The sequence below is a fragment of the Streptomyces pseudovenezuelae genome (assembly GCF_001513955.1).
Classification (GTDB): Bacteria; Actinomycetota; Actinomycetes; order Streptomycetales; family Streptomycetaceae; genus Streptomyces; species Streptomyces pseudovenezuelae.
On sequence record NZ_KQ948153.1, the window covers coordinates 344,246 to 401,184 of the forward strand.

Genomic DNA, 56,939 nt, shown 5'->3' on the forward strand with positions numbered 1-56,939 from the left:
GCACACCGGCCTGGTGGTCCTCGACGGGATCGGGCTCGGTGTCGCGGACGTCGCCCGCCTCGCCGACGGGAGCGCGCGACCGGTGCCCGGGACCGACGCGATGAAGCGGGTCACGCAGTCCTGGGACGCCGCCCGCCAGATCGCCGCGACCGGACGCGTCTACGGCCGCTCGACCGGCGTCGGCGCCAACCGGAACGAGGACGTGCCCACCGAGGCGGCCGCCGAACACGGGCTGCGGCTGCTGCGCAGCCATGCCGGCGCCATCGGCGAGGAACTGCCCGCCCGGCAGGTCCGCGCGATGCTCGCGGTCCGCGCCAACCAGCTCCTGGCGGGCGGCGCGGGGCTGCGGCCGACGGTCGTCACGGCCCTGTGCGAGGCACTGGAGAGCGGCGCGTACCCGGTCGTCAACGAGTTCGGCTCGGTGGGGACCGGGGACATCGCCGCCCTGGCCCAGGCCGGGCTGGCGCTGGCGGGAGAGCATCCGTGGCGGGGACCGGACGGAGCCGCCGCGGCGCCCTCCGGCGAGGCTGTGCCCGAGCCCCAGCCCCTGGACAACAACGACGCCCTCGCCTTCATCAGCAGCAACGCCCTCACCCTGGGCCAGGCCGCCCTCGCACTGCACGAGTTGCGCGGGCTCGTCGAGGCCACGCAGGTCGTCGGGGCGCTGTCGCTGCTGGCCGTGGACGGGTCGCACGAGGCGTACGCCGCCCCCGTGCACGCGGCCCGCCCGCACCGCGGGTCCGCCGAAGTGGCGCGGCGGATGCGGAGGCTGATCGGGGCCGAGGACCGGCCCACCCCACCGCTGGGCCGCATCCAGGACCCGTACGGCTTCCGCTGCCTCCCGCAGATCCACGGGCCCGCCCAGGACGCGGCCGACGCCCTGGAGGAGGTCATCGCGATCGAGATCAACGCGGCCGCCGAGAACCCCCTCATCTCCCCCGAGGACATGGCCGCCTACCATCACGGCGGCTTCTACCAGGCCCAACTCGCCCTGGCCCTGGACCACTTCAGGCTGGCCCTCACCCAGGTCGCCCGGCTGTCCACGTCCCGGCTCTCCACGCTCAACGAGCCGGTCTTCACCCGCCTGCGGCCCTTCCTCGCCGACCAGGAGCCCGCCTCCTCCGGCGTGATGATCCTGGAGTACGCCGCCGGGGCCGCCCTCGGCGACCTGCGGGCCTTCTCCGCGCCCGCCTCGCTCGGCCACGCTGTACTCTCCCGGGGCGTCGAGGAACAGGCCAGCTTCGCCTCGCTCGCCGCACGCCAGACACTGCGCGTGTGCGGCGCGTACCGTCTCGTCGTCGGCTGCGAACTCGTCGCCGCCGTACGGGCGCTGCGCCAGCGCGACCTCAGGCCCGACCCGGACCTCCCGGTGGGCCGGGCGCTGGAGCTCGCCGAGGCGGTGCTGGCGCAGGACACGGCCGACCGGCCGCTCACGGACGACGTGACGGCCGCGGCCGCACTGCTCGACCGGTTCACGGACATCTGGAGGGGGATCGAGGCATGAGCGACATGGGCGGGGCGGGTGTGGCGGACACTCCCGCGGGGCGGCTTCAGGCACTGTTCGAGGGGCACCGGCTCACACCGACCCAGCGGCGCATCGCGCACAGCATGGTGCGGCGGGCCGGGGACGTGCCGTTCCTGTCCAGCGTGGAGCTGGCCGAACTGGCCGGGGTCAGCCAGCCCTCCGTCACCCGCTTCGCCGTCGCCCTCGGCTTCGACGGCTACCCCGCCCTGCGCCGGCACCTGCGCGAGGTCGCGCCCGCCGAGCAGACGGCCGCCTCCGCGTCGTACAACGAGTACCAGCAGGCCGTCGAGGCCGAGATCGAGAACCTCAGGCACCTCGCGGAGATCCTCGCCGACCCCCGTCCCGTGCAGAGGGCCGGGCGGCTGCTCGCCGCCTCCCGGCCGCTGCCGGTGCTCGGGCTGCGGGCCGCCGCCTCCCAGGCGTACGGCTTCGCCTACTTCGCCGCCAAGGTCCATCCGGACGTACGGCTGCTCAACGAGGGCGGCACGATGGTCCACGACCGGATCGACGCCGCCGTCCGCGCGGGCGCCTCGGCCCTGCTCTGCTTCGCGCTGCCCCGGCATCCGCGCGAGGTCGTGGACACCCTCGCCTACGCCAAGGAGGCGGGACTGAGTGTCGTCACCGTCGCCGACTCCGCCTTCGCGCCGGTCGCCAAGGTCTCCGACCTGCTGCTGCCCGCCGCCGTCGGCACCGGCCTCGCCTTCGACACCGCCTGCGCGCCGATGCTGCTGGGCCGGGTGCTGCTGGAGGCGATGTGCGACGACCTGCCGGACGCGCAGGCCCGCCTGGAGGAGTTCGACGCGCGGGCCGCGGCCCGCGGGCTCTTCGTGGAGTAGGGCCGTTTTTTCAGACGCGTCTCACGTTCGCTCGCTACCCTCCCCGACCGGCAGGACTGTGCCGGGACGACGAGGAGGCGGGACGTGGCACGCGGAGATCGCAGGGTTCAGGGGCTGGCTCGGGTGGCCGTCGTGGTGCGCGCGGGGGCGGCGCCCCTGTGGTGGCTCGGGGTGTGCGCGGCGGGCGTCGGGCTGCTGATCCCGGGCCTGACCGGGCGCCGGATCGGAGTGATGGCGGGCGCGGCGCTGTTCATCGTGGCGGTCGCCGTGGTGTCGTACGGCCGCCGCAAGCGGTACACGACACTGGCGCGGGCGGCCGCCCGTGCCGGGAAGCACGACGTGCTCCAGGACCGGGCGGTCAGCGTGCGCAACTGGCGGCGCGGGCACCGCTGGTGGCTGCTGCTGGCCTGGCTGGTCGCGCTGCTGAGCTCGTTCGCGGTGCCCGTCGCGGGCGGCATGCTGCTCGCCGGGTGCGGTACGGGCCTCAGGCTCAAGGCCGCCTGGCTCGGGCGGCGCGAGCGGGAGGGGGACGCGCTGCTGTGGGTGCGGGTCGACTGGCTCGCCGCGAACGGCGGCCGCCCGGCCGGCAAGGCGGTCAGGGCGTACCGCAACACGGGTATCGCGGCGGGCGACGCGGCCCCGGGAGGAGCGCGCCGCCGCACCGCGGCACTCGTCTAGGTCCGGAGGACCCGGGTCACACCTCCAGGTCGTTCTCGATCTGCCTCAGCTGGTGGCGGGCCATCGCGAGGTTGGAGCGCTTGGCGTCCAGGACCAGGTAGAGGAAGAGACCGTTGCCACCGCGTCCGGCGATCAGGCGGATCAGGTGGTACTGGTCGGACAGGGTGATCAGGATGTCCTCGATCTGGCCCTTGAGCCCGAGGTGCTCCATGGTGCGCATCTTCGCGCGGACCACGTCGGTGTTGCCGGCGGCGGCGACGTTCAGGTCGAAGCCCTTGCTGCCGCCCATGGTGCCCAGCGCCATGCCGCTGGTGTAGTCGACGAGCGCGACGCCGGTCGCGCCCTCGATGGAGGCGAGGGCCTCCTTCAGCGCGGTTTCGGTGTTGGCCATGAATATGTCTCCTCGGTTCTCTAACTTTCGGTGGTGGTGCGGGCCGCCGTCGGTGCGGTGGCCGCGGCGCGGGCGTCCACGGGTTTGGCCCGGGACGTGCGGGCCGCTCTGGCGCGTGCCGGAGCGGGCTTCGCGGGCGCCTTCGCGATGGCTTCGGTGTGCTCGGCGACCACGCTGTCGACGAGCTCTGCGATCCGGGCTCCCGCGCGGCGGCCCTCCAGGTGGAGGCGGCCGACGTTGACCCGGTCCTGTGCGAGCAGCGTGACGACGGCCCCGGCGCCCGCCGCGTACGTGGCGACGTAGCCGTACACGCCCCGCACGAGCAGTTCGCGCAGGTCCCCCTGGCCGGTCACGTCGGCCAGCTGGGCGGCGAGCGCCCGGGTGGTCCCGGTGAGCGCGGCCACCGCCTCCGGGTCGACGCCAGGGGTGTCCTGGGCCAGGACGAGACCGTCGGCGTCGGCCGCGAGGGCGCCGGTGAGCTGCGGCACCCGGGCTCTGAGCCGGCGCAGCTCCTCCAGGATCGCGTCCTGAGCTGCTGCCATCAGGTCTCTCCTCTCGGCGCGGGTCCGCTGCCGCTCAAAGGGCCTCCAGCGCATCCCTGAGCCTCTTCAGCAAGGTGATGTGGGGATCGACGGGATGGACGGGGGTCCCGTCACCCGGCGTCCCGGCCAGAGGCTCGGTGAAGGGCGTCGGCAAGCAGGGCGAGACCACTCCGGCCGCCACCAGCCGCCGTATGTCCACCAGGGTGTGGAAGGCCGGGCGGCCCAGCTCGCGTGCGATCTCCGACGCCGTGCGGATGCCGTCGACCCGGGCCAGCACCGCCCGCCGCCGGGCCGGGAGCGGCGGGGGCGCGGGGCGGTGCTCCCGGGCCAGCGGCACCTCGTCGGGCAGCGCGTCCGGCCAGATGCGGTGCAGCAGGTCGCGCCGGCGCAGGGTCTCGCGCTCCAGGTCGGCGACCGGCACGGGGTGCGGGACGCCGGGGGCGCCGTCGGGTTCCGGGGGTACGTCGGCGGGCGCGTCCGGTCCGTCCTCGGTGCTGTAGCGGAAGCGGCCCGGGGTGCTGCTCGGGGCGAGGGCGAAGTACGCCGCGTCGTACAGCGCGGTCAGCCGGCACATCTCCAGGGCGCCCGGGGTGAGCAGCCCGCCCGCGACCAGTCTGCGGCCCGCCCGGTGCACGGCCTCGGCGCCGGTGAGACGGCGGGCCCCGGTGCCGGTGGCGCCGGTGCTCGCCACGCTCTCGGCCAGGGCCTGCCGCCAGATGCCGGGGTCCAGGGTGCCGTGGGCGGCGAGGAGGACGTCGGCGCCGGGGGCGGCCGGGCTCTCGGCGTGCACCACCTTGCCGTCGGCCAGGTGCAGGGTGCCGCGCTCGCGCACCAGGATGCCGGTGGCGCGCTCGGCGGCCAGCCGGGTCAGCATCGGGGAGACACCGCCCCAACCGCGGTCCAGGGCGCTCGCCTTGTCCCGCACCGGCAGCCGGGGCGGCGGGGTGGCGGGCGTGGCGCGGACCGTGGTCATCCGAGCTCCAGCCGTCCGGCCATCTCACCGAGCCGGATCCGGGCCAGCGCGAGGTTGCCCTCCGCGCGGGCCAGCCACAGGTGCAGGAAGACACTGCTGTCGAAGGACGTCGGCACGAACCGCAGGACGTGGTAGCTGTCCCGGTTGCTGAGGATCAGATCCTCGACCGGCGGGTCCGGCTCCGGTCCCGGGTCCCCCGGCTCGGCGGCCCGGGAACTCCCGGAGGCGAAGGCGCGCTGCTCGGCGGCGAGCCGGGCGAGCTCGGCGGCCTCCGCGGCGGCCGCCTCCTGGTCGCCGCCGGGGGACTCCCCGACGGCGCCCAGGGCCAGCCCGCTCGTCCAGTCGACCAGCGCGGCCCCCCGCGCGCCCGGCAGCCGCATGGCTTCCAGCAGGCACTCGTCGATTCCCTGCACCGTGGTTCCCCTCCCACCTGGGGTTCGGCTGAGTGACGCCGAAACTACGCAACGTGTGCGCGAGGAGTGAGGGATCCGGCATTTTCCGGTGGAACATGCTCGGAGTGGCTAGAGTGGGTCAACTTGCCTGATTCAGGGGGTCATTGACCGGCGGAATCGTCCTGCCTGTCAACGGCTCCCGGGGGCGTGCAGGGTGGTGAGGGCACCGGCGTGCGCCCCTCCGGACTCGGCCACGATCGAGGCGAGCGTCTGGGGATCCCGCACGGTCGCGAAGCGGACCCCTCCCGCCTGGCCCGGGGCGAAGCCGTAGATGCCCGGCCGGGCCAGCGAGTTGTACGCGTAGTGGTGGGCGAAGTAGTACGCGCCCGTGTCCAGCGCCGCCACGTGGTCCCCCTGGCCGAGCAGCGGGAGCGCGCGCCCCTCGGCCAGCAGGTCGCCCGCGAAGCACGCGGGCCCCGCCACGTCCTGCACCACCTCGGGCCCGCTCCTGGGCCGCCCCTTGCTGTCGTACGCCGCGATCCGCAGCGGCCACGAGCCCGGCACGTACACCGTCCGCGTCGCCACCTGCACGCCCGCGTGCGTCACCGCGACCGGCCGGCCGCCCGCGCTCTTGGTGTACTCCACCCGCGCCACGATCGTGCCGTGCTTGGCGAGCAGCGACCGCCCGAACTCGGTGACCAGCCCGTACCGCCCGTCGAGCAGCCCCGGCACCGCCTCCCTGAGCGCCCGCGCGTACTCGGTGTACGTCGGTGCCGTCGCGTCCGAGGCGAAGTTCACCGGCAGCCCGCCGCCGATGTCGATCGTGTCGATCTGCGGCCGCCCGATCCGCCGGTTGATCTCCTCGGCGAGCGCGTACGTCTCCGCGACCCCCTGGGTCATCAGGGAGAGCGGGATGCCCTGGGAGCCGGTGTGCGCGTGCAGCCGGGAGAGCCAGGGCCGGTCGAGGAAGGCGCGCACGACCCACTCGCGCGCCCCCTCGTCCCGCAGCGCCACCCCGAACTTCGAGGTCGCCGTGGCCGTGGAGGTCGCCCCGATGGAGCCGCCGCCGACCTGCGGGTTGACCCGGATGCCGAGCGGGGAGCGGCTGACGGCGGACCGCACGAGGGCGTCGATGCGGTCCAGTTCCTGCGGGTTGTCCGCGTTGACGGCGATCCCCAGCGCCAGCGCCTCCCTGAGCTCGGCCGGTGTCTTGGCGGGCGAGTCCAGGACGGTCCGGGCCGGGGACATCCCCGCCGCCCGCGCGAGCGCCAGTTCGCCCGGGCTCGCCACCTCCGCGCCGATGCCCTCCTCGCGCAGCAGCCGCAGCACCGCGACCAGCGGGGTCGCCTTCACCGCGAACGCGTGCAGCACCGGTGTGCCCGGGGCGGTGACCTCGGCGAAGGCGGCGCGGAGCGCCGCGGTGGACTCCCGGATGCCGGTGACGTCGAGCAGCCCGACGATGGGGGAGTCCGGCCCCAGCAGGCCCTGCTCCACGGCCGCCCGCACCGCCTCGTCCCGGCGGGCGGCCTGCCCCTCGGTGGTGCCGTACTCGTCCATCACGTCCCCGTCCTGCGCGTCACCGTGTCTCGGATGTCCGGCCGGACATCCCTGTCCGGAAACATCCCTGTCCCCCCGACGTGACGCGAGAACGTATTGACTAGTTCTATTCAGAGAGTCAGGATGTGAATATCGGCAGCAACACTCCAGAGCAGAGTCCCCAGGAGGCAGACCATGTCAGGACCCCGCCCCGTCCGAGCGCCGCGCGGTACGGAACTGAGCGCCCTGGGATGGCAGCAGGAAGCCGCCCTGCGGATGCTGCAGAACAACCTGGACCCCGAGGTCGCCGAACACCCCGACCAGCTCGTCGTCTACGGCGGCACCGGCAAGGCCGCCCGTGACTGGCGCTCCTTCGACGCCATGGTCCGCACCCTGCGCACCCTCAAGCAGGACGAGACCATGCTGGTCCAGTCCGGCCGCCCGGTCGGCGTCATGCAGACCCACGAGTGGGCCCCGCGCGTCCTGATCGCCAACTCCAACCTGGTCGGCGACTGGGCGAACTGGGAGGAGTTCCGCCGCCTGGAGGCCCTCGGCCTGACCATGTACGGCCAGATGACCGCCGGCTCCTGGATCTACATCGGCACCCAGGGCATCCTCCAGGGCACCTACGAGACCTTCTCCGCCGTCGCCGCCAAGAAGTTCGGCGGGACGCTCGCGGGGACCATCACGCTGACGGCCGGCCTCGGCGGGATGGGCGGCGCCCAGCCCCTCGCGGTCACCATGAACGACGGCGTCGCGATCTGCATCGACGTCGACCCGCGCGCCATCGAGCGCCGTATCGAGCACCGGTACCTCGACGTGAAGGCCGACTCCCTGGAGCACGCCCTCCGACTCGCCGTCGAGGCCCGGGACGCCCGCCGCCCGCTCTCCATCGGTCTGCTGGGCAACGCGGCCGAGCTGCTGCCGCGCATGCTCGCCGAGGGCGCGCCCATCGACATCGTCACCGACCAGACCTCGGCCCACGACCCGCTGGCGTACCTGCCGGTGGGCGTGGACTTCGAGGACATGGCCGACGCGGCCGCCAAGGACCCGGCCGGCTTCACCACCCGCGCCCGCGAGTCGATGGCCCGGCACGTCGAGGCCATGGTCGGCTTCATGGACGCCGGTGCCGAGGTCTTCGACTACGGCAACTCGATCCGGGGCGAGGCCCAGCTCGCCGGGTACGAGCGGGCGTTCGCCTTCCCCGGCTTCGTCCCCGCCTACATCCGGCCGCTGTTCTGTGAGGGCAAGGGCCCCTTCCGCTGGGCCGCGCTGTCCGGTGAGGCCTCCGACATCGCCAAGACCGACAAGGCGATCCTGGAACTGTTCCCCGAGAACGAGTCCCTCGCCCGCTGGATCAAGATGGCCGGGGAGCGCGTCCACTTCCAGGGCCTGCCCGCGCGCATCTGCTGGCTCGGCTACGGCGAGCGCGACAAGGCCGGCGAGCGCTTCAACGACATGGTGGCGAGCGGGGAGCTGGCGGCACCGCTGGCGATCGGACGCGACCACCTGGACGCCGGGTCCGTCGCCTCCCCGTACCGCGAGACCGAGGCCATGCTCGACGGATCCGACGCGATCGCCGACTGGCCGCTGCTGAACGCGATGGTCAACGTGGCCTCGGGCGCCTCCTGGGTCTCCCTCCACCACGGCGGCGGCGTGGGCATGGGGCGGTCCATCCACGCCGGACAGGTGACAGTGGCCGACGGCACGAAGCTGGGCGGCGAGAAGGTCCGGCGGGTCCTGACGAACGACCCCGGCATGGGAGTCATCCGGCACGTGGACGCCGGCTACGACATCGCGGAGTCCGTCGCCGACGAGCGGGGCGTGCGGGTGCCGATGCGTGAAGGTGACTCGGCGTGACGGAGTGCGGGAATTCCTCGGCGTCGGCCGGAACCGGGTCCGGCGGCTCCTTCCACTCCATGTGGCGCGAGCTGCTCCCCATCGGCCGCCACTCCGGCTCGCACGGCTACCGCCGGTTCGCCTGGACCGGGGCCGACACCGAGTGCCGGGCCTGGTTCAAGGAGCAGGCCGAAGCCCGCGGACTGACCTACGAGGTCGACCGGAACGGCAACCAGTGGGCCTGGCTCGGGGACCCCGCCCAGGGGGACGCCGTCGTCACCGGGTCGCACCTCGACTCGGTACCCGACGGGGGCGCCTTCGACGGGCCCCTCGGAGTCGTGTCCTCCTTCGCCGCGCTCGACGAACTCCGCTCGCGGCGGGCCGAGTTCGCCAAGCCGCTCGCCCTCGTCAACTTCGGTGACGAGGAGGGGGCCCGATTCGGGCTCGCCTGTGTCGGATCGCGGCTCACCGCCGGGCAGCTCACCGCCGAACAGGCGCACCTGCTGACCGACGGGGAGGGCGTCAGCCTGCCGAGGGCCATGGAGGCCGCGGGGCACGACCCCGAGGGCATCGGCGCCGACCCGGACCGGCTCGCCCGCATCGGCGCCTTCGTCGAGCTGCACGTCGAGCAGGGCAGGGCGCTGGACCTCTCCGGCGACCGGGTCGGCATCGCCAGTGCCATCTGGCCGCACGGGCGCTGGCGGTTCGACTTCCGGGGCGAGGCCAACCACGCCGGCACCACCCGCCTCCTGGACCGGCGCGACCCCATGCTGTCGTACGCCGAGACCGTGCTCGCGGCCCGCCGCGAGGCCGAACTCGCCGGTGCCGTCGCCACCTTCGGCAAGATCGCCGTCGAGCCGAACGGCGTCAACGCCATCCCCTCCCTGGTGCGCGGCTGGCTCGACTCCCGCGCCGCCGACCAGGAGAGCCTCGACCAGGTGGTCGGCGGCATCGAGAAGGCGGCCGGGGAGTACGCGCGGGCGCACGGCATCGATCTCGACGTGGTGCGGGAGTCCTTCACCCCCGTCGTCGAGTTCGACCACGCCCTGCGCGACGAACTCGCCCGCATCCTGGGCACCACCACCGATCTCAAGGTGCCCGTCCTGGGAACCGGGGCGGGACACGACGCCGGGATCCTCGCCGGGCACATCCCGACCGCCATGCTGTTCGTGCGCAACCCCACCGGCGTCTCGCACTCCCCGGCGGAGTTCGCCGCCGAGGACGACTGCGTGGCCGGAGTCCTGGCGCTCGCCGACGTACTGGAAGGGCTGGCCTGCAGGTGACAGCGAAGACCTACTGGCTGGAGCACGCCTGGCTCGACACCCACGTCGAGCCGGGCGTGGCGCTGACGGTGTCGGCCGGCGGCTCCGCCGCGGGGACGGACGGCCGCGTCACCGCCGTCCGCACCGGCACCGACACCCCGCCCCCCGGCGCCGAGATCCTGCGCGGACTGACCCTCCCGGGGCTGGCGAACACCCACTCGCACGCCTTCCACCGGGCCCTGCGCTCCACCGTCCAGGTCGGCTCCGGGACCTTCTGGACCTGGCGCGAGGTCATGTACGCCACCGCCGACCGGCTCACCCCGGACACCTACCGCGACCTGGCCCGTGCCGTGTACGCGGAGATGGCGCTGGCGGGTGTGACGGCCGTCGGAGAGTTCCACTACCTGCACCACGCCCCCGGCGGCACCCCCTACACCGACCCCAACGCGATGGGCGAGGCGCTGATCGAGGCCGCCGCCGACGCCGGGATCCGCATCACCCTCCTCGACACCGCCTATCTCTCCTCCGGCTTCGGACAGCCGCCCGGCCGTCACCAGCTCCGCTTCTCCGACGGCACCGCGCACGCCTGGGCCGAACGCTGTTCAGTTCTCAAGGACCGGGATCACGCGAGGATCGGTGCGGCGGTCCACTCCGTACGGGCGGTGCCCGCCGCCCAGTTGGCGACCGTGGCACGCTGGGCCGAGGAGCGGCGGGCCCCGCTCCACGTCCACCTGTCCGAACAGACCGCCGAGAACGACGCGTGCCGCGAAGCCCACGGGTGCACACCGACCCGGCTGCTCGCCGAGCACGGGGTCCTCGGGCCGCGCACCACCGGCGTCCACAACACCCACCTCACCGACGAGGACATCGCCCTGATCGGCGGCACCGGCACCGGCACCTGCATGTGCCCGACGACCGAGCGGGACCTCGCCGACGGCATCGGACCGGCCGTGGCCCTCCAGCGGGCGGGGTCACCGCTCTCCCTCGGCTCCGACAGCCACGCCGTCATCGACCTGCTCGAAGAGGCACGCGCGATGGAGCTCAACGAGCGTCTGCGCACCCGCACCCGAGGTCACTGGACGGCGGCGGCCCTGCTGCGGGCGGCCTCCGCCGACGGCCACGCGGCCCTCGGCTGGGACGGCGCGGGCACCCTGGAGCCCGGCGCGCTCGCCGACTTCACCACCATCAGGCTCGACTCGGTCAGGACGGCAGGGCCGCCTCCGCGGCTCGGGGCCGAGACGGCCGTATTCGCCGCGTCGGCAGCAGACGTGTCGCACACGGTCGTGGGAGGTCGGCACGTCGTGCGCGACGGGGTCCACGCGCTGGTGCCGGATGTGCCGAAAGCCCTCGCGGACGCCGTCGCCGCGCTGCACGGATGACTCCGGGCCGCCCGCCCCCGCGGCCCGCCCCCGAACCCGCCCCCACCGCCGACCAGGCCACCGAGGACGCCATGAGCAACGCGACGACCGTCAGCCCCGCCCACTCCGCGAGCACCGCGAGCACGCTCATCACCAACATCGCCGCTCTGGTCACCAACGACCCCTCCCTGGGTGACAGGTCCCCCCTCGGACTGATCCAGGACGCGGCCGTCGCCATCGAGGGCGACCGCGTCGTCTGGACCGGTGATCACAGCAAAGCACCCGCCACTGACAATCGGGTCGACGCAGGTGGAAGGGCGGTCCTGCCCGGCTTCGTCGACTCCCACAGCCATCTCGTCTTCGCGGGCGACCGCACCCAGGAGTTCAACGCCCGCATGTCGGGGCGGGCCTACAGCGCGGGCGGCATCCGCACGACGGTCGCCGCGACCCGGGCGGCGAGCGACGCGGAACTCGAACGCAACCTCACCCGCTACCTCGCCGAGGCCCTCCGCCAGGGCACGACCACCTTCGAGACCAAGTCGGGCTACGGCCTGACGGTCGAGGACGAGGCGAGAGCCCTGCGCATCGCCGCGGCCCACACCGAGGAGGTCACCTACCTCGGCGCCCACATCGTGTCGCCGGACCACGCCGACGACCCGGCGGCCTACGTCTCCCTCGTCACCGGCGAGATGCTCGACGCCTGCGCCCCGTACGCCCGCTGGATCGACGTCTTCTGCGAGAAGGGCGCCTTCGACGGCGACCAGGCCCGCGCGATCCTCACGGCGGGCAGGGCGAAGGGCCTGCACCCCCGGATCCACGCCAACCAGCTCTCCTACGGCCCCGGCGTCCAGCTGGCCGTCGAACTGGACGCCGCCAGCGCCGACCACTGCACCCACCTCACCGACGAGGACGTCGACGCCCTGGCGAACAGCCGTACGGTCGCCACGCTGCTGCCCGGCGCCGAGTTCTCCACCCGTGCCGCGTGGCCGGACGCCCGCCGCCTCCTGGACGCCGGCGTCACCGTCGCCCTGTCCACGGACTGCAACCCGGGCTCCTCCTTCACCTCCTCGGTCCCCTTCTGCGTCGCCCTCGCGGTCCGCGACATGGGGATGACCCCGGACGAGGCCGTCTGGTCGGCCACGGCGGGCGGGGCGGCCGCCCTGCGCCGCGAGGACATCGGCCGGCTGACTCCGGGCGCGCGCGCCGACCTCGTCCTGCTGGACGCCCCCAGCCATGTGCACCTGGCCTACCGGCCGGGGGTACCGCTGGTCAGCGGGGTGTGGCGGCGCGGGGTGCGCGTGCTCTGAGCCTCAGGAGGCCCCGGCCCGCCACCGCTGCTCCGTACCCCCGGTCAGCGGTTCCAGCGAGAGGCCGTCCCCGCCCTGGGGCGTCACCCCGGTCGCGATGGCGATCGCCGGGCGGATCACCCCGTCGGAGTCGACCGTGAAGCGCAGGTTGTCGCCGTGGCGGCCCTCGACCGAGTCGCAGGACCAGATGCCGAGGCCCTTGCCGACGTCGCCGCGGCTGTCGAGACAGAAGTCGGGATCGGCGTACGACTGGAGGACACCGCGGCCGGCGTCGACGCGCCAGCGCTGGGAGCCCGCCGAGGTGCAGGGGGCCGTGACGACGTCCGTGCCCTCCGCGAAGTCACCGGAGACGTCCAGGCAGCGGGCCGTGGAGAGGTTGACCACCTGGGCGTAGGCCCCGTTCGGCGGCCGGAAGGGGGCAGCCGTCTTCCGGGGCGGCGCCGAACTGCGCGTCGGGGAGGGCGAGGGCGGCCTGCTCGTGGCGGACGCGGACGCGGAAGCGGAAGGGGAGAGCGAGGGTGGGACGGTCGCGGTCACCGTCACCTGCGGGGGGCCCGGCAGAGCCCCGCCCGCCGGGACCGAGGACGAGGGCGGGGCCGACGGGTCCGTCGCGGGGCCGCCCTCCTGCGCCACCAGGAACAGCAGCAGCGGCACCACGGCCACCCCCAGCGCCGCCGAGGCCAGGACGAGCCGACGCGGTCGCGGCCATGTGCCGGGAGGCGTGCGGGATCCTGCCCGGGACCCCGCCCGGGGACGCGCCGCCGGCTCGGCCGCGCTCCGCCCCGCGTACGCCGTCCCGCCCCACGGCAGCAGGCCCTCCGCCAGTGCCGCCCGCGGAGTGTCCCGCAGCGCGCACAGCTCCTCGTGGGCTCCCGCGCAGTGCGGGCAGCGGGCCATGTGGGCGTGCAGGTCGGCGCTGACGCGCGGGCTGTCCGGGCGTACGGACTCCTCGATGAGGCGGCCGAAGTCCGCGCACTGGGGGTCGTCCGAGGCGGCGAGGCGCAACCGCAGCGCCGCCCTGGCCAGGGACTGCAGGGCGCCCTCCGTGCCGTAGGCGACGTCCTCGCGGGTGAGGCCCAGGTGTTCGGCGGTGCGCTGTTCCGGCTCGGCCTCCACCAGGCGGTACCAGACGAGGCCCTGGGCGCGGGCCGGCAGGGACTCGAAGGCGGCGAGCATGGGCGGCACCGGGCCGCCCGGCCCCGCCGTGTTCAGGAGCAGCAGGACGCTCGGGTCCAGGCCCGCCGTCCGGTCGTCCCCGGCCCACGCCGCCGCCGACCGGGCCGTCAGCAGCAGGAGCCGGTGGCGCCACGGCACGCCGGGGTCGACCCCGCGGGCCGTCTCCCGGGCGGCGAGCGTGAAGGTCTGGGCGGCCAGCTGCCGGGCGGCGGACTCACCGGCCGTGCAGAGGCGGGCGTAGCCGAGCACCGAGGGCTGGTGGCGGGTGCGGAGCTCCAGCAGGGCCGCGTACGCCGTGGCCGTGTCGGCGCGCAGCAGCTCGGTGAGCCGGGCGTCGGACGCGCCGTCGGGGCGAGTCATGCGCACCCTCCTCCTGACGGACCGGCCAGTCTGTGAGGGACCATAGTGAGGGAAGCGAACCCTTGGGGAAAGGGTTTCTCCGGGTAACCAGGAGGGGCCGGGGACGCACGGTGCCCGGTGTCCGACGGGACACCGGGCACACGCGCAGGTCAGTGGTGCCGACGCGTCACTCCTCGACGGTCAGGCCCTTGCGCAGTCGTACGAGAGTCCGCGACAGCAGTCGCGAGACATGCATCTGCGAGATCCCGAGCTCGTCGCCGATCTCCGACTGGGTCATGCCCGCGACGAAGCGCAGCGAGAGGATCTGGCGGTCCCGGGAGGGAAGTTCGGCGATCAGCGGCTTCAGGGACTCGACGTACTCGATGCCCTCCAGCCCGTGGTCCTCGTAACCGATCCGGTCGGCCAGCGCGCCCTCGGAGTCGTCCTCCTCCGGCTGGGCGTCCAGCGAGGAGGCGGTGTAGGCGTTGGACGCCGCCATGCCCTCGACGACCTCCTCCTTCGACAGCCCGAGGCGTTCGGCGAGCTCGGCCACGGTGGGGGCGCGGTCGAGCTTCTGGGCCAGTTCGTCGCCGGCCTTGGCCAGGTCGAGCCGGAGCTCCTGGAGGCGGCGCGGCACCCGCACGGACCAGGACGTGTCGCGGAAGAAACGCTTGATCTCGCCCACGATGGTTGGCATCGCGAAGGTGGGGAACTCCACACCCCTGCTGAGCTCGAAGCGGTCGATCGCCTTGATCAGGCCGATGGTGCCGACCTGGATGATGTCCTCCATCGGCTCACTGCGGGAGCGGAACCGGGAGGCGGCGAACTTGACCAGCGCGAGGTTCAGTTCGACGAGCGTGTTGCGGACGTACGAGTACTCGTGCGTGCCTTCCTCCAGCGACTCCAGCCGCGCGAAGAGGGTTTTGGAGAGGGCGCGCGCGTCGACGGCCCCCACCTCTTCGAAGGGCGGGATGTCCGGAAGCCCGGCGAGCACATCGCCTTCGCTGTCCTGCTCGATGGGATTCAGATGTTCCGGGGGGGATGTCGACGTCGCCTGATGGGTATGCGAGGCGTCGAGCCGGGGTGACATGATGTCCTCCATCGTTCTCGGCATAAGGCTGCCGAAGCCAGTTCGTGCACTGCGGTGTGCGGCGCCTCCAAAGCCGGCCGTGTCGAGTTCGTGTCTCTACTAGCCCTACCCGGTTTCCCGACACGACCGCAAGTGTGATCTGTGCGGTTATGTCCGTTTGCGTGTGATTGTTCGGGTGTCGGAGGGTGTGGAGAAGGCGTAGTGTTCGAGGGCGTCATCAGCAGCCACGACGTCGGGAGAGAGAGACGGCATGGACCGCGGGACGGTCGGCAGCGCACAGTCTGGCCGGCTTCTGGTTGAGGTGCGGCAAGAGGGCTCAAGCGCCGTCGTGACTCCAGCAGGTGAGTTGGATCACCACACGGCCGATTTGTTGCGTGAGCCACTCGAGGAGTGCCTCGCCAAGGGGAAGAGCCGGCTTGTCGTCGACTGCGCACGGCTGGAGTTCTGTGACTCCACCGGACTGAACGTGCTGCTGGGCGCACGGCTGAAGGCCGAGGCGGCGGGGGGTGGCGTACATCTTGCGGGCATGCTCCCGGTCGTGGCGCGGGTCTTCGAGATCACGGGGGCCGACGCGGTCTTCACCGTGCACGACACGCTGGAGGAGGCCCTGGCCGACGAGTCCGGCGACTGAGAGAGCGCGCCGGGCGGCGGCCGCGGCCCCGCTCGGGTCCCGTTCGTCTCGTTCGGCTGGTGTCCATCGGGTGTCACACCTCTCGTGGCGGACATACGTCACGAATGGAGGGGTGTTCTACCGGTCCGCTCGGGCAGGAGACATCCGTACTGACTGTTCGGTGAGCGACCATGCAGTGACGTTTGAATCGTGAACCGGTGAATCGGTGAGGTGAAGCGCTGATGAGCACCACCCGGCCCTACTCGCCGGGCGACCGTGACCCGGAGCCGGGCGTGGAGCCCGGCGGCGAAGCCGAGGTGCCGACGGGACGGCAGGTCCGTCGGCTGAGCTTCGAGGGGGAGAGCGGAGTCGTCCCGCTCGCGCGCGACTTCACCCGGCAGGCGTTGTACGCGTGGGGGTGGTTGCCGGCGGCGTCCGCGGACCGGCGGGCCGTGACGGAGGACGTCCTGCTGGTCGTCTCCGAGCTGGTGACGAACGCCTGTCTCCACGCGGACGGCCCGGACCAGCTGTGGATCGCCTGCGACAACAAGGTGATCCGCGTCGAGGTCTCGGACCGCGGGACCGGGCAGCCGGCGCCCCGCACCCCGCACCGAGCGGGGCGGCCCGGCGGCCACGGCATGTTCATCGTGCAGCGGCTCTGCCTGGACTGGGGAGTCGTCAGAACTCCCGGAGTGACGGGCAAGACCGTGTGGGCGGAGCTCGGCGCACCCGTCTAGCGTCCGTCCCGCGCTCCTGTGCTGGGATTCCCCGGTGTTCCCGGGGTGTTCCCCGCGCGTCCCCACAGTTCCGACACTTACTTTCTCTTCCTTCCTCCGGTGCCCCGGCGTACCTTGACGGCCGATCTGATGTGCCGTCAGGAACGAGTAAGGGGAGCGGAACCGTGTCGTACCCGAAACGAACCGCCGCGCTCGCGTCCGTCGCGGCTCTGGCCGGCTCGGCGGTGCTGATGGCCGCCCCCGCTGCCCGTGCCGAGGTCGTGAACGTCAACTACCAGTGCAAGACGCCGATCGGGGACAAGAGCGCCGTCTCGCCCATCGACATCAAGGGCGTCGAGAGCGGCGGCGGATACAAGATCACCATGTCGTGGCAGAAGGGCGTCTCGTCCAGCCCGGTCGATCTCGGCAAGGGCGCGATGAACCCGAGTGCCACCATCAGGCTGGGCGGCGCGGACAGCGGGACGATGAGTGTGACGGGTCCCGCCAACCAGGCGACCGTCCCCGCCAACACCCCCATCAAGATCAACGACCTGACCGGGACGTACACCCCGAAGAAGTCCGGCAAGGTCACCTTCACCGCAGGCGTGCTCACCATCAAGGCGCTCGGTACGACGACCACCTGCACGCCGACCAACAGCCCCGGTGCCTCGCTGACCCTGGACGTCACCGCCGCCTCGGGCTCCTCCGGCGGCACCGGGAGCGACAGCGGCAGCGACGGCGATTCCGCCGCCCCCCTTCCGCAGACCGGCCCCGAGGACTCGGCCATCGCCCTCGGCACGCTCGGCGGCACGGTGCTGCTCGCGGGCGCTGCGGGCACGCTGTGGCTGACCCGGCGCAACCAGGCGGCCCGCGTGCGCCGCTGAGCGGCCGGTTCGCTCTCGTACGACTGCTGGAGCCGCCCATGCCGCCCATGCCGCCGATGCCGTCCACCGCCCGCGTCCGGCCTGCGCCGATGCCGCCGGCCCGTGCCGCGTCCGTGCCCGCGTCGGGGCCCGGCTCCACGCCTGAACCGGTGCCTGAACCCGTGCCCGAGTCCCCTTGTAGGCAAGCCGAGTTGACGGGAGCGACGACGTGAGCCGGAGCGGCGAGGTGCGGTGGGCGGCGATGGTGGCGGTGCTCGCGCTGCTGCTCGGGCCGCTGGCGGGGACGGCGGCCGCGGCCGACGGGCCGACCGTGAAACTGTCCAAGTCCCAGGCGGGGACCGGCGGTTCCATCACGGTGAGCGGCAGCGGGTGGGGGGCGCGGGCGCTGCTGATGATCCTGGTCTGCGGACAGGCGGTGCCCGCGCGCGGGGTCCCCGGGGGCACCAACTCCTGTGCCAACGCGGACGGCCGAGCCGTCACCACGGACGCGAAGGGGCGCTTCAGCAGGAAACTGCCCGTCGCCGAGCCGCCGGTGCCCTGCCCCTGTGTGGTGCACGTGGCCACGGTGACCGGGGCGAAGGCCGAGGCCGACGCGATCTTCCAGGTGGCCGGCCACGCCGTGGAGCCGCTGCCCGCCGAGACGGGCGGCGGGCGGCTGTCCGTCCTCACCGACACCCGGCTCGACGGCTCCGGGGGCCTGCTGACCTGGTTCGGGGCACCGCCCGCCCGCACCCTCGCCTTCACCGTCGGAAACGTCGGCACCTCCGCCGTCAGGAACCCGGTCTTCCAGGTGGGCACCGCGCACGGCGTGTTCGCCCCGCAGTGGGAGGACCAGCAGTGGCGCGGCACGATCCGGCCCGGCGGGAAGGCGCGGATCGAACTGCCCGTCGAGCTCACGGGCGGCGCGCACGGCGAGTACACGGTGTCGCTGAAGTACGGCGGCAAGGTGCTGGCCGAGCAGCCCTGGGGCGTGGGCCGGCCCTGGGGCGTGACGCTGTTCTGGGTCCTGGTCTGCCTGGTCGTGCCGGCGGCGCTGTTCCGTATCGGCATGGCGGTGGTGGACCGGGTACGGCCACGGCCCGCCGGAGGCATCCGGCACCGCGGACTGCGGCTGCCCGAACTCGCCCTGCGCCTGCCGGGGTTCAAGCCCTCCACGGCGGCGCACGCGGCCCCTGTGACGTCCACCCTGCCGTGGTTCACCCCGGACGCCGATCCGGGCGCGGCCGGTGGCCGGCTCTCCGCACCGCACGACGACAGCCCGACGAGTCCCACGACTCCCACCAGAGAGGGTTCCACGTGAGCATGCGAAGGAGAGTCCCACCAGCCGGCGGGCCGAGACGAGCGGGCGCGGCCGGTGCGGCGCTGGTGCTGGCAGGGGCGGGCCTGGTGCTCGGCCTCGCCGCCGGACCCGCCCAGGCCGCGGAGGTGTCGTTCGCGACCCGGTGTGTGCCGCCCGCCGGCGTCGGCCTCGATCCCGTCGACGGCACCACCAAGGTCGAGATCACCGCGCCGGCCGGCGCGAAGGTCGGCGACGAGGTCGACGTGGTGTGGAAGTTCACCCAGGCCGCCTCCAAGAACCCGAACATCATCGATCTGCCGGCGAACTCGGTCCAGCCGACCGGCACGCTGAAGGTCACCGGCGCGCAGAGCACCGACCTCGCGATGACCGGTCCGCGCGAGAACCCGGCCATCCCCAAGGGCGGCGACATGGTGCTGTCCGACATGAAGGGCACGCTGAAGCTGACGGCGGCCGGGAAGGTCACGCTGACGCCGGGCGCCTACACGGTGAACGCGATGGGGACGAACACGGTGTGCACGCCGACGCAGACGGTGCCGGCGGCGGGGACGGTCCAGGTGGCGGAGGGGAACGGTTCGTCGACACCGACACCGACACAGACACCGACCTCGGAGCCCACGGACAGCGCCACCCCCACCCCGACCGGCACGCCGAGTCCGACGCCGAGCCCGACCACGTCCTCGGACGACGGGCAGACCGACTTCACCGGCAAGGCGGTCGACATCCCCTACACCTGCCAGTCGCCCCTCGGCGAGAAGAAGGCCACCTCGTCGATCCAGATCAACGCCAAGAAGAACGGCGGCAGTTACGGCATCACCGTGCAGTTCAAGAACTCCCCGATGGACAGCCCCGCGGACATCCCCGCGGACTCCGTGAAGCCCTCCATGCAGGTCACCCTGGGCGGCGCCGACACGGGCTCGGTCGCGGTCGAGGGACCCACCAACTCGGGGCCCATCAAGTCCGGTGACCCCATCGAGATCCCCGACATGACGGGCACGTACAAGCCGGGGGCGACGGGTGAGTCGACACTGTCACCGGGTGTCCTGACGATCGAGGCGCTGGGCACGACCACGACCTGCAAGCCGGACAGCACAGCGGTCTCCCTGACCCTGACCACCGAGGAGCAGGAGGGCGGCGCCTCGGGCGGTTCGTCCGGCTCGGGCGGGACGAGCGGCACGGGCGGCTCCTCGACGAGCGGCGGCCTGGCGGCCACGGGCGCGGACGACCACGCGGCCCTGAAGGCCCTGGGCCTGGTGGCGGGGACGGCGGTGCTGCTGGGCGGCGCGGTGTTCACGTTCATGCCCGGGCGCAGGAGGCTCTGAGAGCGCAGGGTACGGCGACGGCGGGAAAACGGACGGGGCGTCGGGATCCACCAGGATCCCGGCGCCCCGTCCGTTTCGGCGCTCGTAGGTTCAGCGCACGCTGCCCATGAGCTCCTTGACCCGGTTGCGGTACATCCACACCGCGAGACCGGCGAGAACGGCCAGCGTCGCCTCCAGGGCGACGATCCCGGTCTTGTTGAGGTCGACCCCGGCGATGGAGAGCAACCCGGTCGTCGCGTCACCCGCAGTGACCGCGAGGAACCACACGCCCATCATCTGCGAGGCGTACTTCGCGGGGGCCATCTTCGTGGTCACCGACAGACCCACCGGCGACAGCAGCAGCTCACCCACGGTCTGCACGAAGTAGATCGCGACCAGCCACAGCGCGGCGGCCTTGTGGCCCCCGTCCGCGATGGCCAGCGGCGCGAGGAACAGGAAGAAGGACGCGCCCACGAGCACCAGGCCCGAGGCGAACTTCACGGCCGTGCTCGGCTCCTTGCCCCGCCGGTTCAGCGCCAGCCAGAACCAGGCGAAGACCGGGGCCAGGGCCATGATGAGGACGGGGTTGACCGACTGGTACCAGGAGACCGGGAACGTCCAGCCGAGGACGCTGTTCTCGGCGGAGGAGTCCGCGAAGATCGACAGGGTCGAGCCGCCCTGGTCGTAGATCATCCAGAACACGGCCGCGGCGACGAAGAACCAGATGTACGCGGACATCGACTTCTGCTCGGTGCGGTCCAGTTCCCTGTCCCGCTTGATGTTGACCAGGACCATCACCGGGATGATCACGCCGAGCAGGGTCAGCGGGACCAGGATCCAGTTCAGCGTGTAGTGGCCGGAGAAGCCGACGATCGTGTAGAAGACGACGGCGATGCCGGCCCAGATCGCGGCCTTGCGCAGGGTGGAGGACTTCTCCGCGTCGGACAGCGGCGTCGGGACGACGCTGGAGCGGTCGGCCAGATGGCGGCTGCCGATCAGGAACTGGGCCAGACCGATGGCCATGCCGACCGCGGCGAGCGCGAAGCCCAGGTGCCAGCTGACGTTCTCGCCGATGGTGCCGATGACCAGCGGGGCGGCGAAGGCACCGAGGTTGATGCCCATGTAGAAGACGGTGAAGCCGCCGTCGCGGCGGGCGTCGTCCGGGCCCTCGTAGAGGTGGCCGACCATCGTGGAGATGTTGGCCTTCAGCAGCCCGGAACCGATCGCGACCAGGCCGAGGCCGGCGTAGAAGGTGCCCGAGGAGGGCAGGGCCAGCGTGAGGTGACCGAGCATGATCACGGCACCGGCGACGGCGACGGTCTTGCGGGGACCCCATACGCGGTCGCCGAACCAGCCGCCCGGCATCGCGAGCAGGTACACCAGCGACACGTACACGGAGTAGATCGCGGTCGCGGTCGCGGCGCTGAGGTGCAGGCCGCCCGGGGCGACGAGGTACAGCGGGAGCAGAGCCCTCATGCCGTAGTAGGAGAACCTCTCCCACATCTCGGTCATGAAGAGTGTGGCCAGTCCGCGGGGGTGGCCGAAGAAGGTCTTGTCGGAACCGGGGGTGCCCGGAGTCACCGAGTCCTTCGTCAGGCTGGACGCCATGGTCGTTCCTTGCTGGTGGGGATTACCGCACACAAAAGAGACCTTCAGCGACGGATGCGCGCCAAAGGTCCCCACGATGCGACAGGCATTGATTCACCATACGACAGGATACTGACGGAAATGGAAGGACTTGAGAGCTGAATCACAGGTGGCCGTGGAACCGTACACCCGCTTTCTAAGGTCCCTACAGGATTGGCACCCCATAGTCACAGGTTCACACCAGATCCTTGAAAGGTAAGAACCACTGGGTCGTGATCACACCCCAGCATCTGTCAAGAGCGGTCTACCATCAGCTCATGACCCGTGTACTGCTCGCCGAGGACGATGCGTCCATTTCGGAGCCGCTGGCCCGCGCCCTGCGCCGGGAAGGGTACGAGGTCGAGGTGCGTGAGGACGGCCCCACCGCACTCGACGCCGGAATGCAGGGCGGCATCGACCTGGTCGTCCTCGACCTGGGTCTGCCCGGCATGGACGGCCTCGAGGTGGCCCGCCGACTGCGCGCCGAGGGCCACGCGGTGCCGATCCTCATCCTGACCGCCCGCGCCGACGAGGTGGACACCGTCGTCGGACTCGACGCGGGCGCCGACGACTACGTGACCAAGCCCTTCCGGCTCGCCGAGCTGCTCGCCCGGGTCCGGGCCCTGCTGCGGCGCGGGGCGGCCGAGCCCGCGCAGCCGCCGGCCACCCACGGGGTGCGGATCGACGTCGAGTCGCACCGCGCGTGGATGGGCGACGAGGAACTCCAGCTGACGGCGAAGGAGTTCGACCTGCTGCGGGTGCTGGTGCGGGACGCCGGACGCGTGGTGACCCGGGACCAGCTGATGCGCGAGGTCTGGGACACCACCTGGTGGTCGTCGACCAAGACGCTGGACATGCACATCTCGTGGCTCCGCAAGAAGCTCGGGGACGACGCGGCCAACCCGCGGTACATCGCGACGGTACGGGGAGTGGGCTTCCGCTTCGAGAAGAGCTGAACCCCGTCCGCCTGGCAGGTAAGAGGACATGCGCCGTCGACTGATCCAGTCCACGCTCGCCGTGGTGCTCGTGGTGATCGCCGTCTTCGGCGTCTCCCTCGTCATCGTCGAGACCCGCACCATCAGCAACAGTGCCCAGGAGCGGGTCGACTCCGAGGCGATCCGGCTGGCCGGGATCGTGGACAGCCGGCTGTTCGCCGCGGAGGACGTGACCGCGGAGATCCTGCGCGACCAGGTCGCGCAGGAACGGTACGCCGTGATCCGGATCCCCGGGAAGGAGCCGATCGAGGTCGGCACCAAGTCCTCCGGTGAGGTCATCAGCTCCACCGAGAAGGGCGAGGAGGGCGAGACGGTCACCGTGCAGGAGCCGCGCTCCTCGGTGACCCGGGAGGTCGGCCGCACCCTGCTGATCATCGGCCTGGTGGCGCTGCTCGCGGTGATCGCCGCGGTGCTCCTCGCGATCCGGCAGGCCAACAAGCTGGCCTCGCCGCTGACCGACCTCGCCGAGACCGCCGAACGCCTCGGCTCCGGCGATCCCAGGCCCCGGCACAAGCGCTACGGCGTCCCCGAGCTGGACCGGGTCGCCGATGTGCTGGACTCCTCGGCCGAGCGCATCGCCCGCATGCTGACGGCGGAACGGCGCCTGGCCGCCGACGCCTCGCACCAGTTGCGGACCCCGCTGACCGCCCTGTCGATGCGCCTGGAGGAGATCACCCTCACCGACGACCCGGACACGGTGAAGGAGGAGGCGAACGTCGCGCTCACGCAGGTGGAGCGGCTGACGGACGTGGTCGAGCGGCTGCTGACGAACTCCCGCGACCCCCGGGCCGGCAACGCGGTCACCTTCGACCTCGACGAGGTCATCCAGCAGCAGCTCGCCGAGTGGCGGCCCGCGTACCGCAGTGCCGGCCGGGCGATCGTGAGCTCGGGCAAACGCCATCTCACGGCGGTCGGCACGCCGGGCGCGGTGGCCCAGGTGCTGGCCGCGCTGATCGAGAACTCCCTCATGCACGGCGGCGGCACGGTGGCCCTGCGCACCCGCGTCACCGGCAACCAGGCCGTCATCGAGGTCACGGACGAGGGCCCCGGAGTCCCCGCCGACCTCGGCGCGCGGATCTTCGAGCGCACGATCAGCGGCCGCAACTCCACGGGTATCGGCCTGGCGGTCGCCCGGGACCTGGCGGAGGCCGACGGCGGCCGTCTGGAGATGCTCCAGGCCCAGCCCCCGGTCTTCGGACTGTTCCTGTCCCGCACCCCGCTGCGGTCGGCGGTGCTGGACGACGACGAGCCGACGGTGCGGTGAGCTGCGCGGCTTGAGCGGTGGCGGTGCGGGGGTGGCTGGTCGGGTGCGGGCTGGTGGGGGGCGGCCGTTTTTGCGCAGTTCCCCGCGCCCCTGAGCCGCTCCCGGAGTGCGTGAGCGTCAGAGGACTCGCTGGCGTGGTCGGAGTTTCCTGGCCGCACCCTGCTCGGCCTCCTCCAGGAAGGACTCCGCGCTCGCCACCGCCTCGCGGGCGGGGAGGGTCTTGAAGACCCAGCTGCGGTAGGACCAGAAGCGGAAGAGGGTGGCGATACCGATGCCGACGAACTTGAAGATGTTGCTCTGCAGCGGGCTGTCCCAGCCGAAGCCGTAGGTCGCGGCGTAGAGGATGCCGTTCTCGATGACCAGGCCGACCACGCTGAACAGCAGGAACAGGGTCAGTTCCTTCGTGCGGCCGCTCTTGTCGCGGTCGCGGTACGTGAAGTAACGGAACCCTATGTAGTTGAAGACGATCGACACGACCGTGGCGACGACGCTCGCCCGGACCACCGGAAGGTCGGTGAGATGCCGGACGATGTTGAAGACGACGAGGTTGACGAGGAGCCCCGCTCCGCCCACCGCACCGAATTTGGCGACCTCGCGAACGATCCTTCGCAACCCTGAGGAACCATGTCCCATGGTCGTACAGGCCCCCAGTCGATTGGTTTCGTCAACTCAGCCATGCTAACCACCCCTCCTGCCCAATGCCTGTGGATGAACTCACACACAGGGAAACAAGCTGGTAAGAGGACCGGTGAGAGGCGCGGAATTCGGCCGCCGTGGCGCGACCGATACCCTGGGCTCGTGACGTTCCCGGTAGTCGGCATGGTCGGCGGGGGCCAGCTCGCGCGTATGACACACGAGGCAGGCATCCCGCTCGGCATCAGGTTCAAGCTTCTCAGTGACACCCCTCAGGATTCCGCGGCGCAGGTGGTGAGCGATGTCGTCATCGGCGATTATCGCGACCTCGACACGCTGCGCGAGTTCGCGCGCGGGTGCGATGTGATCACCTTCGATCACGAGCACGTACCCACCGAGCACCTCAGGGCTCTGGAGGCGGACGGCATTCCCGTGCGCCCCGGCCCCGACGCGCTAGTGCACGCCCAGGACAAGGGTGTGATGCGCGCGCGGCTCGACGCGATCGGTGTGCCGTGCCCACGGCACCGGATCGTCCGCGATCCCGAGGACGTGGCGGCCTTCGCGGCGGAGGGTGACGGCTTCCCCGTCGTCCTCAAGACCGTCCGCGGCGGATACGACGGCAAGGGCGTGTGGGTCGTGGACTCCGCCGAGGAGGCCGCCGACCCCTTCCGGGCGGGCGTCCCCGTCCTCGCCGAGGAAAAGGTCGACTACGTCCGCGAGCTCGCCGCCAACGTCGTACGGTCGCCGCACGGCCAGGCCGTCGCCTACCCGGTCGTCGAGTCCCAGCAGGTCAACGGCGTCTGCGACACGGTGATCGCCCCGGCCCCCGACCTGGACGAGTCCCTGGCCCTCAGGGCCGAGGAGCTGGCCCTCAACATCGCCAAGGAACTGGACGTCGTCGGCCACCTCGCCGTCGAGCTGTTCCAGACCCGCGACGGCCGCATCCTCGTCAACGAACTCGCGATGCGCCCGCACAACTCCGGCCACTGGTCGATGGACGGGGCGATCACCTCGCAGTTCGCCAACCACGTCCGGGCCGTCCTGGACCTCCCGCTCGGCGACCCGCGTCCCCGCGCGAAGTGGACCGTGATGGTCAACGTCCTCGGCGGCGACTTCCCCGACATGTACTCCGCGTACCTGCACTGCATGGCCCGCGACCCCAAGCTGAAGATCCACATGTACGGCAAGGACGTGAAGCCCGGACGCAAGGTGGGCCACGTCAACACCTACGGCGACGACCTGGACGACGTTCTCGAACGCGCACGTCACGCTGCCGGCTACCTGAGAGGCACGATCACCGATTGACCTCCGCCCCTCCCGGCAAGGGAGGGGCTTGTCATGGTTCGCGCCATGACGTTTCCTGCTTCATCGCCGATTGCCCGCCCGGAGGAACTCCGTTGGGGTCTTACACCGGCTCCACAGGCCGACACCGCCAGCCCGGCGGCCAAAATAATCTTTGCGGCGTTGTGGTCCCGGTCGTGCTGGGTGCCGCAGCCCTCGCATGTCCATCGGCGGACGTTCAAGGGCAGTTCGTCGCGGATCAGGCCACACGCGGAGCAGGTCTTGCTCGACGGGAAGAAACGGTCGACCGCAATCAGTTCACGCCCGTATCAGGCGCATTTGTACTCCAGCAGGGAGCGCAACTCCGTCCACGAGGCATCGGATATCGCACGGGCCAGAGTGCGATTGCCGAGCAAAGCGCGGACGGTCAGATCCTCGAGTTCTTGCTGGGCTTTGCCGAGGCGGGCTCGGTCCCTCCGCTCAAACCTTGGATTGGTGATCTTCTCCCCGGTGGAGAGGGTGAGCAGGGTGGTGAGTCCGGCGTCGAGCCCCACCGCCGTCTCTGTGCTCGGTCCCGGATCGACGCTGCCTTCCACGAGCAGGCTGACGAACCAACGCCCTGCCCTGTCCCTAGAGATGGTGGCCGTGGACGGTTCGGTTCCTTCCGGAAGAGGGCGCGACCACACGATGGCCAACGGCTCACCCATCTTGGCCAGCGTGAGTTCCCCGTCGCGGAAGCGGAACGCCGAGCGTGTGTACTCGGCAGACGCCTTCGACCTCTTCTTCGACTTGAAGCGCGGATAGCGGGCCCGTTTGTCGAAGAAAGCCGAGTACGCGCTCTGCAGATGCCGCAACGACTGCTGCAACGGCACGGAGGAGACTTGTGTCAGAAAGCCGTGCTCTTCGGTCTTCTTCCACTCCGTGAGCATCGCCGATGTCTCCACGTAGGAGATCCTGCGGTGCTCCAGAGTCCAGGCCCTGGACCGGGCATCGAGCGCCATGTTGTAGACCTTGCGCACGCAGCCGAAAGTCCGCAGCAGCTCTGCTGCCTGATCCGCAGTCGGATAGAAGCGGTACTTGAAAGCCCGCTTTACGCACTTGGCGCAGTTGATCCCCACGTCTCGCACGCTAGCGTTTCCGATGTAAGCCTGTCTGGCGGGCTGAGAATCCTGTTGTACGACGGCCCGGACGAACTGCTGTCACATGTGAGCCGGGCAGCCACCCGAACCAATCGGCCGAGGCCGAGCAGGTATGCAAGGAGAATGAGATGAGCCCCGTTGTAGGCATCGTCATGGGGTCGGACAGCGACTGGCCCGTCATGGAGGCCGCCGCCCAGGCCCTCGACGAGTTCGAGATCGAGTACGAGGTCGACGTCGTCTCCGCGCACCGCATGCCGCACGAGATGATCGCGTACGGCGAGCAGGCGGCCGAGCGGGGCCTGAAGGCGATCATCGCGGGGGCCGGAGGAGCCGCCCACCTCCCGGGCATGCTCGCCTCCGTCACCCCCCTCCCGGTGATCGGTGTCCCGGTCCCGCTGAAGTACCTCGACGGCATGGACTCGTTGCTGTCGATCGTGCAGATGCCGGCCGGCGTCCCGGTCGCGACCGTCTCCGTCGGCGGCGCCCGCAACGCCGGTCTGCTCGCGGCCCGTATCCTCGCCGCGCACGACGAGGAACTCCTCGGCCGGATGCGGGAGTTCCAGCAGGAGCTCAACGACCAGGCCACCGAGAAGGGCAAGCGCCTTCGGGCCAAGGTCGAGGGCTCCAACGGCTTCGGCTTCGGCAAGTGACCGCCGAGGACTCGTCGGCGACGGCCCGGGAACTCCTGCGCGAGTTCCCGGTCGTCGACGGCCACAACGACCTGCCCTGGGCGCTGCGCGAACAGGTCCGCTACGACCTCGACGCCCGTGACATCGCCACCGACCAGTCGGCCCACCTGCACACCGACCTGGCCCGGCTGCGGGCCGGCGGCGTCGGCGCGCAGTACTGGTCGGTGTACGTCCGCTCGGATCTGCCCGACGCGGTGCCGGCGACGCTGGAACAGATCGACTGCGTACGGCAGTTGATCGCGCGGTACCCGTCCGCGCTGCGGGCCGCGCGGACCGCCGCGGACATGGAGGCGGCGCGCGCGGAAGGCCGTATCGCCTCGCTCATGGGGGCCGAGGGCGGCCACTCGATCGCCAACTCCCTCGCCACGCTCCGCGCGTTGTACGCGCTCGGCGTGCGCTACATGACCCTCACCCACAACGACAACGTGGACTGGGCGGACTCGGCGACGGACGAGCCCGGCGTGGGGGGCCTGTCGGCCTTCGGCCGCGCGGTGGTCCGGGAGATGAACCGCGAGGGCATGCTCGTGGACCTCTCGCACGTGGCGGCGACGACCATGCGGGACGCGCTCGACGCCTCGCTGGCGCCGGTGATCTTCTCCCACTCCTCCGCGCGGGCGGTGTGCGACCACCCGCGCAACGTCCCGGACGACGTGCTGGAGCGCCTGCCGTCCAACGGGGGCATGGCGATGGTGACCTTCGTGCCTAAGTTCGTCCTCCAGGCCGCCGTCGACTGGACGGCCGCCGCCGACGAGAACATGCGCGAGCACGGCTTCCACCACCTCGCGACCACCCCCGAGGCGATGAAGGTGCACCGCGCCTTCGAGGAGCGCACCCCGCGCCCGGTCGCCACGGTCTCCACCGTCGCCGACCATCTGGACCACATGCGCGAGGTGGCCGGCGTGGACCACATCGGCATCGGCGGCGACTACGACGGCACGGCCTTCACCCCTGACGGCCTGAACGACGTCTCCGGCTACCCGAACCTCATCGCCGAGCTCCTGGACCGCGGCTGGTCCCGCCCCGACCTCGCCAAGCTGACCTGGCAGAACGCGGTACGCGTGCTGGGCGCGGCGGAGGACGTGGCGAGGGACGTCCGGTCGACGCGAGGACCGTCCAACGCGACCCTCTCCGAGCTCGACGGCTGACCGCCCGGGGCGCCTTCGACCTGGTGGGCGGGGCGGGGCACGGCACCCGAACCGCCGTACCCCCGAACGCCCCGCCCACCAGGAAGCCCTCCGCGCTCCGTGCGACGGTGACCGTACGGCGATCAGAAAGATCACGACGTACGGAGCCCGTCATGGCAGATCTCCAGGACGAACTGCACCCCCCGGCCGAGGTGGGAGGGCTGCCCCAGCTCCTCGGGGCCGTGCCGGAGCTGTGCGCCTCCGGCTCCGACCCGGACGCCGACCTGCTGGAGCGTGCCCGTGCCCTTCTCGCGGCGCACCCCGTCGCCGACGGTTACAGCGGGCTGCCCTGGGCCCTGAGGCACCTGCCCTGGTTCGATCTGGAGGTCGGTGAGAGCGCGGTGGACACGGATGTGCCGAGGCTCAGGGAGGGGCACGTGGGCGCCCTGATGTGGTCGCTGCACCTGCCCGAGGGGCTGGACGGGGACCGGGCCGTCGGTGCCACCCTGGAACAGCTCGACCTGGTGAAGACCGTCGTACGCAACCACCCGGAGGGCCTGCGCCTGGCCCGCACGGCGGGACAGACCACCGACGCCCGCAACTGCGGCCGCGCCGCCGTCCTGCTCGGGCCCGCGGGCGCCGCCGCCCTCGGCGACTCGCTCGGCATCCTGCGCTCCCTGCACGCCCTCGGTCTGCGCGCCCTCACCCTGTCCGGGGTGTCCTGGGCGAGCGCGGCGGGGCTCACCCGGTTCGGCGAGGAGGTGCTGCGCGAGATGAACCGGCTCGGAGTCCTCGCCGACCTCTCCGGCGCCTCCGACGCCACCGTCCGGCGGACCCTGGCCGTGTCCAAGGCGCCGGTGCTCTTCAGCCGCTCCGCCGCCCGCGCCCTGCGCCCCCACCCGGCCAACCTCCCCGACGACCTGCTCGCCGAGCTGGGCGCCGCCAAGGGCCTGTGCATGGTGCCGCTGACCGCCGAGCAGACCGGCCCGACGGTCCGGGACGTCGCCGACCACCTCGACCATGTGCGCGCGGTCGCGGGCGCCGAGTGCGTGGGCCTGTCCGGCACCTACGACGCCGGCACCGCCCACCCGCAGGAGCTCGGCGACGCCTCCTGCTACCCGCACCTCGTCGCCGAGCTGCTGCGCCGGGGCTGGGACGAGGCCGGCCTCGCGCTGCTGACCTGGGGCAATGTCCAGCGGCTGCTGCGCGAGTCCGACTTCACCGCGAAGGCGGCCCAGCAGCGGCGCCCGCCCTCCACGGCCAAGATCGCCGAGCTCGACGGATAGCCGGGCCGGCGGCCGGCGGAGCTGCACCGGGTCGATCCGGCGGCGACGCGTGAGGGCCGGGCCGGGCGGAGGGCGATGACGCGGTGCGGGGCCGGTCCTGCGGCGGCGAGATCGCCCGGCCGGGCGGATGGCCGGGCGACGTCGTACGGGACCGGTCCGGCACGGGCGCCGGTCGGAGTCGGTGGCCGGCCGACGGCCGGTGCTACACCGGGTCGATCCGGCACAGGCAGAAGGGGTGCCCCGCCGGATCCGCGTAGACCCGGAAGTCCTCTTTGTCCTCGGCGTGCAGCAGCCGCGCGCCCAGCTCCAGCACCTTGGCCTCGGCCGCGTCGATCTCCTCCCACGTGGTCCCGCCGTCGAAGTCGAGGTGGAACTGCTGGGAGTTGCGGTCCGCCCGCGGCCACTCGGGCGGGGTCAGCCCCGGCGCGCTCTGGAAGGCCAGCCGGGGGCCGGCCGGGACGCGCAGGACCACCCAGTCGGGGTCGTCGTCCTCCGGGGTGCCGCCCACGATCCCGGCGTAGAAGCGGGCGAGCGCGCGGGGGTCGGGGCAGTCGATCACGACGGAGCGGAAACGGGCGACAGTCACGAGGTCCTCCTGGTTCGACCGGGGGTTCAGCAGGCGCAGAGGCAGAACGGGTGCCCCGCCGGGTCCGCGTACACACGGAAGGTGCGGGAGCGGTCCTCGGTGTCCAGCGGCCTCGCCCCGAGCGCCAGCACCTCCTTCTCGGCCGCGTCCAGGTCCGGGACCGTCAGGTCCAGGTGGAACTGCTGCGAGGCGTCGGGGGCGGGCCACTTCGGCGGTACGAATCCGGGGGCGGCCTGGAAGGCCAGCGACGGTCCGCCGGGGGTCCGCAGGTCCACCCAGTCCCCCTCGCCCTCGACGGTGCCGCCGAGGACACCGGCGTAGAAATCGGCGAGCGCGCGCGGGTCCGGACAGTCCAGTACGACGACTCCGAGTTCGGCGACGGCCATGCTTCCTCCTTGAAGCGGGGTTACCTGTAAGAGCGGGTAACCAGTAACGGTTACCGCATGCTCCCGCATCGGAGGTAACGTCGCAAGGCAATTCCCTAGCTAGGTAGCGTGCAGCCATGAGTGAGCGATCGCCGGCGCCCGGGGGGCTGGCCCTGGTCCAGTCCCTGGTCAACACGGTGGACCTGGAGTCGGGTGCCGATGCGCTGGACACGGCGGAGGGGCGGGCGCGCTTCGGGATCACCGCGGGCCAGCTCGCGCAGGCGCGCGAGCTGCGGGAGGCGCTGCGGGTCGCGCTGCTGGCCCACGCGGGACACCCGCCGCACCGCACGGTGACGCCGCTGGGGGAGTTGCTGGCGGCGGCCCCGCTGGTGCTGACGGTGGCCGGGTCGGACGGCTCGGCCGCCCTGGCCCCCGCCGACGCCCGCCCGCTCCTCTCCCGGGTCGCCGCCGCCGTCGCGGAGTCCCTGATCGCCGGCACCTGGACGCGGCTGAAGGCCTGCGAGGCGGCGGACTGCCACTGGGCGTACTACGACCGCAGCCCGGCGGGCCGGGGGCGCTGGTGCTCCATGCAGGTGTGCGGCGCACGGGCGAAGATGCGCAGGTACCGGGGGAAGGCGCCGTCCTAGCGGGTGCGGGTGCGGCCACTACGGCGCCGCACCCGCTCACGCACTCTCCTCACCTCCACGCGGGGCGGTCGCGGCCGCCCGGGACCCCACCAGGAGCAGGCACAGCACCGCGACCCCCGCGACCAGACCGGCCAGGACCAGCAGCGGATCCAGCGGCCGGGCCGTGGCCGCGGCCGTCTGGGTCACGGCCGGCTGTGCCGCCTGCGAGGCCGACGGCGACGGCGTCGTCCGCGGTACGGCCGCCTGGGACGCCGTGGGTGAGGGCGACGAGCCGGCACGGGTCGCCGCGGGGCTGCGGCCGCTCGTCATGCCCGGCATCGTCGAGTGCCGCTGCTGACTCGTCGACGGCTGCGTGTGCTCGTGCCGCGTCGGTGCCGCCGGGGTCGGCGCCGGAGCCGCCGCCCGGACCGTGATGCCCGCCGTCATGTCCGGGTGGACCGTGCAGACGTAGCCGTAGGCGCCGGCCGTGGTGAAGGTGAAGCTCCAGCTCTGGCCCTTGTTCAGCATGGGGGAGTGGATCGCGAGCGGACCGGAGGTGGTCTTCACGTCGTGGGGTGCCGTGTCGTAGTTGGTCCACGTCACCGTGGACCCGGCGGGCACACTCAAAGACGCCGGTGAGAACGCGTACCCCTTCATCGCCACCTGGAATGTCGCCGCCGACGCCCGGTGACCGTACGGCAGCATCCCGACGACGAGCAGCGCGAGCACCGCCGCGGCCCGCAGCACCCCCCTCATGCGAACTCCGCCGCGACGAGCAGCCTGAGGCGCGTGGCCGGAATCCGCCACGGCAGCCGGAACCCGGTGGCCCGGCGCAGCAGCCGGTACGGCAGCCTGGCCGCGCCCACGACGAGCAGCCGGTCCTCGTCGCGCTCGACCACGCGCAGCCGCAGCAGGACGGGGAAGGCGACGCCGTTCAGGTCGAGGTCGCCGGTGAGCTGGAGCCGGTCGCCGGGCACGGCGTCGACCCGCTCGGAGGTGAGGACGGCCCGCAGCTCACGGTCGTCGAACGCGAAGCGGAACGCGGGCTGCTCGGCGTCCGGGGAGATCTCCATGGACGCCTCGGCGAGCGGTATCCGCCGGCGTCGCAGCGGCAACGGTCCGTACCAGGCGGTGAGTTCGGTGAGGGAGCGGCCGGGGGCCACGGTGTGGCGCCGGGGCGGTGGAACGGTGGGCAGGGTGACGGTTGTCATCCCGAACTCCTTGGAAAGCGGTTCCCGAAATGTGGTGGGGGTGTGGAGAATGGGGCGTGGACGCCGCTCCGGCCGGCTGAGCCCCGGCCGGAGCGGCGTCCACCCTTGCGCGGGACGCGTCAGCAGCTGGCGGTGAGGAAGTCCGTGGTGGGCTTGAGCATGTGCCCGGCCCACACGGTGTGCATCTTCACGTAGCCGTCGACGTCGAGCAGGTCGGTGACCTGCTGTCCGAGCGATTCCTCCAGGTGTGCCGAGTAGATGTGCTGGAGCAGCACGGTGAGGGTGTCGTCGGCCACCGAACCCCCGTCGCTGACGGCCGGCTTGAGGATGGACTCGATCCACACCGTGTGCATCTTCAGGTACGAGTCGAGCGCCAGCGCGTCCTGTACCTGCTGGCCCGGCGACTCCTCCAGGTGCGCCGCGTAGAGGTGCTGGAGGATCGGCAGCAGCTCGTTGTCGATGCTGGCGCACTGCTCGCCGGAGCCGGAGCCACCACCGGAGGTCGGCGTGGCCGTCGGGGTCGCGGTGGGCGTACCGGTGGGCGGCGTCGCGGTGGGGGTGGGCGTCGGCGTGGCCGTGGGCGTGCCGGTCGGCGTCGCGGTCGGGGTGGGCGTGGGCGTCGTACCGCCACCGCCGCCGCCCGACGCGGCGACGACCTTCACGGACGACACCATGTCCGGGTGCACCGCGCAGTAGTACTCGTACGTCCCCACCTTGGTGAAGGTGTACGACCACGACTGGCCCTGCTTCAGCGTCCCCGAGTCGAAGGCCACCGGGGCCTTGGTCGTGGTCACCGTGTGCGGCGCGCTGTCGTGGTTGGTCCACCGGACGGTCTGGCCGGCCTCGACGACGAGCTGCTTACCGTCGCCGAACTTGTAGCTCATGATGTCGACCTGGTAGTCCGGCTCGGCGGCCGCCGCGGGCTGAACCTCGGCAGCGGCGGCAGCGGGCGCCTGAGCCGCGCCCGCGGTCTGCTGCGAGGAACTCGTCGTACCCGAGGCCGCGTTCAGCAGTCCGAGACTGAGCACGGCCGCGAGTGCCGCGCCGAGCCCCACGAACAGCAGGGACCGGCCCCCGGACCTGCCGGCCTTGGCCGTCGGCGGCTCCAGCCGCCGCTCGCCGGTCTCATCGCTTCTTTTCACTTCAACTCCTATTGATTCCCAGGGAGTTGTTTCCCATGGAGTTCAGCGGCCGGGATCGGCCGTGACCAGCAGACTCGTCACGGCGAGGACGACGAGGACCAGCCCCGTCTCGACCGCGACCGAGTAACCGAAGGGCCGCACGGTGGCGGCGTCGCCGCGCAGCAGCACGGCGAGATCGAGGCGGGTGCGCACCCACTGGCGGCTCGCGTACGCGGCCACCAGGACGCCCCCGAGGACGGCTGTCTTGACGAGCAGCAGATGCCCGTAGGAGGTGTGCAGCAGGGCGCCGTACGACCCCACCACCTGCCAGGCGAGCACCAGCCCGGCGCCGACGATGCCCGTCACGCTCACGGCCGCGAGCTTCGAGTAGCCCGGCACGACCCGCGCCAGCTCCCCGGCCCGGCGGCGCGGCAGCACGGCCAGCGCGAGCATGGCGAGCCCGCCGATCCACAGCGCGGCGCCGAGCAGGTGCACGAAGTCGGCGACGGCACCCCACGTGGGCTCGCTGCCCTCGGAGTTGTGGCCCGTCATGCCGGTCGTGCGCAGCAGCCCGAAGGTCACCGCGAGGGCGCCCACCCGCCAGCCCGGCGAGCGGGAGGTGGCCGCGCCGCCCTGGAGCAGGGCGCTGAGCACCACGGCCGCGAGCACCCACATCAGCCCCCGTGCGGCGAGCACGATGCCGGGTTCGGTGGCCAGGACGTCCGCGAAGGTCGCCGGGCGCAGCGCGTCCCGCAGCCCGCCGAAGGAGGTGTAGGCGCCCTGGAGCCCGACGGCCGCCACGGTCGCCAGCAGCCCGCCCGTCCAGGCGAGCCCGAGCAGCGCCCGGGCCCGCGGCTCGTGGGTGCCGCCCGGCCACAGCAGCGCGACGAACGCGAGCCCGCCGACGAACAGGGCCAGCGCGAGGTATCCGGCCCAGCGGACGGCGACGAGGCCCTTGCGCACCGAGGGGGACGGTGCGGGAGCGGCAGCCGGGGACTCGTCGCCGTCGGCCCTGGTGGCGGCCGTGCCGGCGGTGAAGGCGATCCGGCCGGAGGAGGCGTGCCCGTCCTCCTCGTCCACGACGGACCAGACGACGGCGAACCTCCCGTCCGCGGGGCTGTTGAGAGCGACCCGCACGACACTCTTCTTCGCCGTGCCCGACACCGGCAGCCGGTCGCCGTCCACCGTCAGCACCCGTACGTCGGCCAGGTCCACGGCCTCGTCGAAGGTGAGGGTGAGCCGGTCGGGGGCCTTCGCCAGGTCGGCCCCGTCCTTGGGGGAGGAACTCACCAACCCGGTGTGGGCGGAGGCGGGTTGGACGGCGCCGAACAGGGCGGCGAGCAGGGCGGCGAGGAGGAGCAGGGTCCGGCGCAGGGTCCTCACGGGGTCGCCTCCGGCTGCGGGGAGGCGGAGGCGGGCGCGAGGACGCCGCCGAGGAGACCGGCAGCGGGAGCGAGACCGACGCAGGGGGAGGCGGTCGGCGAGGGGGAGGGGGTCGCCGCCGGGCCGTCCAGGAGGCCGAGGACGGAGTCGGTGACCCCGACGAGCAGCGGCTGGACGAGCTTGACCTCGCCGTCCGCGCAGCTGTCCGTGCCCGAGGGGGAGGGCGTGGGCGTGGGGGTGGTGGGCGCGGGTGGGGTGGAGCCGGTGCCCGGGACCGGCGTGGTCCCGTGCCCGGCGTGCCCGCCGCCCTGGCCGCCACCGGAGCCGACGGGGACGGTACCCGTCACCACGCCCCCGCCGCCGGTGCCGTACCCGCCGCCGTATCCGATGCCCCCGCCGGCTCCGCCGTACGACGGCAACTCCCCCGATCCGGCGGGACCTTGGCCGGACCCCGGGGAGGTCGTCACCGGTGCCTCGGCCGCGGGCGGGGTGACCGGGGGAGCGGCCTCGGCCGCGCCGGAGGCGGGGGCGCCGATGCCCGACGCGTAGCCCAGCACGATCACCACGGTGCCGACGAGCGCCCCGGCGACCAGTTCGTCGCGGTGGTCACGCGGAGGGACACCCGGCGCCCTGCGGAACAAGGGCATGACTCACTCCTGACATGCTCAGCTCAATCCGGCCGTGGAACGCGGCCGATGACGAACAGTGGAGTGGAGGGCGGATTCCGCATCACTACGCATTGGTTAACCGGTGGTTGCCTACCTCTCCATCGCGTGGGTGTGGGCTGTGAGAACGGTGGATTCCGCACTGTGCTCGAATGCAAATCGAACTCGTGTTGAGGATTCCGGGGAGGGTGGGCATATGCCAGGTCGGTGCACGACAGGGCCCCGGCGCTGGAACGCGCCGGGGCCCTGTACGAGCTGTCTCCGGGGTCAGGCGGTGGGCCGTCCCATCGCCCGGTAGGTCCAGCCGGCCTTGCGCCACAGCGCCGGGTCCAGGGCGTTGCGGCCGTCCAGGACGACCTTCGCAGCCGCCACCTCGCCGAGGGCCGCCGGGTCCAGTTCGCGGAACTCGCGCCACTCGGTGAGGTGCAGGACGACGTCCGCGCCCCGCACCGCGTCCACGGCGGTGTCGGCGTAGCCGAGGGTGGGGAAGAGGCGGCGGGCGTTGTCCATGCCCTTCGGGTCGTAGACCGTGACCTGGCCGCCCTGGAGGTGTATCTGCCCGGCGACGTTCAGCGCGGGGGAGTCGCGGACGTCGTCGGAGTCGGGCTTGAAGGTGGCGCCGAGCACCGCGACGCGCTTGCCGAGGAACGGCCCGCCGCCCAGTATCTGCCGGGCCAGCTCCACCATCTGGCCGCGCTGGCGCATGTTGATCGAGTCGATCTCGCGCAGGAAGGTCAGCGCCTGGTCGGCACCGAGCTCACCCGCGCGGGCCATGAAGGCGCGGATGTCCTTCGGCAGACAGCCGCCGCCGAAGCCGATCCCGGCCCGCAGGAACTTCTTCCCGATCCGGTCGTCGTACCCGATGGCCTCGGCGAGCCGCGCGACATCGCCGCCGGAGGCCTCGCACATCTCCGCCATCGCGTTGATGAAGGAGATCTTCGTGGCCAGGAAGGAGTTCGCGGACGTCTTCACCAGCTCGGCGGTCGGGAAGTCCGTCACCACGAACGGCGTGCCCTCGCCGAGCGGGGTCGCGTACACCTCGCGCAGCAGCTTCTCCGCGCGCTCGCTGCGCACGCCGACGACGATCCGGTCCGGGTGCAGCGTGTCGTCCACCGCGAAGCCCTCGCGCAGGAACTCCGGGTTCCAGGCCAGCTCGGCCTCCGCGCCCGCGGGGGAGTGGTCGGCCAGGTAGCGGGCCAGCCGGTCGGCGGAGCCCACGGGCACGGTCGACTTGCCGACGACGAGGGCCGGGCCGCTCAGGTGCGGCGCGAGAGAGGCGATCGCCGAGTCGACGTACGACATGTCGCAGGCGTACTCGCCGTGCCGCTGCGGGGTGTTCACGCAGACGAAGTGCACGTCACCGAAGGCGCCCGCCTCGGCGAAGTCCATCGTGAAGCGGAGCCGGCCGGTGGAGCCCTCGATCCCGGCGACATGCCTGCGCAGCAGGTCCTCCAGGCCCGGCTCGTACATCGGGACCTCGCCCCGCTGGAGCATCTCGATCTTCTCGGGCACCACGTCGAGCCCCAGCACCTCGAAACCGAGCTCGGCCATGGCCGCGGCGTGGGTGGCGCCGAGGTAGCCGGTGCCGATCACGGTGATCTTGAGGGCCATGGAGACTCCAGAAAGGGGGACGGGCCAGTGCGCGCCCGAGCATAGTCGGAGGCGCTGACGGGCAGTTTTCCCGCTGTCGCCAAGCTCACGTATCACTCGCGTGGGACGGGCTCTAAAATTTGAGTTACTTAACGGTAATTAGCACAGGCATCACAGCGTCCTTGGAGCGTGAGAGACCTTGGCCGGAACGGCTGACTTCGACCTGTACCGCCCGTCCGAGGAGCACGACATGCTCCGGGACGCCATCCGCTCGCTGGCGGAGGCGAAGATCGCGCCCTACGCCGCCGCGGTCGACGAGGAGGCCCGTTTCCCGCGTGAGGCGCTGGACGCGCTGGTGGCCAACGACCTGCACGCCGTGCACGTCCCCGAGGAGTACGGCGGCGCGGGCGCCGACGCGCTCGCCACGGTGATCGTCATCGAGGAGGTCGCGCGCGTCTGTGTGAGCTCCTCCCTCATCCCCGCCGTGAACAAGCTGGGCTCGCTCCCGGTGATCCTCTCCGGCTCGGACGAGCTGAAGAAGAAGTACATGACCCCGCTCGCCAAGGGCGAGGCGATGTTCTCCTACGCCCTCTCCGAGCCGGACGCCGGTTCCGACGCGGCCGGCATGAAGACCAAGGCGGTCCGCGACGGCGACCACTGGATCCTCAACGGCGTCAAGCGCTGGATCACCAACGCCGGCGAGTCCGAGTACTACACGGTGATGGCCGTCACCGACCCCTCGCAGCGCTCCAAGGGCATCTCGGCGTTCGTCGTCGAGAAGTCCGACGAGGGCGTCTCCTTCGGCGCCCCCGAGAAGAAGCTCGGCATCAAGGGCTCCCCGACCCGCGAGGTCTACTTCGACAACGTCCGCATCCCCGCCGACCGCATGATCGGCGAGGAGGGCACCGGCTTCGCCACCGCGATGAAGACCCTGGACCACACCCGCATCACCATCGCCGCCCAGGCGCTCGGTGTCGCCCAGGGCGCCTTCGACTACGCCAAGGGCTACGTCCAGGAGCGCAAGCAGTTCGGCAAGGCCATCGCCGACTTCCAGGGCATCCAGTTCATGCTCGCCGACATGGCCATGAAGATCTCCGCCGCCCGCGCCCTGACCTACCAGGCCGCGGCCGCCTCGGAGCGCCTCGACAAGGACCTCACCTTCCAGGGTGCCGCCGCCAAGTGCTTCGCCTCGGACGTGGCCATGGAGGTCACCACCGACGCGGTCCAGCTCCTCGGCGGGTACGGCTACACCCGTGACTACCCGGTCGAGCGCATGATGCGGGACGCGAAGATCACGCAGATCTACGAGGGCACGAACCAGGTCCAGCGGATCGTGATGGCGCGCAACCTGCCGTAGCCGGTCCGAGCGGTACGACACAAGCCCCCGGAGGAGTTCCGGGGGCTTTTGCCGTATCGCGGGTGGGGTGTTTCGGGGTGGATTGTTCGCGTCCGCCCGATGGCGCCCGGCGGGGGAGGGGCGTAGGACGGAAGGGCACGGGGCCCGCCCGGGCTCCCGCGTCCCCCAGGAGGAGCCATGACCCAGGCCGAGAGCATGTCCGCGATGAGCCAGGAGATGCAGGACTGCGTGGCGGCGTGCATGGAGTGCCACAGCGTGTGCGAGGAGACCATGAGCTCCTGCATGCAGAAGGGCGGCCAGGCCCAGATGCAGATCATGCGCGCGCTCATCGACTGCGCCGACATGACCCGCATGTGCGCGGACATGATGATGCGCCGCTCCCCCCTGTCGGCGGAGATGTGCGCGATGTGCGCCAAGGCGTGCGAGATGTGCGCCGAGGCGTGTACGGCGATGCCGGACGACCCCCAGATGATGCGCTGTGCGCAGGCGTGTCGCCGCTGCGCGGAGACCTGCCGGGCGATGGCGGGTATGGCGATGTGACGCTCCCCGCCCCAGCGTGGCCGGGGGTGCCCGACAGGCGTCCTCGGCCACGGGCGGCCCTTTCAGTTGCCCGTGACCGTGACCTTCTCGTCGTTGTTCAGCTCCTGCACCAGCTGCTTCACCTTCGCCTTGTTCCAGACGAGGTTTCCTCCGCTGGACCCGGAGATCGGCATGTTCAGCGAGGTGCCGTCGCCGCCGTTGACGCCCTTCATCGCGAAGAACATGGAGCCCAGGTCGTACAGGCCCATGTCCTTGTCGACGATGAGCGAGTCGAGGCCGGCGCCGAGCGTCGGGTAGAGCTTGAAGGGGTTCAGGACGGTGCCGGGCGTGGCCACCTGGTGGGCGAGGGCCGCGAGGAACTTCTGCTGGTTCTTGGTGCGCTGCAGGTCGGACGCGGCGAACGCGTGCCGGGTGCGGACGAAGGCGAGCGCCTGGTCGCCGTTGAGCGTCTGCTTGCCCGTCTTGAAGTCGGCGCCGGAGTACTTGTCCTTGAACCCCTTGTCGATGTCGATCTCGACCCCGCCGACCGCGTCCACGATGCTCGCGAAGCCCGCGAAGCCGATCTCGACGTAGTGGTCGATCCTCAGCCCGGTGTTGAACTCCACCGTGCGCACCAACAGCTCGGGGCCGTCCTCGGCGTAGGCGGCGTTCAGCTTCACGTGCCGGCCCGTGCCCTTGTAGGTCTTGCCGGACTCGGAGCCCACGAAGGTCGGGATCTCCACGTCCGAGTCACGCGGCAGCGAGATCAGCGTGTCGCCGCTGCTGCCGGTGTGCAGGATCATCATCGAGTCGGTGCGCTTGCCCTCGGCGGAGCCGGTGTGCAGCTGCTTCTTCTGCTCGGAGGAGAGCCCGGCGCGGCTGTCGGAGCCGACGATCAGGTAGTTGGTGCCGTCGCCCTGCTCCGGCCGGTCGATCACCTTGGACAGGTCGACCTCGCGGTTGAGCTTGGAGTCGGCCCAGAAGTAGGTCCCGACGGTCGTCACGACCAGCCCGGTGATCACCACGATCGCGGTCCACTTGATCCGCTTGCGCCAGTTCGGGGCGGGCCGCGGACCGCGGCCGCCGCCCGGGTCGCCGGGATCGCCGGGGCCACCGCCGCCGGGGCTGCCGTAGACCTGCCCCGTGTTGTAGCCGCTGTCGTACCCGTCGTAGTCGCCGCCGTGACCCCGGCCGTCGATGTACGACGGCTGCTGGGGCACACCGTTGCCGTACGGCGGCGCGGACGGGCCCTGGCGGCCGTACGCCCCCTGCCCGGGCGCCCCCTGTCCGCGGCGGACCTGCCGCATGACGCGGGCGCTCTCGGGCTGTGCGCTCGCGCTGCCGCGTCCGTACCGGTCGGCGGGGTTGTCGCCGGACCATCCCTCGGGCCAATCGTTCATGGGCCCCAGTGTGCAGGTACCTGCTGTGCCCTATACAAGGGTCGTCGGAAAATCAGGGCAGCGCTGTTGCGAAGCTGACACAAATTCCCGAATTGTCATCAGGCATAGGGTGGGGGCCATGACAGACCAGGTCACCACCGCCGCCGAGCCGGGAACTCCGGAGATCCCGGGCAAGCCCACCTCGGCGTCCCGCACCACGCTGAGCCACATCATGACCCAGGCCGACACCAACCTTCTCGGTACCGTGCACGGTGGCGTGATCATGAAGCTGGTGGACGACGCGGCGGGCGCGGTGGCCGGACGGCACAGCGGCGGGCCCGCGGTCACCGCCTCCATGGACGAGATGGCGTTCCTGGAGCCGGTCCGGGTGGGTGACCTCGTCCATGTGAAGGCCCAGGTCAACTGGACCGGCCGGACCTCGATGGAGGTCGGTGTGCGGGTGCTCGCGGAGCGGTGGAACGAGTCCACGCCCGCCACCCAGGTCGGCTCCGCCTACCTCGTCTTCGCCGCGGTCGACGCCGACGGCAAGCCCCGCCGGGTCCCTCCGGTGCTCCCGGAGACGGAACGGGACGAGCGGCGCTACCAGGAGGCCCAGATCCGCCGCACCCACCGCCTCGCACGACGCCGGGCGATCATGGAACTGCGCGAGAAGCGGGCGGCGGAGGGCTTCGAGGACTGAGCCGGAGACCGGCTTCCCCGCGCCCCTTCCCCACCTACACGCACCCCACCTCGTCCCCGGTGACCACCCCGGACTCCCCCTGCAGCTCGTCCTCGGCGCGTACCTTCCGTACCCGCTCGAAGTCCGCGCCCGCCAGCACCTTCAGCACCGCGCCCTGGCCCTTCACCGCCCGCAGCTCGCTCCCGGGCAGGGCCGCCGCCAGGGAGCGGGCGGAGCGGTCCCAGCGGGGGTCGTAGGCGATGACCGTGCGCTTCAGGGTGCGGTCGGCCGAGTTCGCCGGGATCCCCGTCGTGCGGAATCCCGTCGACGCCAGGGCCGCGTCCACCCGCTTGCCGAGTCCGCCCGTCGCCGTGCCGTTTTCCACCTGGACGCGGATCTGCTGCGGGGACACCGGGACCAGCAGCGCCTTGCCCTGCGGCTTGTGCGCGGCCAGCGGCTGGTCCTCGCGCAGGGCCCTGAACAGCCGCGCCGACTTCACGGCGTCCCACTTCAGGGTCGAGCCCACGCCCTTGACGGCGTATCCCATCTGCCCGATCGGCACGGTCGTGAACTCCGAGGAGGAGGGGGAGAAGTTGCGCATCGCCCGGCCCAGGTCGAGCAGTTCGTCCGTGCCGAAGCCCTTGTCGGCCCGCACGGAGCCGAGGACGGCCCGGGCCACGTCGCGGAACCTCATCGGGTTCAACAGCACACCGGACGACGTGGCCCGCTCGATCAGCGCCGCGAGGAAACGCTGCTGCCGCTTCATCCGGCCGAGGTCGGAGGAGCCGTCGGCGTGCCGGGAGCGGACGTACTGGAGCGCCTGCCCGCCCAGCAGCCGGTGCCGGCCGGCCGCCAGGTCGAGGCCGGTGTACGTGTCCTTCAGCGGGTCGGCGTTGCAGATCTCGACCCCGCCGAGGACGTCCACCGTCTTCATGAAGCTGGTGAAGTCGACCTCCAGGTAGTGGTCGATCTTCACGTGGGTCATGTTCTCGACGGTCCGGACCGTCAGCTGGGGCCCGCCCTCCGCGTACGCCGCGTTGATCTTGATGGGGTGCCCGTGGTGCTCCTCACCCGTGGTCCGGTCGGCATGCGGGGGCGTCATCGCGTACGAGTCACGCGGCAGGCTCACCACGCTCGCCCGCTCCCGGTCCTCCGAGATGTGCACGATCATGATCGTGTCGGTGCAGTGGCAGGGCGCCCCGCCCAGCCGGTACTTCTGCCGCTCCGCCTCGGTGATCCGGTCGCGGCCGTCGGTGCCGACCAGCAGCACGTTCATGCCGTGTCCGGCGCGCGGCCGGTTCTTCATGTCCTTGAAGGGGTCCACGCGCGCGATGTCCGCGTCGAGGCTCGTCATCACCGCGTGCCCGATCCCGGCGGACGCGAGCACGACGACGGACAGCGTGGTCGCCGCCCGCATGGCCCAGCGGGGCCGCTTGCGTCGTACGGGGGGCCGGGCGGGCCGGCGCTGCGGGGGACGAGGGCGGGCCGCGGAGGGCCGGGGCGGCGTGACGGGCATGGGGGGACACCTCCGCGAGGAACAGCCGAACGAGGGATCTTGAGCACCGTAGGCCCATACGATCTGCGACGACCGGCACCGCCCCGGGCGGGGCGCGATGGTGTCCCCCGTTCGCGGTAACGTGAGCCCCCTATGAACGCCAAGCCCGACGTGCAGCTCCCCGCCGTGTCTGTGATCATGCCCGTCCTCAACGAGGAGCGGCATCTGCGCGGAGCCGTCCAAGCGATCCTCGCGCAGGAGTACGCCGGCGAGATGGAGGTCGTGATCGCCCTCGGTCCGTCCACGGACCGCACGGACGAGATCGCGGCCCAGCTCGTAGCGGAGGACTCCCGCGTCCACACCGTGCCGAACCCCACCGGCCGCACCCCCGCCGCCCTCAACGCCGCGATCAAGGCCTCCCGCCACCCGATCGTCGTCCGCGTCGACGGGCACGGCATGCTCTCGCCGAACTACATCGCGACCGCCGTACGGCTCCTGGAGGAGACCGGCGCGCAGAACGTCGGCGGCATCATGCACGCCGAGGGCGAGAACGACTGGGAGCACGCGGTCGCCGCCGCGATGACCTCGAAGATCGGTGTCGGCAACGCGGCCTTCCACACGGGCGGCGCGGCCCAGGCCGCCGAGACCGTGTACCTCGGGGTGTTCCGGCGCGAGGCCCTGGAGCAACAGGGCGGCTACAACGAGGAGTTCATCCGCGCCCAGGACTGGGAGCTCAACTTCCGGATCCGCGAGGCGGGCGGGCTGATCTGGTTCTCGCCCGAGCTGAGGGTGTCGTACCGCCCCAGGCCGTCGGTGAAGGCCCTCGCCAAGCAGTACAAGGACTACGGCCGCTGGCGGCACGTCGTCGCTCGCTACCACGAGGGCTCCATCAACCTGCGCTACCTTGCCCCGCCGACCGCGGTGTGCGCGATCGCGGCCGGGATCGTGGTCGGCGCCGCGCTGACCCCGCTCGGCTTCGTGATCCCCGGCGCCTACCTCGCGGCGATCGTCCTCGGCTCGCTGCCCGCGGGCAAGGGGCTGCCGCTGAAGGCACGGCTCCGGATCCCCGTGGCCCTCGCGACCATGCACATGTGCTGGGGGTACGGCTTCCTGACCAGCCCGCGCTCGCTGGCCAGGCGCGTCATCGCCTCGCGGCGGCCCGCGGTGCTGAACAAGGTGTGAGCCGCGTCACCACGTGAACCCCGGGTTCACGTGCATGCAGGCCGACTCGTCCGCCCCGTTGAGGGCCTCTGCCGTCTTCGGGGTGGTGTTGTCCTCCTTGGCCGCCTGGTACGTCGTACCCTCGCGCCAGTCCGCGCCCACGACGAGCGTGACCCCGGAGACCTCGGTGGACTTCTTCACCGAACTCAGGGGAATCCCGAGGGACTTGGCGACCGCCTGGGCGTCACCCTCCAGCTCGGCGCTCGGATAGCGCACGAGGGTCTTCGCCTCGCTCAGGGACGCCGACCGGTCCGAGACCGCCTTGGTGTAGCCCTTGTCCACCAGGAGTGCGGCCACCGTGCTCGCGCGGCCGCGCGCCGCGGCCAGGCTGTCGGTGCGGGTGCCGTTCTGGACCAGGACCCCGATCTCGTCCTTCGCGGCGGCCGGGTCGGCGGAGGCGTCGTCCGCCTTCTCGGCGGTCGCCTTCTTCGCGTCCTTGCCGTCCAGCGCGATGTCCTCGCGCACCAGCCGGAAGAGCTGCTCGGCGTCCTCGGTGGGCTCCACCCGCGCGCCGACGTACCGGTTCGGCATGGTCGTCATGGTGATGCGGTCCGGCTGGACCCCGCGCAGCTCGTTGCTGAGGTCGTAGAGCTTCTTCACGGTGCCGAGCCCGGTGTCGACGGTGACGGCCTTCGTGGCCTGCTCGGCGAGCCTGCGCAGCTTGTTCGGGCTGCTGAGGGTGGCGTTGGCACGCAGCTCACGGACCATCGAGTTCATGTACATGTGCTGGGCCTTGGCGCGGGCGAGGTCGCTGCCGTCCTCGAAGCCGTAGCGGGTGCGCAGCCACTGCAGGGCCTGCTCGCCCCTGACGGAGGTGGTGCCCTTCTTCAGCTTCAGGCCGGAGCCGTGCCCCTGGCTGTCCCGCGAGAGGATGTTGGCGTCCACGCAGACCGGCACCCCGCCGATGGCGTCGGCCATGGACACCACGCCCGAGAAGTCGACCATCATGAAGTGGTCGATGTGGATGCCGGTGAGCTCCTGCCAGGTGGCCACCGTGCAGCCCGGGCCGCCGTGGCCGAGGCTCTGGTTGGCCATCACCCGCCCGTTGCTCGCCGCGTACACCTTGCCGTCGTCCGGGTCGGTGCACTTGGGGATCTTCACCAGGGTGTCGCGCGGCATGCTGACGACCGAGAGGTTGCTGCGGTCGGCGGACAGGTGCAGCAGCATCTGCACATCGGCGAGCGGAGTGGAGCCGAAGGTCTCCTTGGCGCCGCCGAGTTCCTGGTTCTCCTTGCTGTCCCGGGCGTCGGAGCCGATCAGCAGGATGTTCAGCGGGGTCTGGCCCGCGGCGTTCGGCGTCGGTTCGGCGACCTTGTTGTCGCCCAGGTTCAGGTCGTCCTGCTCGATGTTGGAGTTCAGGTGCCGGTAGTAGAGGTAGCCGGTCCCGGCCACCGCGAGTATCAGCACCGCGAGCGTCGCCGACGACCATCTGAGCAAGCGGTGCTTGCGCGGTGCCCTGCGGCTGCCGTGGCCGCCGTCCCCCTCGGTCGCCGGCGCGGCTTCCTGCACGCTGTATTGCGTTGTCAACGTTCCCGTCCTCCCACCCACCCCACCGGACCATGGCCATGCCACGGGCCCGCCGCACGTCTTAGACATACGACGGGCCCGTGAGGTTGCCCTACGAACCTGTGCGAGACCTGGGGGCCGGCTCGCGGTCCCCCGTGGACCTCAGCTCGCGCACTGCGCCTTGTCCGCGGTGGACTTGTCCACGTCCGGCGTGACGGTCGCGGAGTTCAGCTTCACGCCCGCGCCCTTGAAGTCCTTGCCGAGGGTCAGGGTCATGGCCGGCAGCCCCTGGGCGTTGGTGACGCTCTTGCCCGGCTTCAGCGCCGCTCCGGACAGGCCCATGATGTCCGCCAGCCGGCGCGCCTGGTCCGCCTGGTCGGGGTCGTACTCCAGGGTCGTCCTCGCCAGTGCCGCCTCGGCGTTGCCCGCGTTGTCGGACTTGGTCACGCCCGCCTCGGTCTGGAGGTAGGCCAGCTGCTGCTGGGCGCTGCCCGCGGCCGCGCCGCCGTTGAGGATGCGCACCCGCACGTCGGACGCGGCCGACTTGGTGCCCTTGAGCCGGGCCGCGACCGCGGCCGCCTCCTTCTTCTGCTGCGCCTTGACCTCGGTGAACGAGACGTCGTTGTTGATGGCGTCGACGACCTGCGGAGCCCTCGACTGGTCGACGACCACGGTCACCGGGGTCGGTTCGGCCGGGTTGTCCTTGACCGGGACCGTCATGAAGCTGATGTTCTTCGTCGGCACCTTCTTCAGCTCCAGGGCGATGTCCTTGAGCGTGCCGACCTTGCCGATCGCCTGGTCCACCGTCAGCGCGTTGGTGGCGGCCTCCGCCAGCTTCAGCAGCTTGGCGGGGTTGGTGAGGGTGTCGCCCGAGGTCATCTTGCGCATCAGCGAACCCAGGAACTGCTGCTGCACCTTGATCCGGTCCAGGTCGCCCTGGTTGCCGAAGGCGTGCCGGGTGCGCACGAAGGCGAGGGCCTGCTCACCCTCCACCGTCGACGTGCCGGCGGGCAGGTCGAGTTTGGACTGCTTGTCCTTGACGGCCTTCTCCACACAGACCTCGACCCCGCCCACCGCCGAGGTCAGGGTCTTCACCGCGTTGAAGTCGGCCATCACGAAGTGGTCGGGCTTTATCCCGATGGCCGTGTCGACCGTGCGCATCGTGCAGCCCGCGTCCCGTCCGCCCTGGCCGAGGCTGGTGTTGAACCGGACGTCCTCCGTGCCCGCGACGATGTCCTTGGTGCCGTCCTCCTTGTTCGTCTCGCAGTCCGGCACGTCCACGATGAGGTCGCGCGGGATGCTCAGCGCGGTGGCGTTCGTGCGGTCCTTGGAGACGTGCAGCAGGATGTTGGTGTCGGCGTGGCCCACGCTGCCCGCGTCGCCGTAGCCCTCGTTGCCCTCACCGGTGCGCTTGTCGGTGCCGATGATGAGGATGTTGAAGGCCTCGTCCTTGCTGAAGTTGCTCGCGGCGGCGTCGCCGACGTCGGTCGTGCCGACGTTGCCTTCGAGGTGCTTGAGGTAGAAGTAGCCCGTCGCCGCGCCGGCGACCAGCACGAAGGCCATCGTGCCGCCGGTCCACAGCAGCGCCTTCTTCGCCGAGGACTTCTGCTTGCCGGGCCGGCGTCCGCGCCGCCCCGGCAGCGGCTCCTCGGGCGGTGCGCCCCGGCGCCTGCGCGGCGGCGGGACGTCCCGGCCGGGGGCCACGGGCGTGGCCGTACGGCCCCGCGGTGCTCCCGCCCCGCTCGGTGCGGCGCCACGCGGACCGGGGACGGCCGACTGCGGTGCGGAAGGGGTCAGTCGCAGTTCGTACTCACCGGTGTTCGGATTGAGCACCCACTGGTCTGCGGGGTCGACGTTGTCCGCCCGCCCACGGCCTTGTGCGTCCACGGTTGTCCGAATCCTCCGTCAGGGCCACGCGGCGATCGCTGGATCGCTCACACTATCCGCCCGGTCGGGCCTTGAGCGACGTGAGTTGTTCCCGTGCCGATTCTGTAAGCAGGTACGTACGCCCGGCCCCCTGCGTTCGGCGCCGGGCACGTCCTGTTCGACTACCAGCGGTAGACCGAGTACACGTCCATGCACTGTCCGGTGTCCGAGCCGTTGATGGCGTCCGCGTTGCCCGGCACCTCGCCGGCCCTGGCCTCGGACTGCTTCGGATACGCCGTCCCGGTACGCCAGTCGGCGCCCACGACCACGGTCACCCCGGAGACGTCCGTCGACTTCTTCACCGAACTCAGCGGAATCTTGAGGGACTTGGCGACGCGCTGGGCGTCGCCCTCCAACTCGGCGCTCGGGTAGCGCACGACGGTCCGGTCCTCGGAGAGCCCCGCCGTCGCGTCCTTGGACGCCCGCGAGAAACCTTTCCGCACGAGCTCCTCGGCGATCGTGCCGGCGCGTGCGCCCACCGGGCCGAGCGTGGAGGTCGCCGTCGCGTTCTGCACGAGGACCCCGATCTCGTCGTCCGGCGCCGAGGGCTCTTTGGTGGGCCGGGCGGTCTTCGTCCCGCCCGAGGACCCCTTGCCGTTCTTGTCGAGGGGCACGTCGTCGCGGAGCATCTCCCACAGCCTGTCGGCGTTCGCGCCGTCGGGCACCACGTGGTCGCTGTTGCGCGGGTCCGGGACGTTCGGCATCGTCACCGAGGTGATGCGGTCCGTCGGCACCGACTTGAGCTGCGTGCCCAGGTCGTAGAGCTGCTTGACCGAGCCGATCTCCTCGGACACCTGGAGGGACTTCGTGGCCGCCTCGGCGAGGTCCATCAGCCGCGGGGTGTCGGTGAAGACGTTCTGCCCCTTCAGCGTGCGGATCATCGAGTTCAGGTACATGTGCTGGGCCCTGGCCCGCATCAGGTCGCTGCCCCAGGCGTGCCGGGTGCGCAGCCACTGCAGGGCCTGCTTGCCCTGGACCTTGTGCGTGCCCTTCGTCATCTTCAGCCCGGAGCCGCCGGGCACCGCGGCCGTCGGGCGGTCCCACACGTTCTGCCGCACGCAGACGGAGACACCGCCGATGGCGTCCGCCATCCGCACCACGCCCGAGAAGTCGATCGTCATCCAGTGGTCGATGTAGACACCGGTGAGGTTCTGCCAGGTGGCGAGCGTGCAGCCGGCGCCGCCGCGGGCCAGGGAGAGGTTGATGATGTCGGTGGTCGCCGGGTACGTCTTCCCGGTGTCCGGGTCCGTGCACTTGGGGATGTCGACTCGGGTGTCCCGCGGAATGCTCACCATCGCCGCGCTCTTGCGGTCCGCGGACAGGTGGATGAGCATCTGCACGTCGCCCAGCGGCGGGTTGCCGCGGTTGTCCCTGCTGCCGCCGAGTTTCACGTTCTCGTCGGAGTTACGGCTGTCCGAGCCGATCAGCAGGATGTTCAACGGCGTCTGCCCGGCCGCGTTGGCCTCGGCCTTGCGCGCCTTGGAGTCACCGCTGCTGCGCTCGCCCTTGCGGATGTTGCCGTTGAGGTGCTGGTAGTAGAGGTATCCGGCGCCGGCCGTGCCGAGTATCAGCACCGCGAGCGTGGTCGCCGACCAGCGCAGCATCCGGTGCTTGCGCATGCCGCGCCGCCGCCCGTGCCGACCGCCGCCGTCCCCTCCGCCGCCGCCCCCGCCGGCCTCCCGCGGACCTGGAGCGGGCCGGGAAACCGGCCGCGCCCCCTCCTCGTGCACACCGCTGTGCGCCATCCCCTGTCTCCCCACCCTCACGCCGGACGAACCGAAGGACCTGCCGTACGACTGGTTAGACGCACGACAGGCCCTTCAGGTCACCTCACTTGGCGCACTCGACCTTGTCGGCCGTGGACTGCTGCACCCCCTCGGGTGCCTTCGTCGCCGTGGTGAAGGACACCCCGGCGCCCTTGAAGTCCTTGCCCAGGGTCAGGGTCATCGTGGGCAGGCCCTGGGAGTTGGTGACGCTCTTGCCGGGCTTCAGCGCGGAACCCGACAGGCCCATGACGGCGGCCAGCCTGCGTGCCTGGTCGGCCTGGTCGGGGGAGTACTCCAGAGTCGTCTTCGCCAGCGACACGTCCGCGTTGCCGGCGTTCTCCGACTTCAGTACGCCCTCCTCGTTCTGGAGGTACTCCAGTTCGGCCTGCGCGCTGCCCGCCGCCGCACCGCCGTTGAGGATGCGCACCCGCACCTCGGAAGCGGCCGACTTGGTGCCCTTGAGCCGGGCCGCCGCCTCGGCCGCCTCGGCGTTCTTGGACGCGCTCGCCTTCTTCTTGACCTCGGTGAACGACACGTCGTTCTTGATCATGTCGAAGACCGTGGGAGCCGTCGAGTCGTTGAGGACGACCGTCGCCTTCACCTTCTCCGTGGGGTTGTCGACGACCGGCACGGTGGTGAACGTCAGGTTCTTCACGTTCAGCTTGCCCAGCTCCAGGCCGAGGTCCTTCAGCTTGCCGATGCTGTCCAGCTGCGAGTCGACGGTCAGCGCCTTGGTGCCCGCCTCGGCCAGCTTCAGCATCTTCGCCGGGTTGGTGAGTGTGTCGTTCGACTTCAGCTTGCGCATCAGAGCGCTCAGGAACTGCTGCTGGAGCCCGATCCGGCTCAGGTCACCGCCGAAGCCGACCGAGTGCCGGGTGCGCACGAAGGCCAAAGCCTGCTCGCCCGAGATGACGTGGCTGCCCTTCGACAGCTTGAGCTTGGAGTCCTCGTCGTCGATGTCCTTGCCCAGGCAGACCTCGACCCCGCCGACCGCGGTGGTCAGCGTCTTGACCGCGTTGAAGTCGGCCACCATGAAGTTGTCGGCCTGGATGCCGGTGAGCTCGGTCACGGTCCGTACCGTGCAACTGGGGGTGCGTTCGTCCTGGCCCAGGCTGGTGTTGAAGCGGACGTTGTCCGTGCCCGGGATCACCTTGGTGCTGCCGTCCTCCTGTGTGGTGGGGCAGTCCGGGACGTCGACGATCAGGTCGCGCGGGATGCTGAGCGCGGTCGCGTTCGTGCGGTCCTTGGAGACGTGCAGCAGGATCGTGGTGTCCGCGTGCCCGACGCTGTCCTTGTCGCCGTAGCTCTCGTTGCCCGCGCCGGTGCGCTTGTCGGTGCCGATCAGCAGGATGTTGATCGCCTTGTCCGACTGGAAGCCGCCGGTGCTCGCGCCGTCGTCGGAGACAGAGGTGATGTTCCCGTTGAGATGGCGGATGTAGAGGTACCCGCCGCCCGCGGCGGCGACCAGCACGAAGGCCATCGTGCCGCCGGTCCACAGCAGCGCCTTCTTCGCCGAGGACTTCTTCTTGACGGGCCGGCGTCCCCGCCGCCCCGGCAGCGGCTCCTCGGGCGGCGCGCCCCGGCGCCTGCGCGGCGGCGGGACGCCACGGCCGGGGGCCACGGGCGTGGCCGTACGACCGGAGGGCGCGCCCGACCCGCTCGGGGACGGCACGGATCTACGGGGACCGGGAACACCTGACTGCGGTGCGGAAGGGGTCAGTCGCAGTTCGTATTCACCGGTGTGCGGGTTGAGTACCCACTGGTCGGCGGGGTCGATGTCGCCCGCCCGCCCACGGCCTTGTGCGTCCACGGTTGCTGAATCCTCCGTCGGCCGGATGCACCGGATCGCTCACACTAGCCGTCCGATTCGCCGACAGGTTACGGCGGTGACGAATTCCACGTCCCTACAACCGGGCAATCCGCCCATTTGCTCGGACACCGCTTCGCCGCCTTGGGGAATGCTTTACCCGCAGGTGTCCTCGGCTGCCGTGTTGCCGCGGAACGCGGGGACTCCACCGCCGTTCTCAGTTTCTTCATAGGGTTCTTCGTCGTGAGAATGTTCTGAAACCTTCGGGGCTTTCTTCGTCACCTTCACCGGCGCGTCCTTGCGCAACCGTTCGAAAAGCCGCCGGGCCTCGGGTTCGACGAGTTGATCACGATTGGAGTCGTAGACGTACGACTCCCGCGGCACGGTAAGGAATTGCACACGCTCCGTGGGGATGTGCCGCAGGCCGCGCACGAGTTCGTACAGCCCGCGCAGGCTCGCCAGAGCGGGATCGGTGGTGAGCGAGGAAGTCGCCGCGTCCAGCACGGGATAGAGCTTCACCGGATTCAGCAGAACGTCATTGCTCTGCACCTTGTTGACGAGTGCCCCGAGAAAGCGCTGCTGGCGGTCCATCCGGTCGGTGTCGCTGCCGTTGCCGAGGGACTTGCGGGCCCGCACGTAGCCGAGCGCCTCCTCGCCGTTCAGCGTCACCCGCCCCGCCGGGAGCCGCAGCTCGGCCGCCTTGTCGTCGATCGGTTCGGCAAGGCAGACCGCCACCCCGTCGACGGCGTCCACCATGTCCTTGAACCCGTGGAAGTCGACCACCATGTGGTGATCCACGCGAATGTTCGTGAGTTTCTCGACGGTCCGGATGGTGCAGGCGGAACCGCCCTTCTGGAAGGCGGAGTTGAACATCGCGAACACGGGCTCGCCACGGGTCCCGTCCCGCCCCAGACAGGCCGGCACGTCCACCATCAGGTCCCGGGGCAGGGACACGGCCGTCGCGGTGCGCCGCCCGGCGGACAGGTGCAGCAGGATCGTGGTGTCCGACCGCTCGGTCCCCGAGTCCCGCCCGTACCGGGCGTTGCCGTCGCCCGACCGTGAGTCGGACCCGATCAGCAGGATGTTCTGCGCGCCCTTGACGAGCGAGGTCGGGCGCTCCTTCTCGTACCGGGCGAGCTCCGCGGCGGCGGCGTCGTCCGCGGTGATGTTCCCGTCGAGCTTGGTGTAGACGGCCCACCCCGCGCCGCCGGCGGCGAGGGCGAACACGCCGACACCGACTCCGGCGCCGGCCAGCCGGCGCCGCCTGCGCCGCCGTATGAGCCCTTTCCCGCTCGCGGAGGACCCCGCGCCGGGCCCGAGGGTGCCTGCGCTGTCGGTCACGGCGGGGCCCCCTCACGGCGTACGGGCACGAGTGCGGTCTGCTCCTACGACGATGGCGTGAAAGGGGCGCCGGGGCCGGTCTCTACTGCTCCGCCCGGGTGACGGGTGCGAGCGCGGGCACCGCCGACAGTCGGCCGACGGCGGGACGGGACGGGGCGGCGGCGCAGGCGGTGAGAGGGGGCCGAGGGAGCGAGAAGGCGGGGCGGGGCAGAACTCCGGCCGCCTTGATCCGGGGCTCCCTCCGGTTCCAGGGGCCCGTCACCCGGCTCCCGGCTCCCGGGCCACCCGGGAAACCCGCGCCCGGCCCGGAACCGCCCGGTCACCGGCGGGTGGCCGTGACCCGCTCGCTCTCGATCCGCTGGGCGAGCGCCTCCTCGCCCAGTCGCTCCGCATGACGGCACAGCACCACGGACCCTCCCGTGGCGAGCGGCCCGAACAACCCGGCGCACACCCCGTCCCAGGTGTCGTACGGCAGGGCGGACAGCACCCGGTCGCCCGTCCCCTCCGCCCGGGCCCGCTCGACGACCTCCGCCCCGCTGAACTCCCGCCCGGCGACGACCAGCGCGGGCTCGTCCGGATCCACCGGAGCGAAGGGCACGAACCGGTCGCCCTGCCCCGGCACCTCCACGGCGTAGTCGACGAACCCCTCCGGCGTCTGCGGGAACCGCCCGCCCAGCGGCCGCAGTGCCAGCGCGACCCGCTCCCCGGAACACGCCCGGGCCGCCTCCAGCGAGTCCGGCCCGCTCACCACCACGTCGGCCGCGGCCGGATCCCCGCCGAGATCCGCGACCGCCCCCACCGACGCGCAGGCCAGCAGCCACACGGCCGTCTGCCAGTGCGCGGGCAGCAGCAGCGCCACCCGGTCGCCGGGCGCCACGGCGAGGTCGCCCTGGAGCAGGTTCGAGGTCTTGGCCACCCAATTGGCGAAGGTGGCCACGGACAATTCGACACGTTCGCCCGTGGCGTCGTCGTAGAAGGTCACCAGGGGGCGGCCGGGATCCGCGGCGAGCGCGGAACGCAGCAGGTCGGCAGGGGTGCGATCGGTGGCGTTCATCCGCGAAAGCGTACGCGGGCAGCCGGCCGGACACCCCCGCACGGGGCCACCGGTTCGGCGCAACGGCACCCGACGGTCCGTCAGTTCCCCGATGGACAGATTTATATGACTATGTCCAGGATCATGAGCATGCGTGGACTTCTTGCTTCCTCGATCGGCGTCACCTGCGCGGTCGCCCTCGCCCTGCCCCTCACCTCGCCCGCCATGGCGGCGAGACCGGTGTCCCCGGCGGCCGTGAGACCGGTCACGGGCGCGGAAGCCCTCGGTGGCACCCAGTCGCTGCCCCTCGCGCCCCTCGCCTCCCGCGACCGCACCCTCGCCCCGGTCGCCGAACAGGGCCTGCCCCGCAGGGATGTACGGCACTTCTCCCTCGTGGGCGTGATCTGGGACGACCCGGACACCGTGCTGCACGGCCGCGTCCAGGTCCGCACCCGCGCGTCCGGCACCGACACCTGGTCGGGCTGGCAGGACCTGGAGACCCACAACGACGACGCCGCCGACCCCGGCACGGCCGAGCGCGCCTCCGGCCGCGTCCACGGCGCGACGGCACCGCTGTGGGTGGGCGACTCGGACGGAGTGGAGGTACGGGTCCGCGCCGAGGCCGACCACAGGACCGAGGACACGGCTCGCGGCTCCCGTACGGCGGCCACGACCGCTCCGCTTCCGACGGGGCTGCGTCTGGAACTCGTGGACCCGGGGGAGAGCGCACCGGCGCCCGCCGGGCAGGAGGGCGCGGCGGGCGCACCCCGGCGCGCCGTCGCACCCCGCTCGGCGCCCACCGCCCCGCCGGACGAGGTCCTCGCCGAGATGGACGCCTCCGCCGCCAACGCCGATCTCGCCGACCCCGGTGCCACCGAGATCCCGGAGCTGGACCGGCAGCAGACCGAACAGGAGCTGTTCGCCCTGCGCGCCGGGGAGTTGACGGGGCAGCAGCGGGTGAAGCCGTACATCGGGCCGCGCCCGCGCATCGTCACCCGGCACGGCTGGGGCGCCGACGAGGGACTGCGCGAGCGGAAGTTCGTCTACACGAAGAAGGTCAAGGCGGCCTTCGTCCACCACACGGCGTCCGGCAACGGATACAGCTGTACGCAAGCGCCCTCGCTCATTCGCGGTATCTACCGCTACCACGTCAAGAGCATGGGGTGGCGGGACATCGGCTACAACTTCCTCGTCGACAAGTGCGGAAACATCTACGAGGGCCGGGCGGGCGGAGTGGCGAAGCCGGTCCTCGGCGCCCACACCCTCGGGTTCAACTCCAACAGCATGGGGATCGCCGTCCTCGGCAGCTTCGGCTCCAAGAAGCCGCCCGCCGCCGTGACGAAGGCCGTCGCTCGGCTCGCCGCGTGGAAGCTCGGCCTGCACGGCGCCAACCCCAAGGGCAAGACCTATCTGAAGTCGGGCGGTGGCAACCTCTATCCGAAGGGTAAGAAGGTACGACTGAACGTGATCTCCGGTCACCGGGACGGCTTCGCCACGGAGTGCCCCGGATGGCAGCTCTATCGCAAGCTCGGATCCACCCGCACGACAGCCGCCCGTCTCCAAGGTCGTTGACGGTCGCTGGGACCGAGGAGACGACCGGGAGAGCACCTGGTACCACCCGTTTCACCGCTGTCGGGGGCAGGCGAGCATGCCGTACGGCCGCCCGGAGGCGCCGCACAACCGTCTGCATACACTGGCCGGTCGAAAGACAGTTCGGCCGGTCCCGGCAGGAAGCGGAGACGACAGGTGACAGAAGCGATCCTCCTGGTCGGCGGCAAGGGCACGAGGCTGCGACCCCTCACGGTCCACACCCCGAAGCCCATGGTCCGCGCGGCCGGCGTCCCCTTCCTCACCCATCAGCTGGCCCGGGCGAGAGCGGCGGGCGTCGACCACATCGTCCTCGCCACGAGCTATCTGGCCGAGGTCTTCGAACCGCACTTCGGTGACGGCTCCTCCCTCGGCCTCCACCTTGAGTACGTCACCGAGGAGGAGCCCCTCGGCACGGGCGGCGCGATCCGCAACGTGGCCGCCCGGCTGCACTCCGCCCCCGACGAGCCGGTGCTGATCTTCAACGGGGACATCCTGACGGGCCTGGACATCAGGGCGCTGGTGCGCACGCACGAGACCACCGGCGCCGACGTCTCCCTCCACCTCACGAAGGTCACGGACCCCCGGGCCTACGGACTCGTCCCCACCGACGAGACGGGCCGGGTCCTCGCCTTCCTGGAGAAACCCCAGAGCCCCGAGGAGATCGTCACCGACCAGATCAACGCGGGGGCGTACGTCTTCCGTCGCTCGGTCATCGACACGATCCCGCAGGGCCGGCCGGTCTCGGTCGAACGCGAGACCTTCCCCGAACTCCTGTCGGCCGGGGCCCACCTGCAGGGCATGGTGGACTCCACGTACTGGCTGGACCTCGGCACCCCGGCCGCCTTCGTGCGCGGCTCGGCGGACCTGGTCCTCGGCCGGGCCCCCTCCCCGGCGGTCCCCGGCCGCTGCGGCGACCGCCTGATCCTGCCCACGGCCCGTGTCGCCCCCGACGCCAAGCTGACGGACGGCACGGTGGTCGGCGAGGGCGCGTACGTCGCGGAGGGCGCCAGGGTCTCCGGCTCGACGATCCTCCCGGGTGCGGTGATCGAACCGGGCGCCGTCATCACCGACTCCCTGATCGGCACCAGGGCCCGAGTGGGCGAACGCTCGGTCCTCACCGGCACGGTCATCGGCGACGGCGCGATCATCGGCGCCGACAACGAACTGAGGGACGGCGCCCGCGTCTGGTGCGACGCGAAGATCCCGGCGGGAGCGGTCCGCTTCTCGTCGGACCAGTGAAGTCAGCCCCTCCGGCGTTTGAGGAGCGGGGGTCCGCACGATCCAGCGTGTAGGGCGTTTGGGAAGCGGCGGTCCGCACCATCCAGCGTGTCGGGCGTTTGCGGAGCGCCGCTCCGCACCATCCAGCCCCTCCGGCGTTTGAGGAGCGGGGGTCCGGGGGCGGAGCCCCTGGGAGCGGGGTCGAAGGGGCGGCAGCCCCTGGAGGACGGGACGGGTAGGGGCGGCGGGGGCGAAAAAACCCAACGGCGCCCCACACACCGGTCACAACCGCCCGATGTCCCCCCGGGTCATCTTCGGCGCCCGCCGGGGAGGCGTACGCCCGCTCAGCAGGATCAGCCGAGCCGCCCGATGCCGCTGCCCCGCATACGGCTCCAGCAGCGACAGCATCGCCGCGTCGTCCGCGTCCCGGTCCCCCGCGAGCGCGAACCCCACGATCCCCGGCAGA

At 71.6% G+C, this 56,939-nt stretch carries 51 protein-coding genes and 1 pseudogene (2 of these 52 running past the window's edge); 25 read left to right on the plus strand and 27 right to left on the minus strand.

Annotated elements, in window-relative coordinates; genetic code table 11:
• The 3 genes from AQI94_RS38270 to AQI94_RS38280 form a co-directional block, all read left to right on the plus strand.
• Positions 1–1,504, plus strand: partial view of an aromatic amino acid ammonia-lyase gene (locus AQI94_RS38270; RefSeq protein WP_031060087.1) — the 3' portion only. 44 nt of this gene lie to the left of the window's left edge; only the last 1,504 of its 1,548 coding nucleotides appear in the window; its start codon lies off the left edge, out of view; it ends in the stop codon at positions 1,502–1,504.
• A gap of 5 nt (positions 1,505–1,509) precedes the next feature.
• The gene (locus AQI94_RS38275; protein WP_107064359.1) at positions 1,510–2,361 is read left to right on the plus strand and encodes a MurR/RpiR family transcriptional regulator; all 852 of its coding nucleotides are present in this window, start codon (positions 1,510–1,512) and stop codon (positions 2,359–2,361) included.
• A gap of 84 nt (positions 2,362–2,445) precedes the next feature.
• Positions 2,446–3,039: a hypothetical protein gene (locus AQI94_RS38280; RefSeq protein WP_031060092.1), complete on the plus strand. Its 594-nt coding sequence runs from the start codon at positions 2,446–2,448 to the stop codon at positions 3,037–3,039.
• A 16-nt stretch (positions 3,040–3,055) separates the two neighbouring features.
• Here the strand turns inward: AQI94_RS38280 and AQI94_RS38285 are convergent, their stop codons facing one another.
• The 5 genes from AQI94_RS38285 to AQI94_RS38305 all read right to left on the minus strand — a co-directional run bounded on the left by AQI94_RS38285 (position 3,056) and on the right by AQI94_RS38305 (position 6,894).
• Positions 3,056–3,430, minus strand: coding sequence for a roadblock/LC7 domain-containing protein (locus AQI94_RS38285; protein WP_031060095.1), 375 nt, complete (start codon positions 3,428–3,430; stop codon positions 3,056–3,058).
• A 20-nt stretch (positions 3,431–3,450) separates the two neighbouring features.
• On the minus strand, positions 3,451–3,972 hold the full coding sequence (locus tag AQI94_RS38290) for a roadblock/LC7 domain-containing protein (protein WP_031060097.1): 522 nt from the start codon (positions 3,970–3,972) through the stop codon (positions 3,451–3,453).
• A 34-nt stretch (positions 3,973–4,006) separates the two neighbouring features.
• Positions 4,007–4,945 carry a hypothetical protein gene (locus AQI94_RS38295; RefSeq protein WP_062230208.1) on the minus strand — a complete coding sequence of 313 codons (939 nt, stop codon included), beginning with the start codon at positions 4,943–4,945 and terminating at the stop codon, positions 4,007–4,009.
• A complete protein-coding gene (locus tag AQI94_RS38300; protein WP_062230210.1) occupies positions 4,942–5,358 on the minus strand; it encodes a hypothetical protein in 417 nt (138 codons plus the stop codon). Before AQI94_RS38300 ends, AQI94_RS38295 begins: the two co-directional genes overlap by 4 nt.
• 168 nt (positions 5,359–5,526) lie before the next feature.
• A complete protein-coding gene (locus AQI94_RS38305) occupies positions 5,527–6,894 on the minus strand; it encodes a type III PLP-dependent enzyme domain-containing protein (RefSeq protein WP_031050402.1) in 1,368 nt (455 codons plus the stop codon).
• Between the two features lie 174 nt (positions 6,895–7,068).
• On the opposite strand from AQI94_RS38305, the gene hutU reads away from it, so the two are divergent.
• The 4 genes from hutU to hutI are packed head-to-tail and all read left to right on the plus strand — an operon-like array spanning position 7,069 to position 12,639.
• Positions 7,069–8,733: a urocanate hydratase gene (hutU, locus tag AQI94_RS38310; RefSeq protein WP_031050400.1), complete on the plus strand. Its 1,665-nt coding sequence runs from the start codon at positions 7,069–7,071 to the stop codon at positions 8,731–8,733.
• A complete protein-coding gene (locus AQI94_RS38315; protein ID WP_051832428.1) occupies positions 8,730–9,995 on the plus strand; it encodes an allantoate amidohydrolase in 1,266 nt (421 codons plus the stop codon). Before hutU ends, AQI94_RS38315 begins: the two co-directional genes overlap by 4 nt.
• Positions 9,992–11,353, plus strand: a complete 1,362-nt coding sequence (locus AQI94_RS38320) for a formimidoylglutamate deiminase (protein WP_031050395.1) — start codon at positions 9,992–9,994, stop codon at positions 11,351–11,353. Before AQI94_RS38315 ends, AQI94_RS38320 begins: the two co-directional genes overlap by 4 nt.
• Positions 11,350–12,639 (plus strand): imidazolonepropionase, encoded by a 1,290-nt coding sequence (hutI, locus tag AQI94_RS38325; RefSeq protein WP_031050392.1) that lies wholly within the window; start codon positions 11,350–11,352, stop codon positions 12,637–12,639. The genes AQI94_RS38320 and hutI overlap by 4 nt, the downstream gene beginning before the upstream one ends.
• 3 nt (positions 12,640–12,642) lie before the next feature.
• On the opposite strand, the gene AQI94_RS38330 is transcribed toward hutI, so the two are convergent.
• Together AQI94_RS38330 and AQI94_RS38335 are read right to left on the minus strand one after the other, a co-directional pair.
• Positions 12,643–14,175 (minus strand): RICIN domain-containing protein, encoded by a 1,533-nt coding sequence (locus tag AQI94_RS38330; protein WP_062230212.1) that lies wholly within the window; start codon positions 14,173–14,175, stop codon positions 12,643–12,645.
• Positions 14,176–14,341: 166 nt separating this feature from the next.
• Complete coding sequence (locus AQI94_RS38335) at positions 14,342–15,244, minus strand: RNA polymerase sigma factor SigF (protein ID WP_107064245.1); 903 nt, start codon at positions 15,242–15,244, stop codon at positions 14,342–14,344.
• A 250-nt stretch (positions 15,245–15,494) separates the two neighbouring features.
• Between AQI94_RS38335 and AQI94_RS38340 the strand changes: the two genes are divergently transcribed.
• The 5 genes from AQI94_RS38340 (at position 15,495) to AQI94_RS38360 (ending at position 20,073) form a co-directional block, all read left to right on the plus strand.
• The gene (locus tag AQI94_RS38340; RefSeq protein WP_031044045.1) at positions 15,495–15,875 is read left to right on the plus strand and encodes an STAS domain-containing protein; all 381 of its coding nucleotides are present in this window, start codon (positions 15,495–15,497) and stop codon (positions 15,873–15,875) included.
• A gap of 221 nt (positions 15,876–16,096) precedes the next feature.
• A complete protein-coding gene (locus AQI94_RS38345; RefSeq protein ID WP_031044048.1) occupies positions 16,097–16,591 on the plus strand; it encodes an ATP-binding protein in 495 nt (164 codons plus the stop codon).
• A 164-nt stretch (positions 16,592–16,755) separates the two neighbouring features.
• On the plus strand, positions 16,756–17,454 hold the full coding sequence (locus AQI94_RS38350; RefSeq protein ID WP_031044050.1) for an LPXTG cell wall anchor domain-containing protein: 699 nt from the start codon (positions 16,756–16,758) through the stop codon (positions 17,452–17,454).
• A 241-nt stretch (positions 17,455–17,695) separates the two neighbouring features.
• Positions 17,696–18,754 carry a hypothetical protein gene (locus tag AQI94_RS38355; RefSeq protein ID WP_031044055.1) on the plus strand — a complete coding sequence of 353 codons (1,059 nt, stop codon included), beginning with the start codon at positions 17,696–17,698 and terminating at the stop codon, positions 18,752–18,754.
• A complete protein-coding gene (locus tag AQI94_RS38360; RefSeq protein WP_391272872.1) occupies positions 18,751–20,073 on the plus strand; it encodes a hypothetical protein in 1,323 nt (440 codons plus the stop codon). The genes AQI94_RS38355 and AQI94_RS38360 overlap by 4 nt, the downstream gene beginning before the upstream one ends.
• A 90-nt stretch (positions 20,074–20,163) precedes the next feature.
• Here the strand turns inward: AQI94_RS38360 and AQI94_RS38365 are convergent, their stop codons facing one another.
• Complete coding sequence (locus AQI94_RS38365) at positions 20,164–21,660, minus strand: oligopeptide:H+ symporter (RefSeq protein ID WP_031044061.1); 1,497 nt, start codon at positions 21,658–21,660, stop codon at positions 20,164–20,166.
• Between the two features lie 296 nt (positions 21,661–21,956).
• On the opposite strand from AQI94_RS38365, the gene AQI94_RS38370 reads away from it, so the two are divergent.
• Together AQI94_RS38370 and AQI94_RS38375 are read left to right on the plus strand one after the other, a co-directional pair.
• A complete protein-coding gene (locus tag AQI94_RS38370; RefSeq protein ID WP_007382513.1) occupies positions 21,957–22,634 on the plus strand; it encodes a response regulator transcription factor in 678 nt (225 codons plus the stop codon).
• A gap of 28 nt (positions 22,635–22,662) precedes the next feature.
• The gene (locus AQI94_RS38375) at positions 22,663–23,937 is read left to right on the plus strand and encodes an ATP-binding protein (RefSeq protein WP_031044063.1); all 1,275 of its coding nucleotides are present in this window, start codon (positions 22,663–22,665) and stop codon (positions 23,935–23,937) included.
• A 117-nt stretch (positions 23,938–24,054) separates the two neighbouring features.
• Here the strand turns inward: AQI94_RS38375 and AQI94_RS38380 are convergent, their stop codons facing one another.
• On the minus strand, positions 24,055–24,570 hold the full coding sequence (locus AQI94_RS38380) for a GtrA family protein (protein WP_031044068.1): 516 nt from the start codon (positions 24,568–24,570) through the stop codon (positions 24,055–24,057).
• A 165-nt stretch (positions 24,571–24,735) separates the two neighbouring features.
• Here AQI94_RS38380 and AQI94_RS38385 point away from each other — a divergent pair, with 165 nt between their 5' ends.
• The gene (locus tag AQI94_RS38385) at positions 24,736–25,875 is read left to right on the plus strand and encodes a 5-(carboxyamino)imidazole ribonucleotide synthase (protein WP_031044070.1); all 1,140 of its coding nucleotides are present in this window, start codon (positions 24,736–24,738) and stop codon (positions 25,873–25,875) included.
• A gap of 31 nt (positions 25,876–25,906) precedes the next feature.
• Here the strand turns inward: AQI94_RS38385 and AQI94_RS38390 are convergent.
• Positions 25,907–26,963 (minus strand): annotated as a pseudogene (locus AQI94_RS38390) (RNA-guided endonuclease InsQ/TnpB family protein).
• Positions 26,964–27,142: 179 nt separating this feature from the next.
• Between AQI94_RS38390 and purE the strand changes: the two are divergent.
• From purE to AQI94_RS38405, 3 genes are all read left to right on the plus strand, one after another.
• Entirely contained in the window at positions 27,143–27,640 is a 498-nt protein-coding gene (gene purE / locus AQI94_RS38395) for a 5-(carboxyamino)imidazole ribonucleotide mutase (RefSeq protein WP_031044073.1), read from the plus strand.
• Complete coding sequence (locus AQI94_RS38400) at positions 27,637–28,824, plus strand: dipeptidase (protein ID WP_031044075.1); 1,188 nt, start codon at positions 27,637–27,639, stop codon at positions 28,822–28,824. The genes purE and AQI94_RS38400 overlap by 4 nt, the downstream gene beginning before the upstream one ends.
• Before the next feature lie 152 nt (positions 28,825–28,976).
• Positions 28,977–30,089 carry a dipeptidase gene (locus AQI94_RS38405; protein WP_031044077.1) on the plus strand — a complete coding sequence of 371 codons (1,113 nt, stop codon included), beginning with the start codon at positions 28,977–28,979 and terminating at the stop codon, positions 30,087–30,089.
• A gap of 202 nt (positions 30,090–30,291) precedes the next feature.
• Here AQI94_RS38405 and AQI94_RS38410 read toward each other — a convergent pair whose 3' ends face one another.
• Positions 30,292–30,675 (minus strand): VOC family protein, encoded by a 384-nt coding sequence (locus AQI94_RS38410; RefSeq protein ID WP_031044079.1) that lies wholly within the window; start codon positions 30,673–30,675, stop codon positions 30,292–30,294.
• 26 nt (positions 30,676–30,701) lie between these two features.
• Positions 30,702–31,061: a VOC family protein gene (locus AQI94_RS38415; protein WP_031044081.1), complete on the minus strand. Its 360-nt coding sequence runs from the start codon at positions 31,059–31,061 to the stop codon at positions 30,702–30,704.
• A 116-nt stretch (positions 31,062–31,177) separates the two neighbouring features.
• Between AQI94_RS38415 and AQI94_RS38420 the strand changes: the two genes are divergently transcribed.
• Positions 31,178–31,687, plus strand: coding sequence for a CGNR zinc finger domain-containing protein (locus AQI94_RS38420; RefSeq protein WP_031044084.1), 510 nt, complete (start codon positions 31,178–31,180; stop codon positions 31,685–31,687).
• 36 nt (positions 31,688–31,723) lie between these two features.
• Here the strand turns inward: AQI94_RS38420 and AQI94_RS38425 are convergent, their stop codons facing one another.
• From AQI94_RS38425 to AQI94_RS38450, 6 genes are all read right to left on the minus strand, one after another.
• Positions 31,724–32,422, minus strand: coding sequence for a cupredoxin domain-containing protein (locus tag AQI94_RS38425; protein WP_031044086.1), 699 nt, complete (start codon positions 32,420–32,422; stop codon positions 31,724–31,726).
• On the minus strand, positions 32,419–32,877 hold the full coding sequence (locus AQI94_RS38430) for a YceI family protein (protein ID WP_031044089.1): 459 nt from the start codon (positions 32,875–32,877) through the stop codon (positions 32,419–32,421). The genes AQI94_RS38425 and AQI94_RS38430 overlap by 4 nt, the downstream gene beginning before the upstream one ends.
• 119 nt (positions 32,878–32,996) lie before the next feature.
• The gene (locus AQI94_RS38435; protein WP_031044092.1) at positions 32,997–34,019 is read right to left on the minus strand and encodes a cupredoxin domain-containing protein; all 1,023 of its coding nucleotides are present in this window, start codon (positions 34,017–34,019) and stop codon (positions 32,997–32,999) included.
• Positions 34,020–34,061: 42 nt separating this feature from the next.
• Positions 34,062–35,381, minus strand: a complete 1,320-nt coding sequence (locus AQI94_RS38440; protein ID WP_079062578.1) for a copper resistance CopC/CopD family protein — start codon at positions 35,379–35,381, stop codon at positions 34,062–34,064.
• Positions 35,378–36,028 carry a hypothetical protein gene (locus AQI94_RS44865; RefSeq protein WP_062230213.1) on the minus strand — a complete coding sequence of 217 codons (651 nt, stop codon included), beginning with the start codon at positions 36,026–36,028 and terminating at the stop codon, positions 35,378–35,380. Before AQI94_RS44865 ends, AQI94_RS38440 begins: the two co-directional genes overlap by 4 nt.
• A gap of 285 nt (positions 36,029–36,313) precedes the next feature.
• Positions 36,314–37,657 (minus strand): UDP-glucose dehydrogenase family protein, encoded by a 1,344-nt coding sequence (locus AQI94_RS38450; RefSeq protein ID WP_031051023.1) that lies wholly within the window; start codon positions 37,655–37,657, stop codon positions 36,314–36,316.
• 178 nt (positions 37,658–37,835) lie between these two features.
• Between AQI94_RS38450 and AQI94_RS38455 the strand changes: the two genes are divergently transcribed.
• Together AQI94_RS38455 and AQI94_RS38460 are read left to right on the plus strand one after the other, a co-directional pair.
• Positions 37,836–38,993 carry an acyl-CoA dehydrogenase family protein gene (locus AQI94_RS38455; protein ID WP_031051021.1) on the plus strand — a complete coding sequence of 386 codons (1,158 nt, stop codon included), beginning with the start codon at positions 37,836–37,838 and terminating at the stop codon, positions 38,991–38,993.
• Positions 38,994–39,170: 177 nt separating this feature from the next.
• A complete protein-coding gene (locus AQI94_RS38460) occupies positions 39,171–39,533 on the plus strand; it encodes a four-helix bundle copper-binding protein (RefSeq protein ID WP_031051019.1) in 363 nt (120 codons plus the stop codon).
• A gap of 62 nt (positions 39,534–39,595) precedes the next feature.
• Here AQI94_RS38460 and AQI94_RS38465 read toward each other — a convergent pair whose 3' ends face one another.
• On the minus strand, positions 39,596–40,912 hold the full coding sequence (locus AQI94_RS38465; RefSeq protein WP_031051017.1) for an LCP family protein: 1,317 nt from the start codon (positions 40,910–40,912) through the stop codon (positions 39,596–39,598).
• A 118-nt stretch (positions 40,913–41,030) separates the two neighbouring features.
• Between AQI94_RS38465 and AQI94_RS38470 the strand changes: the two genes are divergently transcribed.
• Positions 41,031–41,591 (plus strand): acyl-CoA thioesterase, encoded by a 561-nt coding sequence (locus AQI94_RS38470; protein ID WP_031051015.1) that lies wholly within the window; start codon positions 41,031–41,033, stop codon positions 41,589–41,591.
• Positions 41,592–41,625: 34 nt separating this feature from the next.
• Here AQI94_RS38470 and AQI94_RS38475 read toward each other — a convergent pair whose 3' ends face one another.
• Positions 41,626–43,086, minus strand: a complete 1,461-nt coding sequence (locus AQI94_RS38475; protein ID WP_079062579.1) for an LCP family protein — start codon at positions 43,084–43,086, stop codon at positions 41,626–41,628.
• Between the two features lie 132 nt (positions 43,087–43,218).
• On the opposite strand from AQI94_RS38475, the gene AQI94_RS38480 reads away from it, so the two are divergent.
• The gene (locus AQI94_RS38480; RefSeq protein ID WP_031052635.1) at positions 43,219–44,247 is read left to right on the plus strand and encodes a glycosyltransferase family 2 protein; all 1,029 of its coding nucleotides are present in this window, start codon (positions 43,219–43,221) and stop codon (positions 44,245–44,247) included.
• A 6-nt stretch (positions 44,248–44,253) separates the two neighbouring features.
• Here AQI94_RS38480 and AQI94_RS38485 read toward each other — a convergent pair whose 3' ends face one another.
• The 6 genes from AQI94_RS38485 to AQI94_RS38510 all read right to left on the minus strand — a co-directional run bounded on the left by AQI94_RS38485 (position 44,254) and on the right by AQI94_RS38510 (position 53,686).
• Entirely contained in the window at positions 44,254–45,795 is a 1,542-nt protein-coding gene (locus tag AQI94_RS38485; protein WP_031052638.1) for an LCP family protein, read from the minus strand.
• Between the two features lie 159 nt (positions 45,796–45,954).
• A complete protein-coding gene (locus AQI94_RS38490; protein ID WP_062230215.1) occupies positions 45,955–47,679 on the minus strand; it encodes an LCP family protein in 1,725 nt (574 codons plus the stop codon).
• Positions 47,680–47,840: 161 nt separating this feature from the next.
• Positions 47,841–49,463: an LCP family protein gene (locus AQI94_RS38495; RefSeq protein WP_208611882.1), complete on the minus strand. Its 1,623-nt coding sequence runs from the start codon at positions 49,461–49,463 to the stop codon at positions 47,841–47,843.
• 85 nt (positions 49,464–49,548) lie between these two features.
• Positions 49,549–51,294 carry an LCP family protein gene (locus tag AQI94_RS38500; protein WP_062230217.1) on the minus strand — a complete coding sequence of 582 codons (1,746 nt, stop codon included), beginning with the start codon at positions 51,292–51,294 and terminating at the stop codon, positions 49,549–49,551.
• A gap of 153 nt (positions 51,295–51,447) precedes the next feature.
• Positions 51,448–52,632, minus strand: a complete 1,185-nt coding sequence (locus tag AQI94_RS38505; protein ID WP_031053208.1) for an LCP family protein — start codon at positions 52,630–52,632, stop codon at positions 51,448–51,450.
• 319 nt (positions 52,633–52,951) lie between these two features.
• Positions 52,952–53,686 (minus strand): TIGR03089 family protein, encoded by a 735-nt coding sequence (locus AQI94_RS38510; protein ID WP_031053206.1) that lies wholly within the window; start codon positions 53,684–53,686, stop codon positions 52,952–52,954.
• Positions 53,687–53,815: 129 nt separating this feature from the next.
• Here AQI94_RS38510 and AQI94_RS38515 point away from each other — a divergent pair, with 129 nt between their 5' ends.
• Both AQI94_RS38515 and manB read left to right on the plus strand, forming a co-directional pair.
• Positions 53,816–55,237, plus strand: a complete 1,422-nt coding sequence (locus AQI94_RS38515; protein ID WP_062230220.1) for an N-acetylmuramoyl-L-alanine amidase — start codon at positions 53,816–53,818, stop codon at positions 55,235–55,237.
• 174 nt (positions 55,238–55,411) lie between these two features.
• Entirely contained in the window at positions 55,412–56,494 is a 1,083-nt protein-coding gene (gene manB / locus AQI94_RS38520; RefSeq protein WP_031049507.1) for a mannose-1-phosphate guanylyltransferase, read from the plus strand.
• A gap of 261 nt (positions 56,495–56,755) precedes the next feature.
• Here manB and AQI94_RS38525 read toward each other — a convergent pair whose 3' ends face one another.
• Positions 56,756–56,939 carry the end of a DNA-3-methyladenine glycosylase family protein gene (locus AQI94_RS38525; RefSeq protein WP_031049509.1) on the minus strand. Its footprint extends 824 nt past the window's final position, so the window shows 184 of its 1,008 coding nt (coding positions 825–1,008); its start codon lies off the right edge, out of view; the stop codon is at positions 56,756–56,758.

Bases quoted from the DNA above. Each gene is read 5' to 3' on its own strand.
- AQI94_RS38275 (WP_107064359.1), top strand. From the start codon at position 1,510: ATGGGCGGGGCGGGTGTGGCGGACACTCCCGCGGGGCGGCTTCAGGCA.
- AQI94_RS38285 (WP_031060095.1), bottom strand. From the start codon at position 3,430: ATGGCCAACACCGAAACCGCGCTGAAGGAGGCCCTCGCCTCCATCGAG.
- AQI94_RS38290 (WP_031060097.1), bottom strand. From the start codon at position 3,972: ATGGCAGCAGCTCAGGACGCGATCCTGGAGGAGCTGCGCCGGCTCAGA.
- AQI94_RS38295 (WP_062230208.1), bottom strand. From the start codon at position 4,945: ATGACCACGGTCCGCGCCACGCCCGCCACCCCGCCGCCCCGGCTGCCG.
- AQI94_RS38305 (WP_031050402.1), bottom strand. From the start codon at position 6,894: ATGGACGAGTACGGCACCACCGAGGGGCAGGCCGCCCGCCGGGACGAG.
- hutU (WP_031050400.1), top strand. From the start codon at position 7,069: ATGTCAGGACCCCGCCCCGTCCGAGCGCCGCGCGGTACGGAACTGAGC.
- hutI (WP_031050392.1), top strand. From the start codon at position 11,350: ATGACTCCGGGCCGCCCGCCCCCGCGGCCCGCCCCCGAACCCGCCCCC.
- AQI94_RS38330 (WP_062230212.1), bottom strand. From the start codon at position 14,175: ATGACTCGCCCCGACGGCGCGTCCGACGCCCGGCTCACCGAGCTGCTG.
- AQI94_RS38335 (WP_107064245.1), bottom strand. From the start codon at position 15,244: ATGTCACCCCGGCTCGACGCCTCGCATACCCATCAGGCGACGTCGACA.
- AQI94_RS38340 (WP_031044045.1), top strand. From the start codon at position 15,495: ATGGACCGCGGGACGGTCGGCAGCGCACAGTCTGGCCGGCTTCTGGTT.
- AQI94_RS38345 (WP_031044048.1), top strand. From the start codon at position 16,097: ATGAGCACCACCCGGCCCTACTCGCCGGGCGACCGTGACCCGGAGCCG.
- AQI94_RS38355 (WP_031044055.1), top strand. From the start codon at position 17,696: ATGGTGGCGGTGCTCGCGCTGCTGCTCGGGCCGCTGGCGGGGACGGCG.
- AQI94_RS38365 (WP_031044061.1), bottom strand. From the start codon at position 21,660: ATGGCGTCCAGCCTGACGAAGGACTCGGTGACTCCGGGCACCCCCGGT.
- AQI94_RS38370 (WP_007382513.1), top strand. From the start codon at position 21,957: ATGACCCGTGTACTGCTCGCCGAGGACGATGCGTCCATTTCGGAGCCG.
- AQI94_RS38375 (WP_031044063.1), top strand. From the start codon at position 22,663: ATGCGCCGTCGACTGATCCAGTCCACGCTCGCCGTGGTGCTCGTGGTG.
- AQI94_RS38380 (WP_031044068.1), bottom strand. From the start codon at position 24,570: ATGGGACATGGTTCCTCAGGGTTGCGAAGGATCGTTCGCGAGGTCGCC.
- purE (WP_031044073.1), top strand. From the start codon at position 27,143: ATGGGGTCGGACAGCGACTGGCCCGTCATGGAGGCCGCCGCCCAGGCC.
- AQI94_RS38405 (WP_031044077.1), top strand. From the start codon at position 28,977: ATGGCAGATCTCCAGGACGAACTGCACCCCCCGGCCGAGGTGGGAGGG.
- AQI94_RS38415 (WP_031044081.1), bottom strand. From the start codon at position 31,061: ATGGCCGTCGCCGAACTCGGAGTCGTCGTACTGGACTGTCCGGACCCG.
- AQI94_RS38420 (WP_031044084.1), top strand. From the start codon at position 31,178: ATGAGTGAGCGATCGCCGGCGCCCGGGGGGCTGGCCCTGGTCCAGTCC.
- AQI94_RS38425 (WP_031044086.1), bottom strand. From the start codon at position 32,422: ATGAGGGGGGTGCTGCGGGCCGCGGCGGTGCTCGCGCTGCTCGTCGTC.
- AQI94_RS38430 (WP_031044089.1), bottom strand. From the start codon at position 32,877: ATGACAACCGTCACCCTGCCCACCGTTCCACCGCCCCGGCGCCACACC.
- AQI94_RS44865 (WP_062230213.1), bottom strand. From the start codon at position 36,028: ATGCCCTTGTTCCGCAGGGCGCCGGGTGTCCCTCCGCGTGACCACCGC.
- AQI94_RS38450 (WP_031051023.1), bottom strand. From the start codon at position 37,657: ATGGCCCTCAAGATCACCGTGATCGGCACCGGCTACCTCGGCGCCACC.
- AQI94_RS38460 (WP_031051019.1), top strand. From the start codon at position 39,171: ATGACCCAGGCCGAGAGCATGTCCGCGATGAGCCAGGAGATGCAGGAC.
- AQI94_RS38465 (WP_031051017.1), bottom strand. From the start codon at position 40,912: ATGAACGATTGGCCCGAGGGATGGTCCGGCGACAACCCCGCCGACCGG.
- AQI94_RS38470 (WP_031051015.1), top strand. From the start codon at position 41,031: ATGACAGACCAGGTCACCACCGCCGCCGAGCCGGGAACTCCGGAGATC.
- AQI94_RS38475 (WP_079062579.1), bottom strand. From the start codon at position 43,086: ATGCCCGTCACGCCGCCCCGGCCCTCCGCGGCCCGCCCTCGTCCCCCG.
- AQI94_RS38480 (WP_031052635.1), top strand. From the start codon at position 43,219: ATGAACGCCAAGCCCGACGTGCAGCTCCCCGCCGTGTCTGTGATCATG.
- AQI94_RS38495 (WP_208611882.1), bottom strand. From the start codon at position 49,463: ATGGCGCACAGCGGTGTGCACGAGGAGGGGGCGCGGCCGGTTTCCCGG.
- AQI94_RS38510 (WP_031053206.1), bottom strand. From the start codon at position 53,686: ATGAACGCCACCGATCGCACCCCTGCCGACCTGCTGCGTTCCGCGCTC.
- AQI94_RS38515 (WP_062230220.1), top strand. From the start codon at position 53,816: ATGCGTGGACTTCTTGCTTCCTCGATCGGCGTCACCTGCGCGGTCGCC.